Raw genomic sequence first — 56,454 nt, 5'->3', positions numbered from 1 at the left:
GTTGTGGTTGTGGTTGTGGTTGTGGTTGTGGTTGTGGTTGTGGTTGTGGTTGTGGTTGTGGTTGTGGTTGTGGTTGTGGTTGTGGTTGTGGTTGTGGTTGTGGTTGTCGTTGTCGTTGTTGTAGTAGTCGTTGTTGTTGTTGTTGTTGTTGTAGTCGTTGTTGTTGTACTAGTTGATGTTGAAAGAAATTCAAGGACATTTTCAAATTTAAATTGGAGTAACATTTCTTTTTTGATAATTGTTTGCAGCATTTTTTCCGCTTCACTGTTAGCTGCTAATAACTCAGCTAAACTTCCAGCTTTAATGAGTGGATTTACCAGTTCATCATTAGAATCTACAAGGGTACCAATAGCTCCTTGAAGCTTTTCTGCTTCAACATTAATTAAATGGGCTAGTCCAAGTTCTTCAAATGCGATGCTTACAAGCAGCAAAAGGGCTACCTGTTCAGAATCTAAACCCTCAATGGGATTTATACCCTCTGGCGGGGTATTAGGAAAAGACATTAAAGTTTCAACTCCTTAAATATTTTTTATTTACTATCTTACGTTATTCGAAGTTTCTTTTTTTGTCTGTATGTTTTACCTAATGAAAAGCACTTTTTTACAAAGTAGAGTTACTAGGAAAAAGTGAAAAAAGAGTCACTATTAATGCTTCATGAAAAGAAAAAAGCGCCGAACAGGCGCCTTTCTCATTATTCCTTCATAGCTGCAACTTTTTCTTTTACTTCTTCAATATTCTTCATCTTGTTATCCCAGCATTTTTGGCTTAAATCGACTGGGTAATCCTCCGGGTTCATCGTGCGCTTATATTCGTCCCAAAGTGCGTCGAGATTTTGCTTCAAATAGTCGCGAGACTCTTCCAAACAAGGAATTTCAAAAACCAGCTCGCCGTTTACAAAAATATCTTCATGAAGTTCTTTTGCGGTAAAGTTGGTTACCACTTTATTCATATAAGTATGGGTTGGATGGAACATGCGCAGTCGTTTTTCCGGCAGCTTTTCATCCTCCATCGTGATATAATCCCCTTCTGCATGGTTGTTCTTATTATTGATAATCCGGTAGATTTTCTTCATCCCCGGTGTCGTTACTTTTACAGGATTGGAAGAGATTTTAATGGTATCTTCCATTTTGCCGTTTTCATCCTCAATAGCAACAATTTTATAAACCGCACCTAATGCAGCCTGGTCGTAGGCCGTAATAAGCTTTGTCCCGATTCCCCAGCTGTCTATTTTGGCCCCCTGCCCTTTTAAGCTTATTATGGTAAGCTCATCCAAATCACTGGAGGCATAAATTTTTGCATCCTTAAAACCTGCTTCATCAAGGAGTTTACGGGCTTCCTTTGAAAGATAGGCAAGGTCACCGCTATCAAGGCGAATTCCAAGGAAATTGATTTTGTCACCCATTTCTTTTGCTACCTTAATAGCATTAGGCACTCCCAAGCGCAAGGTATCATATGTATCAACTAAAAAAACGCAGTCCCTATGTGTTTCGGCATATTTCATAAAGGCTGTATATTCATCCTTATAGGCTTGAACCATCGAATGCGCATGCGTACCAGATACAGGAATTCCAAACATTTTCCCGGCACGAACATTACTTGTAGCTTCAAATCCTGCAAGATACGCTGCTCTTGTTCCCCAAACAGCCGCATCCATTTCCTGTGCCCGTCTTGTCCCAAATTCCATCGCTACTTCATTGCCGACAACCTGCTTAATTCTTGAAGCTTTTGTGGCAATCAATGTTTGGTAATTCACAATGTTAAGCAGCGCTGTTTCAACCAACTGCGCTTCTGCCAACGGGGCATCTACGCGAATAATCGGCTCATTGCCAAAGACAAGCTCGCCTTCTTTTAACGAGCGGATGGTTCCGGTAAAACGCATATTTTTAAGATAGTCTAAGAAATCATCATGGTAGCCTACTTCATTTTTTAAATACTCCAGGTCTTCTTCGCTAAATCGAAAGCTCTGGATGAACTGAATGACTTTTTCTAAACCAGCAAAAACAGCGTAGCCATTCCCAAAAGGAAGCTTGCGGAAAAATAGTTCGAAGACCGCACGTTTATTATGGATTCCATCTCTCCAATATGTCTCTGTCATATTAATCTGGTATAGATCGGTATGCAGAGTTAAACTATCATCATGATAAAAGTGTTTCATAATAAGACCTCCGGATACTATTACAGCTTTTCAACATTATATCCAATAATAACACTAAAAAGTTTATTTCACCATAGCACCAAGGGATTGTTCAAAGTGACCGAGCGCCCATTCATGGCCGGCTGGATTAAATGACGCCACGGCATCATTGTATACCACTATCTTGAAGCCCTTATTATAGGCATCTACCGCGGTATGAAGAACGCAAATATCTGTGCAAACGCCAACTAAGTGAACCTCTGTAATTCCTCTTTCGCGCAATTTGATTTCCAGGTCTGTTCCTGCAAAAGCAGAGTATCTAGTCTTATCCATATAGGTAACATTTTCACGGTGTTTATTCTGGTCATAAACCTCTTGAAGTTCGCCGAATAAGTCACGGCCTGCCGTTCCTCTAAGATTATGGGGCGGAAACAACCTCGTTTCAGGATGGAATTCATCGCCTTGATCATGGACATCGATGGCAAACACTACGTAATCTCCGTTCTCAATAAACTCTTTTGTCAGCCGGGTGATTCTTCCCTCTATCGCCTGCCCAGGCTCACCGCATGTTAGTGCCCCGGCATCCGCTACAAAGTCATACGTGTAATCGATATTGATTAATGCTTTCATATCTATCGCCCCTTCCATTTTCTTTCTTCGTTATTAAGTTTATTCGTGACGTTAATCGAATTTCCTCTCACCTTTATTATTTCTCAATGTGTAAACATCTTTTACGTTATAGGGTTCCTTTTCTTGACTCCTTTTGGTCACGTAGACTTCCTTTACGTTACCTTTTTCACTCTTCCTTACTCTCTTCGGTCACATAGACCTCCTCTACGTTACCTTTTTTACTCTTCCTTACTCTTTTCGGTCAAATAGACCTCCTCTACGTTACCTTTTTTACTCTTCCTTACTCTTTTCGATCAAATAGACCTCCTCTATGTTACCTTTTTTACTCTTCCTTACTCTTTTCGGTCACGTAGACCTCCTCTACGTTACCCAATTTCCCTTTCCATACCCTCTATGGTCACGTAGGCCCCTTTACCACAATCCCCTTCCCTAATTTGTTACAGGCAAGTATGCTTATTACAAACAAAAAAGCCCGCTCCCGCAGGAACGAACTTTTGTTAACTATATCTTTGTCCAGAGACCCAATCCTTCGGCCTATCAAGTGGGCGGATATTCTCGAGCGGTACGAACACCTCTAAATGACGGTAAAGGTTCTCAAACTCTGCCGGCAGCAAGCCGCCAAATTCTCCGTCCAAATTTAACTGTACTTTTTCAGAAGAATGGACTTTGATTCGGTTGGCCTGCGTGTAAATAACGTTCGGGTCATTCACGTGTTCACCACGAATCGCTAGCGTCGCAATCCGGATAAATTCAGCCAAATTAACTTTTTTCAAAATTAAAAGAGAAAACAAACCATCATTAATAGAAGCGTCAGGAGCTAGTTTTTCAAATCCGCCAATGGAATTAGTCAAACCAACAAGAAACATCATCGCTTCACCTTCAAAAAGCTTTCCATCATACTCAATCTTAATATCGGAAGCTTTAATCGAAGGAAGCATTTCCATCCCTTTTAAATAGTAGGCAAGCTGGCCCAGCATCGTTTTTAATTTGCTCGGCACCTCATATGTAAGCTCGGTCATTTTGCCGCCGCCTGCAATATTAATAAAATATTTTTCATTGATGCGTCCAATGTCGACAGGAATCAATTCTCCTTTTGTGATAATATCCACAGCACCGGAAACATCCCTAGGAATATGCAAAGCCCGGGCGAAATCATTCGTTGTTCCAGCTGGAATAATTCCCAATTTCGGACGATACTCCTGTTCGGCTAGGCCGTTTACCACTTCATGGATTGTGCCATCGCCGCCTGCTGCAATCACGACATCATACTTTCGCTCAACGGCAATTTTTGTCGCATTCGTCGCATCCCCCGCACCGGTCGTCGCATGACAAGATGCCTCGTAGCCTGCAACCTCTAATTTTTCAAGAATTTCCGGAAGATGGCGCTTTATCATTTCGCGTCCTGAAGTAGGATTATAAATCAGTCTTGCTCTTTTCATCATTTCATCATCCTATTTTTAGAAATCACAATTGGTTTTCTATATTCTACCAATTATCATCAAGGCTTACAATTAAATTGTAATGCCAAACGTCCATCTCCTATCATAACGTTTTTTCTTCGAAATGCAAAAATCTACTGATTCGTACTTAAATTAACACTATAGGCACCTGCAATATTAATATGGTATTTGCCTTCCCCAGTTTGATAAAAAGCGTTTTTCTCCAAGTTATCTTCCGGAACATTGGATTCTTTTTTCTCCTCTATCTTCCATTCACTCTCTTTCCCACTTAATTCCTGGGCACCCACTACTCCCACCTTCAAATTACTGTTTTCCGGTACATCAACCACAACAGATGAGGTACTCCCGATACTCCAATCATTTGCCAGATTCCTCGGCTTAAGGGTAAGCGAATCACCATTCCCTAACACTTCTAACTTCACATCATTCGGCACTAATATTGTCCCAGCCACCATTCCCGGCGAATCAAACGGACCAACTTGGTTTGGCAGGCCTTTTAAGTTTAAATAAAGCGTATCGCCTTTTTGATTGGCTGCAATGATATCATCAGCACTCTTAAGAAGCTTTGTTTTACCAGCTGTTTGCACCCGGTACGTGCCAAACATGCTGACCTCTTTTTCGTCAGTTGCTTCAACTGTCATATCAGAGCCTACGGTTCTGACTACCACCCGTTTGATGCTATCATCCATTTTATAGGAAAAGGCAGGCAGTTCAAACGACCGTTCCTCTCTTGCCATCACTTCCTCGACCTTTCCCATGAGGCCAGTTGAGCTCATAATCGCAAACACAATGCCCACTGTTCCAATCAATCCAACAAAGAAAATACTCAAAAAGTCATATCGCAGCACCGGTTTTTCCTGCCGGGATAAAAACAAATATAGTAAGATTTCAATTCCCAAAACAATTAATAAAATAGGCCACCAGCCAGTCATCACCTGAATGAGATTTAGCCCCAAAAACTTCGATAGAAAGAGGAAGACGCCAAGAAAAACGAGCGAGGCCCCCATCGAAAACGTTCCAACACGCCATGTCCTCATGCGTCCCGACCCCCTTTTCTTTTTCTAAAAAGCAACCCAAATCCGGCCCCAATTAGGACTGCGCCCGCTATCGTTTTTTTCCACTTAATCATGATTCTTTACCTCCCGCTTCTGTTTGCTGCCAGATAAAAGCTTAATACCCCCGCCGATCAGCAACAGACAGACGAGTCCGGTTTGGAAATAGCCTTGTAGCCAATACTGAAGATCGAAGTTGATGATTCTCGTTAATATTGGTGAAAGTGCCGGCAGCAGGATGTTCATCACTAAATAGTAGAGCCCCAGTAAGATAAGCCCGATGCCGACCCATTTCTGATGATTAAGGAAATAAGCGATGATCGGCACATCTTCAACCGTTTCTTCCCCGTACCTTGATGCCTTTTGGAGACCGTCAAAAAAGCTGTAAAACCAGATGATCGGGATTAAAAATAAGAAAATACCTAGACGCAAAACATCTAATATATAAACCGAGAATAAGAATGCTGCCATCAACTGAATACCGCGTCGCTGCAGGCCGAGATATAAATGACCGGCTCCAGGGAAAATCGAGAGAAAGGTGGCAATTGATTTGCTCTTCTTGCCGTCTTCCCGGCGCGCTTCAAAGTCTTCAAAAATCGTTCTGTCTACTAACTCCTCCCCGCGCTGCTTTTTGTTGACCTGCTGCACGGCATCAAAAAATCCATATACCCAAATCACCGGCAGCCCGAGCAAGAAAACAAGAAATTCTTCGCGGCTGGAAAGAGCCGTCACGAAGATTACCATGACGCCCAGGCCTAGAAAGGTCGCTAATAGGGTTAAGCCCCTGTTCATCAAGCCGAGCTGGAAATGACCAAGCCCTGGAACAAACGACAAGACAATCGTATAAAAACGTTCCGAATCCTGAGTAACCTGTTCATGTGGACCGTCTGAATTTCCAGCAGTAAGAGCTTTTTTCTGTTTGGAAATCTGTACACCCATATCAATAAAGCTAACTAGATAGATGAAAATACCCACCATAAATGGGACAACCACTACATCCCCACCTTGATTGGCGATGGCAATCACAGTAACCAACGCACAGCCAAATACAGCAAGTAAATAGACGGCACCGCGAAACATTTTTCCAAAATAAATATGTCCGAGCCCCGGAAAAAGTGATAATGTTAATGCCTTTGTCGAACTTTTCATTTCTTATTTGCCTCCTTGTTTTCTAGTGAATCCATCCATGCAAATGTTTTATTAATCACACCTTCCGTAACCGAAGGCTTTTTCTCTTGAATTTTTTGCGGACTTTCAAGCGAGTTCGCATAACTTGCCAAAGATTGAAAGGCCCCTGTTAACATTAATAAAATGGTTGCTGCCGCGGCTAGTAGATAATGGAATACAGCCTGCTGGTAAATTGGCTTTTTATTTATTTTTGGTGCAGCAGATTCTTGTTTTTGTTTCGAAACCTCCGCCATTACCAAATCGGTAAAATTGCCTTCATTTGATAGAATTGGGAGTGATGATTCATTTGCTGTAACAGCCTGTAAATAAACGTCTAAACATTGGTCGCATGTATACAGATGTCTTTCATATGTTTCACGGTCTTGTTCACTGATTTCCTCGTTGACGTATTGGAGCCACTCACCATAACTGTAATGCTTCATGAAAAATCGTCCTCCTTCCAATTCTTTTTCATCCAATTTCGAGCCCGATATAGTTTGGTTTCGATTGTTTTCACCTGAACCTGTTGTTCATCGGCCATTTGCTGATAGCTTTTTTCCGCAATGTAAAATCCGTAGATGACATCCCGGTAATTCTCAGGTAATTCATTCAGCCTATTCCTGACAAGCCTGCGCTGATCTAGTTCAATAATCTCTTTTTCCACACTATCCCTTGGCGTTCCTATTGCCCCCTGCTCGAGTGCCTCGACAACTTCCTCTTTTCGCCTTGCCTGTTTTCTTTTTACATCTATCGCATGATTGACGGCAATGCGCGTCATCCACGTTTTAAAACCTTGGTTTTCATATTGGGGGAGAGAAGTATAAATCTTCATAAACACTTCCTGTGCCGCATCTTCCGCTTCCTTTTGATCACGAAGTACAGCAAAGACCGTCCGGAACACATCATTGCGGTACTTCTCAACCAAAAGACGAAAGGCATGATCATGGCCTTGCAGCACTTTTTCTATTAAAACCGTGTCGTTAATCGAACTCTCCCCCTTTCTTTCAATCTGTCATATTAATAGACGAAGGGAATATGGTAACCCCCTACACTTTTTTTAAAAAAATTGGCTCTGATATATTTGGCTGTTGATTTCCGCTCCAGGCGCTCGCTTTCCGCGGGCGTGCCGGGGAGCCTCCTCGGCGCTTTGCGCCTGTGGGGTCTCCCCAGCCCCGTACTCCCGCAGGAGTCGAGCGCCTTCCGCTCCAATCAAAAGAGTTTAAAAAAACAACACTATCGTTTAACAGAGCCCCAAAAATAAAAACCGCACGATTGGTTTCCGCACGGTTTTATAGAGTTATTCTTTAATTATCAATCCCAGCAACTTGGCAAAGCCAATAGCCTGTTCAGAAGTAACAATGCATCCGTCTAAACTTTCAGGTGATAAGATTAGCTGATTTAAGGTGGAGCTACTAAAATCTATCCCTTTAAGCGCGGTTCCAGTAAAATTTACTTCATATAAATCACTTTCTTTAAAATCAATTTGGAGAAATTTCGATTCATAAAAGTCCGCATGACGGAGGGAGCATGTATCAAATTTCACTTGCTTTAAATCAGCATAGCCAAATGAGCAAAGGTTGGCATTGCAATGGCTAAATGACACATTGCGGAGTGTGGCATCTGAAAGATTCAGGCCAACAAGTTTAGATTCTTTAAACTCAACTCGGTGAATACTGGCATCACCAAAATTGGAATTGGATAAATCGCATCGTTCAAAAATAACATCAATTAGTTCAACGTAGCGAAATGAGACATCAATGAAAGTAACATTCTGAAATACCACTTGTTCAAACTTTAATCTTTCAATTTCATCTCCTATAATGGAACAATCACTAATCAATGCCACCGAAACATATGTATCATCCCGTTCCTCAAAATTCATTGGCATTAACTCTTTAGGAATAATAGGCTGTAAAATTTTTTGTTTCCGACTCAAATCGTTCATCCTCTTTTTAATCAGAATTGTGATAATTCTACAAAATAATACCATTTAATTGTGATAGAATGCTATTAGAAACAGAAAATTCTTTGACGGGGGAGATTCCTATGTTCTGGTTATTGCTTCTTTTGTCCTATTTAATCGGAAGCGTTCCTACTGCCCTCATTATCGGCAAACTGGTTTTTGGAGTCGACATCCGGGATCTTGGCAGCAAAAATCCCGGTGCAACCAACACGCTGAGGGTTCTTGGTAAAAAATCAGCCATAGTTGTCCTTTTGATTGACCTTGGCAAAGGCGCACTGGCCGCATCACTTCCTATTTTTTTCAACCTTGATGCCGAACCTCTTTACTTCGGACTAGCTGCCGTCATCGGTCATTGTTTTCCTATTTTTGCTGGTTTTAGAGGCGGGAAGGCCATCGCGACAACAGCAGGGGCACTTTTGATTGCTAATATCCCTTTGTTAGGAATCGCTTATATTACTTTCTTTTTGGTCATTTTTTTAACGAAATATGTGTTTCTTGGATCTATTTCTGTAGGCCTTAGTATGCTCTTATTTGCTTTTCTTTCACCTAACCTTGAATATGAACTCATCTTTCTATTATTCACTTTCTTTTTAATTTTCCTCCACCGCTCAAACATCCGAAACTTCATCTTAGGCATCGAACCAAAAATTAATGATAAAAATTTAGCGAATGACCGCATTCCACCTAAGAACATTAAAATGTAAAAAATCCACGACAGAAAATTCTGCCGTGGATTTTTTTATAAGGTCTGTCAAATTAGTTGTTGATTGGCGCTCCAGGCGCTTCGCTTTCCGCGGGCGTGCCGGGGAGCCTCCTCGGCCCCGTTCTCCCGCAGGAGTCTTCGCGCCTTCCGCTCCAATCAACAGTGTTAAAAATTAACAATGTTCTTTAGCACAGCCTATTATAAAAGAGTACTTATTATACTATTTGCCACTGTCTGCCAAATCGAAGAGTCTGTTTGATATGCTTTGCCTAGGCGCTTATACAATTCCATTTGCTTCTCCTGAAAATCCGGAGCATCTTTTTCTGGCAAAGTGGCGCGTCCCTCTTCTACTAATGCCTGTATTTCGGGCGCCCTCGGACCCCAAACTCCGACTTCCGTACCTTCCTGATTGATAAAAATAAAAATCGGGATTGCTCTAGAGGTGCCGTTTGTTAAATATTGATCCATTAGTTCAAGATTCTGATCGCGCAATACAAGCCGCACTTCTATGCCCGCAGCCTCAGAAACCCTCATTAATATTGGGTTATTAAGTAAAGCATCACCGCACCAATCCTCTGTTAAAACAATTGCCCTTAGCCCCTGAGGCTTTAACGCCTCAAGTTTGCTTTGGTCCTCTGCAGTTAACGTAAAGCGCTCATAAATCGAAAGCATTTCCTCTTTATTTCGACTCATAGAATTGATATACTCATCGAATGTCATTCCTTTTTGAAACCATTCATTTAATTCCATTTGGTAAATACCCCCCATACATTTACTTTTATGATAGCTATTCCTCGCACACCTTACAACGGAACTGCTTAACGCCCATTTAAAAAGCTATTCTAAGAGCATTATTCCCTATTTCAAAAAAGTAATAAATATACAGTAGAAATCGTTATTATAAGTTGGTAGAATATTTTATATATAAGGAATATTATTAAAAATAATTTCCAATATAACAAAGGGGGAAAAGAGATGTCTAATGAAACACTTCAATTAGTGTCGATTGGAATCTACTTAGCCGGCATGCTTTTCATCGGTTGGTATTCCTATCGAAGAACTAGCAATCTTACAGATTACATGCTTGGGGGAAGGTCATTAGGACCTGCTGTAACCGCCTTGAGTGCTGGAGCTGCCGATATGAGCGGCTGGCTGTTAATGGGACTGCCTGGCGGCGTTTATGTAACAGGTTTAGCGAGCGCCTGGATCGCGATTGGTTTAACGATTGGTGCTTATCTGAACTGGTTACTGGTGGCACCGCGACTACGTTCTTACACTCAAGTAGCGAATGATTCTATTACCATTCCTAGTTATCTTGAAAATAGGTTTAAGGATAAATCAAACATGCTCCGTATTGTTTCTGGTATTGTTATTCTTGTTTTCTTTACTTTCTATGTTTCTTCAGGTCTAGTTTCTGGAGCGGTCTTCTTCCAGAGTTCTTTTGGCACTGACTATCTTACAGGTCTTTATATTGTCGGCGGTGTTACCATTGCCTACACTTTATTCGGTGGATTCTTGGCAGTAAGTTATACAGATTTCATACAAGGGTTAATGATGCTGATTGCTTTATTCTTAGTTCCAGCGATCGGTATTTTCATTACTGGCGGACCAACTGAAACGTTTGATACGATTCGTGCAATCGACGCAACAAAGCTTGATTGGTTTAAAGGCACAACCTTTGTCGGAATTGTATCGGCAATGGCTTGGGGCCTTGGTTACTTTGGACAGCCTCATATCATCGTCCGTTTTATGGCGATTAAAACCATTAAGGAAACGAAGAGTGCACGCCGTATTGGAATGAGCTGGATGATTATTTCTTTAATTGGAACCATCTTTACTGGACTAATTGGTCTTGCTTATTTCCATAATAATACTGCTCATAAACTAGATAATCCGGAAGCAGTATTCATTTCTTTAAGTCAGATTTTCTTCCACCCGCTTTTCGCTGGTTTTGCCTTAGCAGCAATTCTCGCAGCCGTTATGAGTACGATTTCTTCCCAGTTAATCGTAACTTCAAGTGCATTGGTTGAGGATTTATACAAAGTAGTCATGAACAAAAACGCAAGTGATAAACGTCTTGTTTTCTTGGGAAGAATGGCTGTACTCCTTGTTTCTGTTGTTGCAGGAGCGCTTGCGTTTAAACAAAACAGCACGATTTTAAGCCTTGTTGCCTATGCTTGGGCAGGATTTGGAGCTTCATTCGGTCCAATCATTTTATTAAGCTTATTCTGGAAAAAGATGAACAAATGGGGCGCGCTTTTCGGAATGATTGTCGGTGCAGTTACCGTTATCGTTTGGAAAAACGTTGGTCTTGGCGATACTCTATATGAAATCGTTCCAGGATTTGTTCTTAACTTTGTTGTTTCTGTTGTTGTCAGCTTAGTTACGTATAAAAAGAATGAAGAAATCGAAAAAGAATTTGATGAAAGCGTCCGCTTACTTAAAGATGTTTCATAGTGATTCAAAAAACGCTCAAATTGAGCGTTTTTTTATTCCGCAATTGCTTTAGCCATAGTGTCCAGCTTCATTACCGTATTCCAGTTCCTCACTGTTGCAGGTACGCCGAGTTTTGGAAGCTGTGTTGCCAATTTAGAATCCCGGATGCTTTGGCGGAAAAAGAGATATACTTCTTTTCCGATTACTTTGCATTCATCCTTTTCACTTTCAAAGTTTTGCAAATGGTCAATCCCACCCTGAGTGGGTTCGCCCCCTAAAAAGGCTATTTGAATGCTTTCTCCTTCTTTTAAGACTTCCGTCGAATAAGGGCAGTCGTGAATGATCCGTTCGTATTCCTCCGCTGTTCTTATTATAACCGGGACTGGAAACCCAAAAGTTTTCTTTATTTCTTCCTCCAGTTGCCCGCTAAGCCTTTCTGTTTCCACATCTGATTCAAACAACACATTTCCACTTTGAATATATGTTTTCACTTTTTGTAAACCCATGTCCTCTAATAGACTTTTGAGGTCTGCCATTTTAATCTTATTATGACCTCCAACATTGATCCCCCGGAGTAATGCAATATAAATAGTCATTTATGTACCTCGCTTATTTAATTGGTTCCCTTCCTTAAATCTTAACATCTGTGGGGCAAATTAAACTACAAAAGAAGAAGGATATTTGTTTTGGATTGGAGAAAATAATGAACATTAACACTTGGGGAGGAAGGAAATATGGTTCTGCAAAGAGTAACTTTAATTACAATAGGAGCAATCAATTTACCTATTTTGCGTTCGTTTTATCAATCATTAGGCTGGGAAGAAACGGAATTTAGTTCCGACCAATATGCTGTTTTCAAAACGGCTGGGGTTCTGCTTTCATTGTTTCCAATTGAAGAATTAGCGAAGGATGCTGGCATTCCGCTCTCCCACTCAAAAGAATCTTTTCACGGAGTAAGCTTTGCTATTAATGTTGAGCAGCCAGAGCAAGTTGACTTGACCATTGAGGAAATCCGTCAGGCAGGCGGAAAAATATTAAGGGAACCAAGTGATGCCTTTTGGGGCGGCCGGACAGCCTATTTTGCAGATCCCGAAAACAATCTTTGGGAAGTGGCTTGGAATCCCACCTCTGTATTTGATGAGCGCGGGGCGATGATTTCTTTTTAAAACCTTTTTTAATTAACCTATTGAGCTGCCTAGGCAGCTCTTTTTTTTCGACAAACTTCTTGATAGACTTGTGAGGAAAAGTCTATCATATCAAGGAAATTGGTCTTATTAATCAAACGTTTGATTAACATCGAAAGTGACTAATTAAACGTTTGATTAAAAATGGTATTTGCCCCTATAAATAGTAGTTTTTCCTCTTAAAATGGGTAAGAATTATGCCGAAAATTTGGTTCATTGACCTCAAATACTTTAAAATACATGTCGGAAAGCTTCTATTATCCACTCAAATTACACATTTCGACAAGTTATCCAATATTTCTATTTTAATCAAACGTTTATTTAGTAAGGTAGCAATTCCTTATTTTATTTGGATTTTTCCCGGGAAATTGAAAAAAACAATGTCGAACCCTGCTCGACTTTTTTCTCACTAAAAAAGCTGGCAGAGTGGTTCTGCCAGCTTACCCATTTATCGCTTTTGTAATTCTTGCTGCAGCAATTGATTGACCAATTGCGGGTTGGCCTGTCCTTTGGTCGCTTTCATCAGCTGTCCAACAAGGAAGCCCACTGCTTTTGCTTTCCCATCCTTGAAATCTTCCACAGATTTTGGGTTAGCATCAAGAACTTCTGCAATAATTTTAAGGAGAGTTCCCTCGTCGGAAATTTGAACAAGACCTTTGTCTTTCACGATTTGCTCGGCATCCCCGCCGTTTTCGATTAACTCTTTAAAAACGGTTTTCGCAATCTTTGAGGAAATTGTTCCGTTCTCAATCAGCTTGATCATGCTCGCTAAGCCTTCAGGGATCAGGGCAACTTCATGCAGCTCTTTCCCTTCAGCATTTAAATACCCGGACACTTCTCCCATTACCCAGTTGGAAGCCATCTTTGCGTCTGCACCGGCGTTAACGGTTGCTTCAAAGAAATCAGCAGTTTCTATTGTAACTGTCAAAACCTTTGCATCGTAAACTGGCAACCCAAGCTCTTCCACATAGCGCTTTTGACGCTGATCTGGCAGCTCGGGAATTTCAGCGCGAATTCGTGCCTTCCAATCTTCATCAATATATATATCCATCAGGTCTGGTTCTGGGAAGTAGCGGTAATCATCCGAACCTTCTTTTACACGCATCAGCAATGTTGCACCGGTAGCTTCATCAAAACGGCGTGTCTCCTGATCGATTTTTCCTCCTGAAGAAACCACTTCTTTTTGGCGCTTTTCTTCAAACTCAAGACCTTTGCGAACAAAGTTGAACGAGTTCAAGTTCTTCAACTCGGTTTTTGTTCCGAATTCTTTTTGACCAACTGGACGAATTGAGATGTTGGCATCACAACGGAGCGAGCCTTCTTCCATTTTACAATCGGAAACACCGGTATATTGAATGATTGATTTTAATTTTTCCAAATAAGCATAGGCTTCATCTGGGGTGCGGATATCCGGCTCCGAAACGATTTCAACAAGCGGAGTTCCCTGACGGTTGTAATCGCATAGGGAATACCCTTTTTCATGATTCAGCTTTCCGGCATCTTCTTCTAGGTGAATCCGGGTAATCCCAATCTTTTTCGTATAGCCATTTACTTCGATTTCAATCCAGCCATGCTCGCCAATCGGCTTGTCAAATTGTGAGATCTGATAGGCCTTGGGATTGTCAGGATAGAAGTAGTTTTTGCGGTCAAACTTCGTATGTGTCGCCACCTCGCAGTTCAAGGCCATTGCCGCTTTCATCCCGAATTCAACTGCTTTTTTATTCAGGACCGGCAATACTCCCGGGTAGCCAAGGTCAATGACACTTGTATTCGTATTTGGCTCAGCACCAAAATGGTTTGGGCTGGCCGAAAAGATTTTTGATTCGGTCTTCAACTCAACATGGACCTCAAGTCCAATCACTGTTTCAAATTCCACTTTCTCCACCCCCTACAATCCTGGCTTCTGTTTATGAAAATCTGTTGCCTGTTCAAACGCATGTGCTGTACGATAAACCGTTGCTTCATCAAAATGCTTGCCGATAATTTGCAAGCCCAGCGGCAGGCCGCCGTCGAAGCCGCATGGAACTGAGATTCCTGGTAAACCTGCCAGGTTTAATGGAATCGTTAAGATATCATTGACATACATCGTCAATGGATCATCGATTTTTTCGCCAATTTTAAAGGCTGGTGTTGGCGTTGTTGGACCGACGATAACATCATATTTTTCAAAGACATCTTCAAAGTCTTTTTTGATCAACGTACGAGCCTGTTGTGCCTTTTTGTAATACGCATCATAATAACCTGAGCTAAGCGCAAAAGTGCCAAGCATAATCCTGCGTTTTACTTCTTCTCCAAAGCCTTCAGCTCTTGTCTTTTTATATAAATCCATTAAACTTTCGGCATCCGGGGCACGATATCCGAAACGTACGCCGTCAAAGCGGGCAAGGTTTGCTGATGCCTCAGAGGATGAAAGCAAATAGTAGGCCGCAAGAGCATACTTTGAATGAGGCAGTGATACTTCTTCCCAAATCGCTCCCAGTCCCTCAAGCACTTTTAAAGCATCTAACACAGATTGACGGACGGATTCACTGACACCCTCACCCAAATACTCTTTCGGAACAGCAATTTTTAAACCCTTCACATCTCCTGTCAGGGCGCTGGCGAAGTTTGGTACATCCACAGGTGCAGAAGTTGAATCCATTGGATCTAAACCAGAAATCGCCTGCAGCAGATAGGCATTATCCTCTACCGTTCTCGTAATTGGCCCGATTTGATCAAGTGAAGAGGCAAATGCAACTAGACCAAAGCGGGAAACACGGCCATAGGTTGGCTTTAATCCAACAACACCACAAAACGCTGCCGGCTGGCGGATGGAACCGCCTGTATCCGAGCCTAATGAAAACAGTACTTCTCCTGCAGCAACGGATGCTGCTGAACCACCTGAAGAACCGCCAGGAACCGTTTCAAGATTCCACGGATTGCGTGTTTTTTGGAAACGCGAATTTTCGTTTGAAGAACCCATTGCAAACTCGTCCATGTTAAGCTTACCAATAGTAACTGTTTCTGCCTGTTGAAGCTTCTGCACAACAGTCGCATCATAGATGGGATCAAAGTTTTCAAGTATCTTACTCGCACAGGTTGTCCGTAAGCCCTTTGTCACCATGTTATCCTTTAATCCAATCGGCATGCCGAAAAGCAAGCCCTTTGACAAATCCGCGCTTAGCTTCTCATCAAGGGATTTTGCCGTAAGGCGCGCCCGTTCTTCGTCCAACGTTAAAAAAGCCTGGACTTTGTCCTCGACCTGAGCAATTCGTTTATACGATTCATCAACGAGGTCTGAAACCTTTAGTTCTTTTTTATGTAAAAGCTCGTGCAGATCTGAAACTTTATAATCAAATAAACTCATTCTTTTCACTCCTTACTCTCCCAAAATCGATGGTACTTTTATTTGGCCAGCCTGATGCTCCGGCGCATTTTTTAGTACCTCTTCACGCGGCAAGCCTTGTTTCGAAATGTCCTCCCGCAATACGTTTTTCAAATCAAGTACGTGGTATGTAGGTTCTACATTTTCTGTATCCAATTCATTTAACTGTTCTGCAAATGTGATAATTGCATCCAACTGCTTGGTGAATTTTTCAACTTCTTCTTCAGATACTGCTAAACGAGCCAGATTGGCCACGTGCTTAACCTGATCAGTGGAAATTCGTGACATGTTCCATAACCCCCCAATCCCTTTTTTCAGTATTATTTTAATATTGATAATATCAAACTTTTGCGCTTTACTGCAATGATTCCTACATCAGTATTAACAATTATGAGGTGTTTTAGATTACTAGCATGAAAAAAAGGAGCATCGCCCCCCTATTTTTCGTAGAACTTCATATGTGTTTTTTCCTGCTCATAGTAGTCCAATCTGTCCTGTAATGTTCCAGTATGAAATTCAAACTTATGGCCATCGGGATCTGTGAAATAAATCGACTTTTTATCCCTTTCATCCCTTTGACGTCCAGGAAGGATGTTGACGTTCAATCCCTTAAGCTTCTCGGTCATTTTATTAAAATCTGCTTCATCGATTGAAAAAGCAATATGCGTATATGATTGATAGATCTCATTTCTAGGTATTTCTTTTTCTTCATTAAGCGCAAGCCAGATTCCATTAAGATCAAAATAGGCTGTGCTTCTTCCTTTTACCAGTAGCTTAGCATCAAAAACCTGCTGATAAAATTCAATCGATTGCCCTAAATTGGAAACAGAAAAAAGTAGATGGTTTATACCTTTTCCGGACATAAACTCCCCCCCATTAGCTAACTTTCTTTCTTTTTGTAGATTGCTTTTTCTTAAATTTGGAGAAAAAGTGAATGATTTTAATAGGCAAGAAGCCCAGAAACCCTCCAAGTGTGTTTAAAATTAAATCATCGACATCGAAGCTGCCAAATTCAAATAACAGCTGTAGGATTTCGTAAGTTAAACTAAGGCTGAAAGCGGCAAGAATGACAGGTTTCAATTTTAAGAACTTTTTTGATAATAATGGTAAAATAAACCCTAATGGGGCAAAACCGATAATGTTGCCTACTAAATTCTCGATGATAATACTAAAATTGATATCGGCTAAATAAAGGTAAAAGTAGATCGTTTTAAATGGCACAAAATTGTTGGAACGCCAGTGGTATTCATTGTAGGTAAAATTAAAATGATGAATGATCTCTGATAACGGAATATATTTGAATAAAATAAGTTTTGTCAAAATGGCTAAATAAAGAAACAGAACTATGGTTAATGCTAATTTTTTTAATATTTTCATCCTTATACTACTCCAAATAATTTACATCGCTCCTATAAAAATACCATAAATTTTCAATCTTGCACTAGATAAAAAGGAGGAATTTAAAATGGCAGAACATCACTTTCATTTAAAAGCAAATTGGCCGGGATTGCGGAATGATGTCGGAGAAATTGAAACCGGGAACTTGAAGACGCAGGTGTCGATACCGCCTGAAATGAAAGGCCCGGGAGTGGGAACCAATCCTGATGAGATGCTGCTCGGGGCTGCCGCAACCTGCTATATCATTACTCTTGCTGCCATCATGGAGCGAAGCGGGCTTGAGAAGGAAAGCTTAAAGATGGAATCTGAGGGAATTGTGGATGTCACCAAAGGGGTTATTACTTATAAAAAAATTATTCATCAGCCACATATTGTCTTGAAAAGGAATGCTTCCGAAAAAGAGATTGAATTGGCACATCGTCTTGCCAAAAAAGCGGAAGCCTCCTGCATGATCAGCCGCGCTGTTCAAGGAAATGTTGAAATGGAATTGCAGGCGACTGTTGAAGTTGCGACTACCGAATAAAAGGCGTAAATCCGTTTGGATTACGCCTTTTTTCTTATTTTAATTTTTTAAAAATCCTAGCGAACAGCCCCTTTTTCTTTTTGGCTGGCTGATTAATCGGGACGCTTTTTGTAATTAGAATTTCCTCTTTATCAATGGCATAGTTCATCGCCAAGATTAAGCCAAACTCCGTATCATGGCCTTTATTCGTTACAATGGTGTGTTCAATATTATTTTTAGTGGCAACTTTTACATACTTGGATAGGTTCTCATAGCTCATACTGCCGTTTAAAAAAAGATGCGCTCTAGGGTTTTCCTTCATGTGCCGTTCAATTTGGGGATAAACCTTTGTTTCTGCTACCTGGCTTTTCAACAGGGCCACAATAATCCGTTCACGCAATGTCCCTAAGTATTTACGCCTTTCATCAGGCTTTGTTTCCAGAGGCCCATGGATTCCTTGCTGCAATACCTCTTCCACGGTTTGTTTTTTCAAAAAAATCAACTCCATATAAAGGCTATTATTTTGTATGATAATAACTTAAAAAATGTGCCTTTTCAAAAAATGGGTTTATGGCCAAATCGAGAGTAAAACAGGGTTATCCGAGAGTAAAATCGTCTTATGCGAGAGCAAATCAACTCGTTGAGAGTAATCTCAGCTCATCCGAGAGTATTCTCCCACTATCCGAGAGTAAACACCCCCTATAAAAAAGATCCCCCTTTCCAACCAGAAAGAGGGATCTAAAAACATTATTTATTTCTTCGCTGAGAACTGCTCTTCTTCTGTAGAGCCTTTCAAAGCTGTTGTGGATGAGGTTCCGCCAGAAATGACCATGGATACTTGGTCAAAGTAACCTGTACCAACTTCACGCTGGTGACGTGTAGCAGTGTAGCCATATTGCTCGCTGCCGAATTCAGCCTGCTGCAATTCAGAGTAAGCTGCCATGCCGCGCTCTTTGTAGCCGCGGGCTAGCTCGAACATGCTGTGGTTTAGCGCATGGAAGCCAGCAAGTGTAACGAACTGGAACTTGTAACCCATTTTGCCAAGCTCTTGCTGGAATTTTGCAATCGATTCTTCGTCCAGTTTCTTTTTCCAGTTGAAGGAAGGTGAGCAGTTGTAGGCTAATAGTTTGCCAGGGAATTGCGCATGGATGGCTTCCGCAAATTGTCTTGCTTCTTCAATGTTCGGCTCTGAAGTTTCACACCAGATTAGGTCTGCATATGGCGCATAAGCTAAGCCGCGGGCAATTGCTTGATCAATGCCTGCTTTTGCACGGAAAAAGCCTTCCGGTGTGCGCTCTCCTGTAATGAATGGGGCATCATTCATATCGATATCACTTGTAATTAAATCAGCAGCGTTGGCATCCGTACGAGCTACTAAAACTGTAGAAACGCCCATAACGTCTGCTGCTAAACGAGCGGCAATTAGGTTACGAACTGCCGTTTGAGTTGGCAGTAATACTTTGCCTCCTAAGTGGCCGCATTTTTTCTCGGAAGAAAGCTGGTCTTCAAAGTGAACGCCTGATGCACCTGCTTCGATCATCCCTTTCATCAATTCAAAGCAGTTTAATTGTCCGCCAAAGCCGGCTTCAGCATCGGCGACGATCGGAGCATACCAGTCAATAGAGTTATCGCCTTCAGAATGCGTAATTTGGTCGGCACGCTGTAAGGCTTGGTTAATCCGTTTTACAACGCTTGGTACACTGTTTGCTGGGTATAAACTTTGGTCAGGGTACATATGTCCGGAAAGATTGGCGTCTGCAGCAACCTGCCAGCCGCTTAAGTAGATGGCTTTCAGACCCGCTTTTACTTGCTGAACAGCCTGATTTCCTGTTAAGGCGCCAAGGGCATTGATATAGTCCTCTTCATTTAAAAGCTTCCAAAGCTTTTCTGCGCCTTTTTTTGCTAAAGTATGTTCGATATCAATCGAGCCGCGAAGTTTGATAACATCCTCAGCCGTATATGGTCTAGTAATCCCCTTCCAGCGCTTATCTAACTCCCAGCTTTCTTGCAATTGAGATACTCTTGAATTTGTCATTTTAAATTCCTCCTATTAATCTATTAATTTATTTTGTTATAAGCTTTCATACCTTAGTAACGTTAAAATGTCAGTAAACTCATCGTTTCAAATTAGCCGTCAAACAACTTTACTGCCTCATCATAACGGCGTCTAGCATAGGCTTGTGCACATATTTCCCGCCGGATTTTATCCCTGGATTGTAACAGTTCAATCCGCCTGCCTCCGAATTTACGCTCAAATTCTTCAATAAAATTTAAAGCTCCTGGTGTTAAAATCCCACCATACTGGGCTTTCCAAGCCCCGACCACCTCAATACGAGACGTTTGCACCGACACGAACTAGATCACCTCTTTGTTATAATACAGTAACTATCCTCGTTTTGTATTATATAACACACTTTTTAAAAATGGAACTACTTTTCTGAAAATTTTATAAAAATAGGTAAAATAATCCTAAAGTTGTACTATTTACTACTTTTGTACTAGAACAATATAAAAAAGCAGGTACCTTAATCAAAGGTACCTGCTTGCTCATGATATAATCTTTGAAAATCCTGCTCGCGATTTTCACTATATAAAAAACCTGGACTAACGATGGCTGCTAATAGTTTTCTTTTTAAAGAGGCATCCTCCACCTCTTTCAGAATCCATTGTCGTTTTAAAAACAGAAATTCCAAATAGGCCTCATACGACTCATCGAACTGCTTCTCAAGCTGCTCGCGAATTTTCCTTGCCAGTGTGGGACTTGCACCGTCTGTTGAAACTGCAATGTTTAACCGGCCGCGATGAAAATGTGCAGGAACATGAAAATCCGATGCATCAGGGTCATCCGCAACAGTGACAAGCTGATGTGGTTCAGCCGAATCTTTTACTAGCTGATTTAATTCCCGATTATTTGCAGCTGCAAATATCATAAAGGCGCTATGGACATCCTCACGAGAAAACAGCCTTTGCAGCCAAACAATTCGACCCTCATCAGCAAGACTTTGAAGCGCAGTGGTTGCTTCTGGACTAATAACCGTTAAATCCGCACCCGTCTCAAGCAACCTTCTTACCTTGCGCTCTGCTACATTGCCGCCGCCAATTACCACTACTTTTTTACCTTCTAGCCGCAGCATAATCGGATAGAATGAGCTCATTGGTCTACCCCTAAATAGTTTATCAAGCAGTCCTTTGATGCCTGCTCCGGCATGCCATCAGAACGAAGGCCAGCCTTTTCCACGGCAGTTATGGTTTGTTTTCCCATGCAGACAACCTGAAGGTCCTTTAATAGGTCTGCCGTATCAATGCCGCATTCCCTCAATGCCTCAACAAACGGAACAACTGCGGCGCTGCTTGGGAATACCATGGTATTCAATGCTGCTTCTCCTAACATTCTTTTAAAAATTGGCAAGAACTGTTGGTCGATTTCTTTCTTGCTTGTAACCAACACGTTTTCATAGCCTTTTATCAAAATGCTATCATCCCCAACAACAAGATAATCTCCAGGCTCTTCAGCTAGATGAGCCTTAAATCCACGGCTGTTTAGTGCTTTAATAGTTTTGCTGGAGGCTCCATAAAAGTCCGCTTTAATCGACCTGATATCTAATTGCTGCTCTAATACAGCTGTGAAAAATTCTTCCACACTTTCAGGTGAGGCAAACAGAATTTTTTCAAAGGCAGCCGCTTTTAAAACGTCTATTGGTACAGGAATCTTCTTCCATTTTGGAAATTCAATTACATCGGCCCCTTGTTTCATCAAATCTTTAGCCAGTTCACTAAGGCTGGTGCCAGTACGGGCAAGCAAAATCTGCCGGCCATGTAATGGCTTTTTTTCAAACCAGCTTATTTTGTCGCGGATGGAAATGACTTCGCCGACAAGGATAATAGATGGGTTGCTGAACTTTGCTTCCAACACTTTAGCTGAAATGTCAGCCAATGTACCTTGCAAGGTTTTTTGACGGCCAAAAGTGCCCCATTGAATTAAGATAACAGGAGTGCTTGAAGGCTTTCCATAACGAATTAGGTTTTCACATATAAACGGTAAATTTCCGACACCCATGTAAAAGGCAATGGTATCCACACCTCGGGCTAGGCTTTCCCAGTCCAAGTTTGGTTTTCCATCCTTGGATTTATCATGGGCAGTAACGACTGCAAAGGATTCTGCGTGCTCCCGATGGGTAACCGGAATCCCGGCATATAAAGGGGCTGCAATCCCTGAGGTAATTCCTGGGACGATTTCATAAGGAATTTGATGCTCCGCCAGGGCTTCCGCTTCTTCGCCCACCCGGCCGAAAACACCTGGGTCGCCGCCTTTCAAACGAACAACTATTTTACCTTGTAAGGCTTTTTCAACCAGAAAATCATTTATATTTTCCTGGCGCATGAAATGGCGTTCCGGCAGCTTGCCTCCATAAACCAGTTCACACTTGCTTGGGGCAAATTCCAACAGCTTCGGGTTGGCTAGACGGTCATAAAGAATGACATCGGCTTGCTTGATTGCATCCAATCCTTTTATGGTAATTAACCCGATGTCCCCCGGCCCTGCGCCAACTAAAAATACCTTACCTTTTTCCATCGTGAAGCCTCCCCCGCGAATATTGCTTACTCTAGTATAATAAAAATAATATCATTTTCTAATTCTACCTCAAACGTTCTAACTTGTCCTTCATCTGGAGCCTGCACTTTTCCATTTACTAATGAAATTCTCCAGTCATAAACGGGACAATATACGTATTCACCACTAACTAACCCTTCGGAAAGGACGCCACCTTTTGGATGGGGGCTGCGGTTTTCAATAGCATACACTTTGCCATTTGTTAATTTAAATATAGCAATTTCCTTGTTATCAATTTTGATGGAATAGCCGGATCTCATCTTTACATTTGAATAATGGGCAACTGGAATACGAGTTATTGTTTGCAGCATGTCGACTCACTCCCCCACCTTGACAGTGTGTGTAGTATAATATTTATCTTTAATTTCTTCACTTTGAATCGCTTCATTCCAAGGTTCATTGTATTTATTCAACGTTTGATCCATTCGCTCATTCAAGGCCTTACGAGTTTCTTCGTTTGCTAGAACTTCTTTTACATGTTCAAGTCCGACGCGCTCTACCCATTTAGAAGTCCGCTCCAAGTAATTTGCCGTTTCCCTATAGTATTGCAAATAGGCACCGGTCATTTCCATTACTTCTTCTGTCGTTTTGACTGTGCATAGCAAATCGCCAGGGCGAAGGTCAACACCGCCGTTACCTGCTACATAAATCTCCCAGCCGCCATCAATGCCGACAAAGCCGATGTCCTTAATGCCTGCTTCTGAACAGTTTCTTGGGCAAGCTGATACCCCCATTTTTACTTTATGCGGTGTATCCAGACGTTCAAATTTCTTTTCAAGCTCAATGCCTAGAGCCATAGAATCCTGTGTACCATAGCGGCAGAACTGGGCGCCGACACAGGTTTTGACCGTACGAAGCGTTTTTCCGTATGCATATCCAGAAGGCATATCGAGCTCTTCCCACATACCTGGCAGGTCTTCTTTTTTGACACCGAATAATCCAATCCGCTGTCCTCCTGTTAATTTTACAAGTGGAACGTTATATTTTTCAGCAACTTCTGCAATTTTTTTCAAATCGGCTGCAGTGGTCACCCCGCCATACATTCTTGGAACAACAGAATAAGTTCCATCCTTTTGGATATTCGCATGCATTTTTTCATTAACAAGACGGGAATCGCGTTCATCCTTATATTCATCCATGTAAATCATACCGAGATAGTAGTTAATCGCTGGACGGCATTTTGTACAGCCTTCTTCATTGTTCCATTCGAGAACGTTCATGACTTCTTTCACGCTTGTTAAGCCCTTGACTTTGATTTCTTCGACCAATTCCTCGCGGCTTAATGTTGTACAGCCACAAATACTAGTCTTTGTGGCCATTGCTGCATCAAATTGATCACCAAGCGTATGGGCAAGAATTTGGCTGACCATCGGTTTACAGCGGCCGCAAGAACGTCCGGCATTCGTGCAATGGCTTACTTGATCAAGTGTAGTCAAGCCTTGTGTTTTAATTGCCTCTACAATCGCACCCTTTGTGACTCCGTTACAGCCGCACACAAGTTCATCATTTGGCATGGAGGCTACATCGCCGCCTGCCTCAGCGCTGCAGTCAGTTTGAAATATCGAAACACCGCTAATATCTTCTTTTTTCGTCATCATGCGGAATAGTTTTGTACTTTCTTTTGTGTCGCCGTACATTACAATACCGATTATCCTATTATTTCTTGTTAAGACACGTTTATAGATTCCATCAAATTCGTTGTAAACCATAATGGATTTGGTTCTGCCATCATCAAAAATTTCTCCAGCTGAGAACAGGTCAACTCCCGCAACCTTCAGCTGTGTTCCGGTAACCGATCCTGTGTAAGGTTCTGCATTTACCCCACAAATACGGTTTGCAAGCACTTTGCCTTGTTCGTATAATGGCGCAACCAAGCCATAAACAATTTCTCTATGTTCTGCACATTCACCAACAGCGTAAACACTTGGTACACTTGTTTCCATAAAATCATTAACGACAATGCCGCGGTTAACATAAATTCCACTGCTTTTTGCTACTTCGCTATTAGACTTAATTCCAATGGCCATGACCACGAGGTCCGCTTCCACTTCAAAGCCATCTTTAAAACGCAGGCCTGTTACGTGTTCGTCGCCAAGGATTTCGACAGTTTCTTTTCCCATTAAAAAGTTCATGCCCTGCGATTCCAGTTCTGCTTTCAATAGCGATGAGGCAATTGGATCTAATTGGCGTTCCATTAAGTGCGGCATCAAGTGGACAACATCCACTTCCATTCCAAGGTTTAAGAGTCCTCGCGCTGCCTCAAGTCCGAGTAGCCCGCCGCCGATTACGACGGCTTTTTTGTATTGCTTTGCTGATTTGATCATCATTTCACAATCATGGATATCACGGAAACCGGTCACACCGATTTTGTCAGCACCTGGGATTGGCAGAATAAAAGAATTCGAACCAGTCGCAATTATTAATTCATCAAAGTCCACTTCACGGCCTTGGTCACTGATGACTCGTTTTCCTTCCACATCGATTTTGACTATCGCTTCACCCGTAAATAATTGAATATTATTTTCCTTATACCAATTTAATGGATTGATAATGATTTCATCAAAGCTAGTGTCGCCTTGAAGGATATTTGATAATTTAATACGGTTATAGTTTGGATGTGGTTCCTGTCCAAAAATGGTAATTTCTAATTGTTCTGGAGCTAGTTTGAGAATGTCTTCAATAGTTCTGACTCCTGCCATTCCGTTACCGATCATCACTAATTTTTTCATATTGGGTCTCTCCCTATTTATTAATTACGTTTTTCTCTATAGCTATATTGTAATTACCTTACTGCTTTAAACTTGTGACGTTCGTCACTTTTCATCCACCTTTGTGAATGATTTCACATAATTGTCAAAAACCCAAGCCTTCGTGATAAAAAGCGTCCCGCTAAACTAGAAGAGGGTGCCCACGGGGCACCCTTATTTAAGCTGGTTGTTTATTTTTATGGCAAAGTTGTATTCGCTTTATTTGGGAATTAAGAACCGGGACAAGTGTGCCAATTATAGCAACCGGGACAAGTTCCCACATTACCAATGGCGGTGTGATCAGAATGCCGGATCTATTTATCGCAAACAAGACAAGAAAGTAAGCTAAACTCCCCGTTAGCCCTGCAACCCAGTTGGTCTTTTTAAAAATGAAAAAGCAAAGCGGAATTAATATAATCGTAATCGGGACATACGAAGTTGGGTAGCCGACGGCGAAAAAGATCGTTTTCCCCACAAATCTAAGCAGGATATACAGTGCTGCAGCCGCCACAGGAATGGAAAAATCGCGGTAAATCCTAATAATGATAACCGTTAAGGCAGCTACCATTATCACAGAATAAATCGGATACACCCATTCCGGAATGCCGCCAAAAATTTGGGAGGCTGGATCCGATATTAGATCTAATATTTCTTTTGAGGCAATCGATTTTCCATGGATGTACTGATTATAGGAAATCGCCCCATTTTCCTGCTGCATGTTCGGAAACATAAAACATTCAAGGAGAAACATCGCAAACCACGTGTGCATCGACTTCCATGTAGGTTTCACGTCCCGGCTAAAAATAAAATATCCCCGCCAAACTCCAAAGATCATTATATCGGTGGCAATGTAATAAATAAAATGGGTCGGACTCCATGTTGTTAAATCAATGCCGTAGGCAATATGATAAGTAAAATCTAAGGGAATCCCAATTAAAAATAACGCATAGCCAATGGTAATGAGGTTTCTAGAAAAGCGATCCATGTGCTTCGTCTGCCGCCACTCTTGGAAGAGCAAAATTGCTCCTAGGGCAAAACCTAATGTATTAACAATATGGGGTATGGAGTATTCTTCGAATAAATATTTAAAATGATAGGAGGCATCCCAAGCGGAACCAATGAATTTTAATAAAAAGGCAATTACCCACAAACGATAATATTTCATATATACCTTCTCCCTTCGCCTAGCCAAGTAAATCAAATATGTCCCCGTATATCGCGATGAGGACATAATTAATCACTATGGCAATTCCAAACGCAATTCCCGCGATCCGCACCTTCTTTTGTGTAAATAGCCTATACATAAAGACAATTCCAGAGCTGACAACAAAAACATTGCATAGTAAAAAGGTCCAAAGTAAATTTTCACTATGTGCAACCGCTGTAACATGTAACAAATAGAACGGTATCACTTGGCCAGTTCCTCCATTAATAATTACTTCTAATTTAATGACGAATTATTCCTTTAAATTGTTTCAATATTATTGTGACTTCTTTATATTAACATTATTTTTACTATAGGCCACTTGTTTGTTGTCAAATAATCCTTGCATTGGTGGAAATAGGGAATGTATATTTAGTAGAATGGACAACTGCGAAAGGAGAATGACCTTGAGATATTATATGATTACATTCTGTCTCTTATCTACGATTATTTTATCGGCATGTAATCCCTTAAAAGTACCAAAGCCTACAATGGACCATCAAATGAGTGCTGTGCCAACAGACGTGGTGCCAACAAATTCTGAATGGAAAATCTCAGAACATCCGAAAGCAAACGAAGATATTCCGGTTTCAATATTGATCATGGACAAGTCCAATAAACCGATTGAATCCTTTGATACTGTTCATGAGAAAAAAATGCATTTATTTATTGTTAGCAAGGATCTATCTTATTTTTCACATATTCATCCAGAATATAAAGGAAAAGGGGAATTCTTTTTTAAAACGGATTTTCCGGCTGGGGGGGATTACAAACTCATCTCCGAATTTACCCCTAAAGGCGGTGTTGACCCAAGTATGGAAAGTCACTGGCTACAGGTTGAGGGGACCTCAGCAAAGGAAGTGCCTCTCGTCGCTGATAAAAAGCTAACGAAGGTGGTGGAAGGTAAAAAAGTATCCCTTTCGTTTGAAAATCTGATCGCCGGAAAAACTTCGCATATGACTTTCACCATACGTGATGCCCAAAACAATAAACCGATTAAAACTCTGGAGCCCTATTTAGGGGCAATGGGACATGCTGTTGCGATAAGCGGCGATGCCCAAAAATACTTGCACATTCATCCTATGACAATGGAAGGGAATGGACCAAAGGTTACGTTTATGACCATTTTTCCTGAAAAGGGAATCTATAAAATCTGGGGACAATTTCAACAAGACGGGAAAGTTTTCACGGTACCATTTGTGGTGAAGGTTCCTTGATTTTGTATGAAGGACATTTCTATAGTTTATTAAGAAGATATTGTCCTTCATACAGCTTATGAAAGACATTTCACTATTTTTTTTTTGAGATTTTGTCCTTCATCGACACCAAAGTAAAAAACCTCTTCTCAAATCTTGAGAAGAGGTTTCATATTTCTTAATACATTTCAGAAGTAGTTTTAGCTTGCATGTGAAGCAATAGGTAATCAGGCCCGCCTGCTTTTGAGTCAGTTCCTGACATGTTGAAGCCGCCGAATGGCTGATAGCCAACGATTGCGCCTGTACATGAACGGTTGAAGTACAGGTTACCAACATGGAAATCTTCACGAGCTTGCTCTAAGTGGGCACGATTTTTCGTGATAACGGCACCAGTTAAGCCATACTCAGTGTTATTGGCAATTTCAATCGCTTCAGTGAAATCCTTCGCTTTAGTGAAACCAACAACTGGGCCAAAGATTTCTTCCTGCATAATTCGGGCATCTGGAGCAAGGTCCGCAATAACAGTTGGCTTAATGAAGTAACCTTTAGAGTCATCTCCTTCGCCGCCGGCCATTAACTTACCTTCCTGCTTACCAATTTCAACATATTCCATAATCTTTTTGAACGCACTATTGTCGATAACTGGACCCACGTAAGAGCCCTGCTCAGTTGGATCTCCAATAGTTAATTGGTTCGTTAACTCAACAACGCGATTTAAAACTGTATCGTAAACATCTTCAACGATAACTGCACGAGAACATGCAGAACATTTTTGGCCAGAGAAACCAAATGCGCCAGCAACGATAGATTGTGCTGCAAGCTCTAAATCAGCTTCAGAATCAACAACGATCGTATCTTTACCGCCCATTTCCGCAATTAGACGCTTCATCCATACTTGACCAGGATTCACTTTTGAAGAACGATCGAAAATGCGAAGTCCTACATCACGTGAACCTGTGAAGCTGATGAAACGAGTATCTTTATGGTCAACTAAGTAATCGCCTACTTCAGCGCCGCTTCCTGGCACAAAGTTTAGCACGCCTTTAGGAAGACCGGCTTCTTCCATAACTTCCACGAATTTAGCAGCCACAATTGGCGTTGTAGATGCTGGTTTTAAAAGAACTGTATTACCAGAAACGATTGCAGCGACAGTTGTTCCAGCCATAATCGCTAATGGGAAGTTCCAAGGAGAAATGATGATTCCAACTCCTAATGGAATATAGTCATAGCGGTTAAATTCATTTGGACGGCTATTGACCGGTACTCCATTTTTCAGTGCAAGCATTTGGCGGCCATAATATTCTAGGAAGTCAATTGCTTCCGCAGTATCAGCATCCGCTTCTCTCCACGGCTTACCTGCTTCTTTTGTTAAAAGTGCAGAGAATTCATTCTTACGTCGGCGAATGATTGTTGCTGCTTTGAAAAGAACATCCGCGCGAACCTCTGCCTTTGTCTTTTTCCAAGTTTTAAATGCTTCTACCGCTGCCTGCATTGCTTTTTCAGCAAGCTCTTTGTTCGCTTTTGAAACGCGGCCAATCACTTCTTCTTTATTAGCAGGATTGTAAGAAACAATTTTATCTTCTGTCGTAATCTGCTCTCCGCCGATAACAAGAGGATAATCCTGTCCTAAATAACCTTCTACTGTTTTTAACGCATTAAGATAGGCCTGATTGTTTTCTCCTGTTGTAAAATCTGTGAATGGTTCGTGTTTGTATGGTTGTACCATTATTCTAAAACCCTCCTATGTATAAAACGTTTACACCCAATGTTCATTCTACATGATTCATTTATCAGTATCAAATGATAAAATTTTTAAAAAAAGACCGGCACATGAAGCCGATCTTTTACTGGTAAATATAAACAAATGGCTCATTTTCGTTTGCTTTGCGGACAATTAACGCTTCAGGCCCGTCGACTGACGTAATACTTACAGAAACAGAGATATATTTAGGGAAATGTTCCATAACTAACCCTGTCAAATACTGGGTAAAGCCAATCCCTTCCGTTTTCCCGTAAAATTGAATAGGAATGGTAATATTTAATTCCTGGAGTTGATCTCCAACGTAAAATGCTTTACCAATGACACCATTAAAATTAGGAAAATATTCTTCAACATCCTGTTTAAAGTTTAAGAAGGCAATAACATCATCACGATGATCTTCCTGAGCATCAGTTGAAGGGAATAAATAGTATTTTTCATTTCCTTTTTCCCAATCATTTAATGTCTGGCTACCTTTATCAACGGTTGAGTAAGCTATATATCTGCCAGGAATAACAGAAGATTTGCTCTGCTGCATAAATAAACCAATCGTAATCGGTACATCGGCTAAATCTTTCATCGCCCGCATCCGCTTAACGACTTCCTCAGCCATCTTCTTACCTTCCCTTTCCATTTCAACATAATCAATTTTTTTCTCATAAACAGGACCATCTTTTACGGTTTGATAGTAGTAGATGGAATTGAGGGCAAGCCCAATCGAAACGCCGCCAAGAGACACATTTCCCTTATCATCTTTCGTTAAATAATCATGTTCTAAGATATGAGCCAAATAAACCGGTGATGTTGGTTCAGCACCAGACGCAGCTGTATTTACAGGGTTTAACCCAATATTTTCTGAGGCTTTAAGGCCTTCATCCTTTAATTGTGGATCCGTAAATTTACGATTTAACCAAAGTCGTATCGTCTTTCCTTTAATTTCCTGACCTTCACGAAAATAATACTTATCAGTACTGAAACTATTTTGGGCGATTCGCATTAGTCCCGTTTCAAATTCGTTTAGGTCATAGCGTGTATTAATATTATTCACGACCAACCCGCGCGCTTCCCCTGGTTCAAATGGCAGGATGGTCCGGTAATAATTGTCTGATATATTATATTTAGGAATAATCGCCTTCCCTTTTACTTTCTCCTTTGATTGAACCACTTCATTTTGCTTCTGAAAATTCGGTGCACAGGCACTCAGCAAAAAAACAAAGGAGAGAGCAAGCAATGAGAGCTTTCTCACGTCGATAACACCTCTTACTACTTATTTAATTCTGCTAAAAGCTTCTCCTCATCCCAAACTTCAATTCCAAGTTCTTGCGCCTTGGCTAACTTAGAGCCGGCATCTTCACCAGCGATGACGAGGTGGGTTTTCTTACTTACGCTGCCTGCCACATTGCCGCCAAGCGCTTCAATTTTTTCCTTCGCTTCATTTCGCGATAATTGCTCAAGCTTTCCTGTTAAAACAACCGTTTTTCCCGCAAAAATAGAATCTGATTCTTCAGCGGAAACAGGTTTTGCTCCTTTGTATTCCATATTGACTCCGGCCGTGATTAATTCTTGGATGAGCTCACCAGCCTCCTCTTGTTCAAAAAAGGCTACAATCGAATCGGCCATTTTATCACCGATTTCGTTAATGGCGATTAATTCATCCTTCGTAGCAGATGCCAGCACATTCATAGTACCAAAACTTATTGCCAGCGTTTTAGCTGCCTTCGCCCCAACATGACGAATTCCTAAACCAAAAAGCAGCTTTTCGAGGGAATTGCTTTTCGAAGCCTCAATGGCCTTTAATAAATTAGAAACAGACTTTTCACCCATTCGTTCAAGAGCTAATAGCTGATCGCGGGTAAGCTTATAAATATCAGCAACATCACTGATTAATTTTTCAGCAAAAAGCTGGCTGATCACCTTTTCGCCAAGTCCATCGATATTCATCGCATCTCTTGAGACAAAATGAATCAAGCCCTCGCGAATTTGGGCCGGACATTTCGGGTTAATGCATCTAAGGGCTACTTCCCCTTCAAGCCGGACGAGGTCACTTTCACATTCTGGGCAATGGGTCGGCATGTGGAAATCCCTTTCCTCACCAGTCCTTTGGTCAGCCAATACATTGACCACCTCTGGAATGATATCGCCTGCTTTTTTAATGACAACTTTATCGCCAATTTTAATATCTTTTTCACGGATTAAATCTTCATTATGCAAGGAAGCACGCTGTACGGTTGTTCCTGCTACTTTAACCGGCTCTAGTATGGCCGTTGGTGTGACAACTCCTGTTCTTCCTACACTTAACTCGATATCCAAAAGCTTTGTAACCACTTCCTCGGCCGGAAACTTATAAGCAATCGCCCAGCGCGGGCTTTTAGCCGTTGTTCCGAGTGCAGCTTGCTGCTCCAAAGAATCGACTTTTATGACGATACCGTCGATTTCATATGGAAGCCCCGGGCGCTTTTCCACCCAGCTATTGACGAAATCAATGACATCATCAATTATCAAGCACTTTCTTCTTTCTTTATTCGTTTTAAATCCAAGATGGTCTAAGTAATCAAGACCTTCACTATGCGAAACAACGCCGCTTTCTCCGGTATTGCCAATGCCGTATAAAAAGACATCCAGTTTTCTCGAAGCAGCAATCTTCGGATCTAGCTGTCTTAGTGAACCGGCAGCGGCATTACGAGGATTAGCAAACAGCTCCTCGCCACGCTCTTCGCGAACCTTGTTCAAGGCTTCAAAGGAGCGCTTTGGCATGTAGGCTTCACCTCGTACCTCTAGCGAAACATTTTCCGATAAACGGAGCGGAATCGATTTGATGGTTTTCAGATTCGAGGTAATGTCTTCGCCAATCGTTCCATCCCCACGGGTCGCACCTTGAACAAACAGCCCTTCTTCATATCTTAACGAAACGGCAAGTCCGTCAATTTTCAGTTCACAAACATAGGAAAAATCATCGCCGACTGCCTGTCGGATGCGGCGGTCAAAATCCCTTAAGTCCTGATCATTAAAAGCATTCCCAAGGCTTAGCATCGGCGTCCGGTGCTCGACTTTTTCAAATACATCCAGAACGGCACCGCCCACTCGAACCGTAGGTGAATCTGGTGTTTTATACTGCGGAAACTTTTCTTCAAGCTCCTGTAATTCCTGCATCAGCCGATCATATTCCAAATCCGGAACGGTCGGCTCATCCAGCACATAATATTCATAACCGTATTGATTCAATAGGGTTCTAAGTTCATTTATTTTCTGCTCAGCGATTTGAAGGTCCATATACCCAGCCCTTTCATTAACATTTCAATCTTACGCTTTTTTAATTGGTGCAAATTTGGCGAGAAGGCGCTTGATGCCCACTGGACTTGGGAAGGCGATATCAAGCTCAGTCCCTTCTCCTTGGCCTTTTACACTTACGACAGTCCCTATACCCCATTTACCATGCTCGGCTTTATCGCCGACCTTCCAGCCAAGTTCATCTCCTCCGGAAGAGGCTGAAACTGGGCGCATGACGGGTTTTCGTGGTGTGGATGGCGTTCCAAATGTGCTTCCCCGACCACCAAATGAAGAGCCTGATGATCCAAATGACCTTGAGCTGCCAAATGGAGACGACTGACGTTTTTCTGGTTCTACGCCCTCTAAAAGATCTTCCGGAATTTCGCTGATAAATCTTGATGCTGGGTTCATATTGGTCCGTCCGAACAAGGTTCTCATCTGAGCATTGGTTAAGAACAAGCTTTGCTCTGCTCGTGTAATACCTACATAAGCAAGGCGGCGTTCCTCTTCCATTTCTACTTCTTCCATAAGCGAGCGGCTGTGAGGAAATACCCCTTCCTCCATGCCAATCAAGAAAACTACCGGAAATTCCAAGCCTTTAGCCGAGTGCAGAGTCATTAGCGTAATCGAATCCGCTTTTTCACCCTCTTCATCTAATGAATCAATGTCTGCTACCAAGGCTAAATCTGTTAAAAAGGCAATCAGACTCTTATCCTCGTTCGTATCTTCAAAGGTTTTGGTTACAGATAATAATTCCTCAAGGTTTTCTAAGCGGCTTTGTGCTTCCAATGATTTTTCTGCTTTGAGCATTTCCTTGTATCCAGTCTTTTCAAGAACTTCTTCAACAAGCTCTGTAACGGATAAGAACTCCTGCATATTCGTATAATTGTGAATTAATTCGCGGAATTCAATCGCTGCTTTCGTAATCTTAGGGCTTACACCAATCAGTTCAATGGAATCGAGTGCCTGATAGATAGAGATATCATGCATTGCGGCAAAATCCGCAATTTTATCCAACGAGGTTGAACCAATTCCCCGTTTCGGTACATTGATAATCCTTCGCAGGCTGATGTCATCATCCGGATTGGAAATCAAACGCAAATACGCCAGCATGTCTTTAATTTCTTTTCTGTCATAGAATTTTGTACCGCCCACAATCGAATATCCGATGTTCGATTTAAGCAGCACTTCCTCCATGACACGGGACTGGGCGTTTGTACGATAAAGGATGGCAATGTCTGTTAGTTTATTTTTGTCATCACGGGTTAGTTCCTTTATTTTTCCTGCAACGAATTGAGCCTCAGACTGTTCACTGTCTGCACGGTAATAAACAATTTTGTTCCCTTCCGGGTTTTCGGTCCAAAGATTCTTCGCCTTTCGATTCAGGTTATTTTCAATAACCTTATTAGCCGCCAAGAGAATCCTTTTAGTCGAGCGGTAGTTTTGCTCAAGCAGAATGACGGTTGCGCTCGGATAATCTTTTTCAAACGAAAGGATATTAGCAATATCCGCCCCGCGCCAGCGATAGATGGACTGGTCGGAGTCCCCGACAACACAAAGGTTTTTGAAGCGCATCGCGAGCATTTTTACGAGCATATACTGGGCTCTATTGGTATCCTGATACTCATCAACATGGATGTATTGGAACTTTCTCTGATAATACTCAAGCACTTCTGGAACCCTTTGAAATAACTGAATCGTCATCATGATCAGATCATCAAAATCGAGTGCCTGATTTTTGCGTAACCGCTTTTGATATTCTGTGTAAACCTCACTTACCGTTTGTTCAAAGAAGCCGCCTGAAGTTTTCGCATATTCCTCGGGATCAATCAGTTCATTTTTAGCAGAACTAATCGCCCCTAAAAGCGCCCGTGGGTCAAACTTTTTCGGATCAAGATTTTTTTCCTTGAGAATCCCCTTAATGACTGATTGCTGATCAGTTGTATCCAGGATTGTAAAATTGCGGTTAAAGCCCATTCGGTCGATATCCCTGCGTAAAATGCGTACGCACATCGAGTGAAATGTCGAAATCCAGATCTCTTCCGCCGCACCGCCCATCATTTTCCCGATTCTTTCTTTCATTTCGCGTGCAGCTTTGTTGGTAAAGGTAATTGCTAAAATGTTATATGGGTTTACTCGTTTTTCTACAATTAGATACGCAATGCGATGCGTTAATACTCTTGTTTTTCCACTGCCTGCCCCTGCCATTAATAAAAGCGGACCATTCGTTGCTTTTACGGCACTTTGCTGCTCTGGATTCAGGCCATTCAAAAGCTTATCAGTTAAATATTGCATGATTCCACCACCATCACAAACATTTGTTCTTATTTTTATTTTATCGTTCCTTGCATTCAAGTGCAAATTTCTACCGAACGCTTTTCACAGTTTCTAAGGCATTTTCAAAGTTATCATAAAGAGCGTTGCCAACGACTATCACGTCGGCATGCTTAGCCATTTCTGCCGCTTGTTCCTTTGTAGAAATGCCGCCTCCATAAAAAAGTGTTGTTTTTTCAAGAACCTTTTTCACGTCTGCTACGAGATCCACATTTCCATATTTGCCACTGTATTCAAGATAAAAAATCGGCAACTGAAACATTTTTTCTGCCATCATCGCATAGGCCTTTACATCTTCGTTGGTTACGCTGGAATTGGACGCGGTTAGTTGGGCCGCTTTGCAAGCTTCATTCAAGATGCAATAGCCCTCCATGACAATTTCATCCCAGTCCATGATCTCACCGAATTCCTTTACAGCTTGATGATGAAGCCCTGTGATCCACTTCGTATCACTGCTATTTAAGATTGTTGGGATAAAATACAGGTCAAAACCCGGTGTTACGGTTTCAATGCTGGAAACTTCCAAGACGCATGGAACGGTATACCTCCGGATTCTTGCCATTAAATCAAGGACATTTTCAAGGGTCACTCCATCTGTTCCGCCGACCATCACGGCATCGGTGCCTGATTCACATATTTTTTCTAACTGGTCGTCTGAAATTTCTTTATTTGGATCGAGTTTAAACACGTGGCGCCACTCGCGAAAATCATACATTAAAGGATTCCTCCATTACATAAGTCCATTACACCATTATAGCATTAGCCCATTCGATAAAAAAATAAAACAATGAAACTAGTTTTAGAAATGATAACCAATCAAGAAGAAATGCGGAAGCGCCTTGACCAGGGAAAAAAGCAGTTCTTTTTTCCTAAGCGCTGTAGCTGGACAAAAAGAAAAACCGAAGAGTGCTCTCTCCGGTTTGTTTATACTTCTTCCGCTTTGCTGTTTTCTTCTTTAATTCGTTCCAAAACCATTTCATACGTATCATTTCCAAAATTCAAGCAGCGTTTAACCCGTGAAATCGTAGCGGTACTTGCGCCAGTTTCAGTTTCAATTTTGTGGTACGTATTTCCCTCACGGAGCATTCGGGCAACATCTAAACGCTGGGCAAGAGACTGAATTTCATTGATTGTGCACAAATCATCAAAAAATCGGTAACATTCTTCTAAATCCTTTAATGAAAGCACTGCTTTAAATAATTGATCGAGCTCTTTTCCCCGTAATTTATTTATTTGCATATACTTTACCCCTTTTAGTTAATTTACATTAAATGAAACACTTTTTTGTAGTCCAGGATTGGTTGGAACAACATTGACCCATGTTTTTCCCGGTACTAAACGGACCTCTTCCCCATCCTTGATCGGAACAATTAAACCGTTCTTATTCTTCCATTCTACCTCAGTTACTTTCCCCTTCTGCAACAAATAGCCTTTCCCGCCAGATTTAAGATCAATATCCCGGCGTCCATACGAATCAATCACTTGATGAACGGCTTCAATGATAAAAATATTATCGAGCAGCACCGGTTCTTCCGTATCTAAATCAACCGTTTGTTCTCCGCCCGAGAAGCGCTTATATTTGCCTAGTGTACTGTCATACTCGTAAGTTGAATCAGAAATCGCACTTTTTGAGTAGGAAATCATGACGGATTTGGCATCATTTCCTGCAATATTTTTGCTTTCTTCCTCTGTATAAAACTTAAAAGCCGGTGGACTTTTTTCCATAGAGTAATGTTTTTGGTCAGCGCCCTTTAAAATATTGTCATAGGTAATATAGGAGTTATGAGGTGCTTTCCGCGTACTTGATCGTTTAAATAGGGTCCCATCGTAGACCATTCCATTTAAATTATCGATATAATTCCCTTCAAGCATTTTCTTCGCTTCCTCGCTCCAGCCGTGTGCAATATAGAGAGCATTCAGTCCTTTAGCAAGTTCGATATAATAATCCCTTGCACTTCGGACAGGACCGATATTCGCCGGTTTTTCACTCTGAAAAACGGCCAGGAAACGGGTGATATCACCCTCTGCCAGCACTTCATAGACGATATCAGCCTTGTTCAATCCCGACTGCGGTCTTGCTTTTGGATGATTATTAACCATTACTGCTACAGCTCTTCCATCGGTAGCGGTCTTAGACCGAATACCAGTCAGCGGGAAAAAATAAGGGTCCTCTTGCTTTTGTTCGTCTTTTTCCACGACTTTGTCAACCACTTCGTGCTTTTTTTCCGGCTCCTTAACCTTTTCCTTGTTACTGCATCCAGAGAACAGTAAAAGGACAGCTGCCATGGCAACAGCCCACTTTTTCATCTATGCAACACCCCGAATTCCATTCTTGATGTTATATTCTTTTGCACTTTAACCCTTTACCTAATTACAGTTTAGCGCATTATCGAAGGAAAGAGAACTGTTTTATTCATCACATCATACATTCCTTGCTGTGTAACGCGAATGTACGGTAAATGAGTAGAAGAAAAGAACAATAAACTGTACATCGGATCGGAAAAAGAATAACCTCTGGCCGCTAGCTCTTCGAACAATTTTTTTTCCTGAATCATTAATTCTTCTACCGACGCCTCAGACATGATTCCGCTTAACTTCAGCGGCAGCTCGCAGACAATCTCGGCGTTCTCCATCACTACTATCCCGCCGCCCTGCTCTTTCATTCTATTAAAAGCATGAAGCATATCTTGTTTATTTTTTCCTATTAAAATAATATCTCCTGTATTCGAAAACGAGCTTGCTAAGGCAGAAAGCTTGGTTGCAAAGCCTTTTAAGATAGTATTAATCCGCCATTTTCCTTGCCGGTCAATTAAAGTAAAGAAACATTCATCATGATTGGTTGGCAGTTCATCACCAGAAACATCAATCGCGATCGAATAGGGTTTTGTGATAACGGAATTCTCCATTTTCACTCCAAAAGGCATCGAGAATTGCAAATCATCCATCGTTAATTCCCAATCCAGCTCCATTGGCTTTAATCCATATGGAGCCCAATTGATGGAAGGATAAGCGTCTTCTACCTTCACACCATCACGCTTTACCCATTTCCCCTTAGCAAGAACGGAAACAGGTGTTGGATTTTCGATACTTGATAAAAAGTTAATATTGGCAACACGGCCAGTAGCAATATTACCATGTAAATGATCAATATTGTAGTATCTAGCGATATTTACAGTTGCCATATTATAGGCATCAATAACAGGAACTCCCTTTTCAATCGCAATCCGAATCATTTGATCCGTGATTCCCTGTTCGTAAAAAATCGATGAAGAACCATCCGTATTAAATATTAGTCTATCATACGCCTCGATGCCTAGTCGTTTCATGTCATCCAATATTTGCGGCAGATCTGGGCGTAGGGAAGAATACCTGAGCGACACCATATATCCCTGCATCAGGCGATTGTAAACCTCCTCACCAGTCATCGCTTCATGGTCACAATCAGCGCCTAAAAGCATCATTTTTGCTAATGTTTTTTCAGAAGCACCTGGAAAATGACCTTCGATTTGCTTGCGCATCCGCTTTGCTTCTTGAATCCAATGCAGCATCATATCATCGCCATCAAGCAGCTTCGGCCAGCCGGTCAGCTCGCCGCCCTGAAGGACAGCATCGTGCTCAAGCCAGGACTTAATATTACTGTGTGAAAAAATTTCTTCTTCATGCAAAACTTCAGTTTGCGAATCAAAACGGCACCACCAAAACATCGTTGTTGGAATCGAACGAAGGTCCTTTAATAATGAAAACGCTTCCCTTTTTTTCATATTTAAAATCAGGGCCATATTGTCATTAATTAACGTCGTGGTCCCAAACTGTGATGCATAGGCTGCAAATGAATGGGGATTATATAAATTAAATGGATGAGCATGTGGTTCAATGTATCCTGGTACAAGGATTTTGTCCGTACAATCAATAATTTCACAGTTTTTTACATTAGCTGGCAGATTCTCGCCAACATACACAATCCGATCTTCGTAAATCCAAATATTAGCACGCATCCATTTGCGAAAGGTCTGATTTAAATACAAAGCATTTTTCAATAATATGGTGGGAGACGTTTTCCCATCCAAAACGGACACATGCATGCGTAAGTGTTTATTTTTCCAGCGATAGCGTTGTTCCAGCATACAAAATCCCTCCCTTTATAAAAAACTATTTATATAATAAAATCTTGATTTATCAATAAAGAAAGCCCTTACAAAATTTCTTTAGATACTATACTATCATACTTTACAGTTTAAAGCAGTAAAGAAATGATAAATATTGTAAAAATATTGTGAAGGAGTGAACAAAATGAATATCAGACCAAATATCGGCCTATTAAACGCATTAATTCGGATTACCCTCGGTCTAACTGTTCTTGCATGGAGCACCTCTAAATTGGTGAAGCATCCGTGGCGGGATTCCTATTTATTCGTGGCTTTATGCGGAGCGATGAAGGTGGCTGAAGGGATTGTACGCTATTGTCCTATAACAGCACTTTGTGAAAAATGCCAAGGGATGATTGAGGAACACAATCATGCGAATGATTCAATGGATGGGATGGAAGGAATAGAGGTTCCTTATAATCCGACCTGAAATCAATAAAGGGCCGGCCGCGAACGGTCAGCCCTTTAATTGTAGTGATGTACAACTCAAAAAACGTTCTTAATAGCCTTTGTCCCGATATCTTTTCGATAAAATACACCGGCACAATTTAATTTTTCAAGCTCAGCATAAACCTTTTTCTGCGCTTCAATTAAGTTTTCAGCTTTTGCTCCTACTAATAGGACTCTGCCCCCAGCTGTAGTGAAATCTCCTGCAGCATTTTTCCGCGTTCCCGCATGGAAGGTGAATACACTTTTATCAATTTCACCCAATCCATGTAACACGGCACCCTTTTGGTATTCATCCGGATAACCCTTCGAAGCGACCACCACACCGACCATGGACTGGGAATCCCATTCAAGGAACGGAACACCGCCATCTAGAAGTTCTAGGATTACAGCCACTAAATCTGACGACAGTCTCGGTAAAATTACTTGTGTCTCTGGATCACCGAAGCGAGCATTAAATTCTATCACCTTTGGACCTTCAGGTGTAGCAATTAAGCCCGCATACAAAATACCGCAAAAGCTTCTGCCTTCCTCAACCATCGCTTTGGCCGCAGGACGAAGAACTGTTTCAACAGCCGTTTGAACCATTTCCGCTCCAATTTGAGGAACTGGTGAATAGGCACCCATCCCACCGGTATTCGGCCCCTGGTCTCCATCAAAGGCTCGCTTATGGTCCTGTGCAATCTCAAGCGGAATAACCACTTCTCCATTCACAAGGGCCATTAACGAAAACTCTTCCCCGCTTAAAAATTCTTCAATAACCACTCGTGAGGATGCGGCACCAAATTTCGCTCCAACAAGCATGTCCTCCAAGCTTGCTAAGGCTTCCTCTTTGGTCATTGCCACCGTTACACCTTTACCTGCCGCTAAGCCGTCTGCTTTAATGACAATCGGTGCACCCTTTTCCTCTACATACTGACGCGCATTCTCAATAGAAGTAAAAACTGCGTAATCAGCTGTTGGAATCTGGTACTTCTTCATTAATTCTTTCGCAAATGATTTGCTTCCTTCGATTTCGGCAGCGGCTTGGCGTGGTCCAAATACCTTTAAGCCTGCTGCTTCAAACTTATCAGCCAAACCTTCTAAAAGTGGAACTTCTGGGCCGATAATCGTTAGGCCTATGTTCTCTTCTTTCGCAAATTGAAGGAGCTGCTCGCAGTTAGTTTCTTCAATTGCAATAAGCTCCGCCACATCAACCATGCCGTCATTCCCAGGAGCTGCATACACTTTTTCTACAAGCGGGCTTTCACTTACTTTACGACATATGGCATGCTCTCTTCCGCCGCGGCCAATAATTAGAACCTTCACCATGTCTCCCCCTTAGTGTTTAAAATGTCTTACTCCTGTAAATACCATCGCAATTCCGTATTCGTCTGCTTTTTTGATGGAATCGGCGTCGCGAATGGATCCGCCAGGCTGAATAATTGCGGTAATTCCTGCTTTCGCAGCAGCTTCCACGGTATCATCCATTGGGAAAAACGCATCCGAGGCAAGTGCCGCGCCTTCTGCTTTACTGCCTGCCTGCTTCAGCGCAATTTCTGCTGAGCCCACGCGGTTCATTTGGCCGGCACCAATTCCCAGTGTCATGTCTCCACTTGAAACAACGATAGCATTTGATTTCACATGTTTTACTACCTTCCAGCCAAGCTTCAATGCTGCCCATTCCGCGTCTGACGGCTGTCTTTTAGTTGGAATAGTGATTTCGGCATGCTCTAATGTGAAGCGATCCTGTTCTTGGACAAGTAACCCGCCTTCGATCGTTGTCATCTTCATTTCTGCTTTTGGTGCTTGCTCGAACGGAATCGTTAATAATCGTAAATTCTTTTTCGCAGTTAAAATCTCTAAGGCTTCCTTAGTGAAAGAAGGAGCTATGATAATTTCTAAGAAAATCTCATGAAGTTTCCCAGCCGTTTGTCCGTCAACTTCACGATTAAAGGCAATGATTCCCCCAAAAATCGATACTGGGTCCGCTGCGAACGCTTTTTCAAACGCTTCAAAACCAGTTTTCCCTGTCCCAACACCGCACGGATTCATGTGCTTAACTGCAACGGCTGCTGGCTCTGTAAATTCTTTAACAATTTGCAGGGCAGCATCGGCATCATTGATATTATTATAAGAAAGCTCTTTGCCATGAAGCTGTTCGGCATTTGCAATCGAGAACGTAGAGCCTAATGGCTTTTTATAAAAAGCAGCTTGTTGATGCGGATTTTCTCCGTACCTAAGTGTCTGCTTCAATTCATAGGTAACCGTCAATTTTTCAGGTGTTTCTTCCTGAGTAAGATCGGTCATATATTCTGCGATTAAAGCATCATAGGCAGCGGTATGGCGGAATACTTTCGCCGCAAGCTTTCTTCTAGTTTCAAGCTTCGTTGAACCATCTGCATTTAATTCAGCCAGAACCTTTTCATAATCAGCAGGGTCTACAACTACTGTTACATATTGATGATTTTTTGCAGAAGCGCGGAGCATCGTTGGTCCGCCGATATCAATATTCTCAATCGCATCCGCCACAGTTACATCCGGTTTTTCAATCGTTTGCTGGAATGGATAAAGATTCACGCAAACAAGCTGAATTGGTGTAATGCCATGCTCATCAAGCTGTTTTTGATGGTCCTTCTCATCATGCTTTGCAAGTAAACCGCCATGAATATACGGATTTAATGTTTTAACACGGCCTTCTAAGATTTCTGGAAACCCGGTAACATCACTGACACCGAAAATCGGAATCCCCTGCTCCTGAAGCATTTTCTTTGTCCCGCCGGTTGAGATGATTTCAAAGCCTAAACGATCTAATTCTCTAGCAAATTCGCTAACTCCACTTTTGTCAGATACACTAATTAGCGCCCGCTTTTTCTGCATATAAAACCTCTCCTTGTGTAATAAGCATTTGTAGAATCGATGGATATAGCTTATGCTCAATCGCCTGAATCTTCGTGGTTAAACTTTCTCTTGTCTCGTTTTCTTCAATTCGCACTCGTTCCCTGACAATAATCGGGCCTGTATCCATTCCAGCATCGACAAAATGAATGGTTACCCCGCTCCATTTCGCTTTCGCTGCTAATGCCTGGCCTATCGCATCTTTACCTGGAAAGTCTGGCAAAAGGGAAGGGTGAATGTTAATGATTCGCCCTTCGTACTCTTTTAATAAGGTAGGTCCAATCAGACGCATGTACCCGGCAAGTACAATCAAGTCCACTTTATTTTCCTTCAGCAGTACAGATATTACTTTTTCATAGTCTGCCTTTTCAAGATAGTCTTTAGGATTAAAAATAAAACCAGGTATCCCTGATGCTTTTGCTCTTTCAATGACGTAAGCACCTGGCTTATCACAAACCAATAGGGCTAGGTTTGCACTAAGCACCCCGGATTGAACAGCGTCAACGATCGTTTGAAAATTGCTTCCGCTTCCTGATGCAAACACGGCGATTTTCTTCATCGACGGCCACCTAAACCTTTAATGTTTATTCCTTCTTGATCGGTCACGACGCCGATTTCATAAGCTGTCTCACCACATTGACGGAAATATTCCAAGAGTTCCCCCGCATCATCTTGATCCACAGCAACGACCATGCCAATTCCCATGTTAAAAATATTATACATCTCTTTATAATCGATTTGTCCAACCTCAGAAATCAATTTGAAAATATTCGGAATCTGCCAGCGTTTTTCATCCAACTCCGCACCAAGACCAGCAGGCAGCATTCTTGGAATGTTCTCTATAAATCCGCCCCCTGTAATATGGGCCATTCCTTTTAGGTTAAACTTTTCAAGCGCAGACAAAATCGGCTTTACATAAATTTTCGTTGGTTTTAATAATTCTTCCCCTAATGTACACCCGAGTTCGTCGACGAATTCGATTAATGACCAATTGTTAAACACTTTCCTGACGAGCGAGTAGCCATTGCTGTGGATCCCGCTAGAAGGAAGCCCGATCAGCACATCTCCCGGCTTAATCGTTTCTCCGTTGATTAGACGTGATTTCTCACATGCACCGACTGTAAATCCAGCCAGGTCATATTCATCCTCACGGTAAAGTCCCGGCATTTCCGCCGTTTCTCCGCCGATCAGAGCGCAGCCAGCTTGCTCACATCCGTCAGCGATTCCTTTTACAATGGCCTCGATTTTTTCAGGAACAGCTTTCCCGCAAGCGATATAATCGAGGAAGTATAACGGTTCTGCCCCTTGCACCACAATATCATTCACACACATAGCCACCGCATCGATACCAATCGTATCGTGCTGATCCATCATAAAAGCAATCTTCAGTTTCGTGCCGACTCCATCGGTGCCTGACACCAGTACTGGTTCTTTCAAATTTAACGCAGATAGATCAAACATGCCGCCAAAACCGCCGAGACTGCCCAATACACCGTTTCTTGCTGTTCTTTGAACATGCTTTTTCATACGATCGACTGCTTCATAGCCTGCTTCGATATTTACTCCTGCTTGTTTGTATGCATTTGCCAAAAGTCGTCAGCCCCTTTGATAATAGTACTGAAGTGTATCAGGATATATTTCTGTCGGATAATTTCCAGTAAAGCAACCAAGACAAAAACCACCGTTACCGTCCTGCCCAAGCGCTTTTACCATACCATCTAAGCTTAAAAAGGTTAATGAATCCGCCCCAATCAGCTCTCGAATTTCCTCAACCGATTTATCCGAAGCAATTAATTCTTCTTTAGTTGCCGTATCAATCCCATAAAAACACGGGTTTTTAATCGGTGGAGAACTGATGACTACATGTACCTCTGTCGCTCCTGCATCTTTAAGAAGTGAAACAATTCTTCGACTCGTCGTACCGCGGACAATGGAATCATCGACCATAACAACCCGTTTACCCTCAACGACGCCGCGGACAGCCGAAAGTTTCATTTTTACTCCCTGCTCACGTAAGGCTTGAGAAGGCTGGATAAACGTCCTGCCAACATATTTATTTTTAACTAAGCCCATTTCATAAGGAATGCCGGCTGCTTCGGCATATCCGATCGCTGCTGAAATGCTGGAATCAGGGACACCTGTGACAACGTCAGCTTCGATCGGTGCTTCTACTGCCAGTCTTTTCCCCATGTTTTTACGGGCCGTATGGACATTAATCCCCTGGATATTACTATCCGGCCTTGAAAAATAAACATATTCCATCATGCACATGGCTTTAGTGGAACTGACAGCAAATTGCTCGGATGTCAGCCCCTTCTCGTTAATGATTAGTAACTCTCCAGGCATGATATCACGGATGTATTCAACTCCTACCACATCGAAGGCACATGTTTCTGAAGCAACTACATAAGCATCGCCAAGACAGCCGAGTGAAAGCGGCCTTAGTCCATGAGGGTCAAGCGCCACCATTAACTCGTTTTCCGTCATTATTAAATAGGCATACGCACCCTTTAACATTGAAAGGGCATTTTTCACGCGGTCGTTCATATTGGCAAAGCCGCTTCTTCTGATTAAATGCGCCAGTACCTCTGTATCCGAACTTGTTTGAAAAATACTTCCTTGGGTCTCAAGCTGATGTTTTAAGGAATTCGCATTAACGAGGTTCCCATTGTGTGCAAGCGCCAGACTGCCGCTTTGCGAATGGAACAGGAGCGGCTGGACGTTTTCGTAACCGCCGCCCCCTGCTGTCGCATAACGGACATGGCCGATTGCTGCCGTACCCGTTAATTCTTTCATCGCATCTGCTGTAAAAATCTCCGTTACCAGCCCTTCGCCCTTAACCCCTTTTAAGGTTTTGCCATCAGAGACAACAATACCCGTCCCTTCCTGGCCGCGATGCTGAAGGCTGTGTAGCCCGTAATAAGTAAGCTGGGCGGCGTCTGGATGACCCCAAACACCAAAGATACCGCACTCTTCGTTTAATCCCTTGATTTCAGCAAGCATGGGATCGCTCCTTTCCAGGCAGCTTTTAATTCTTCAACTGTGCTCTCTAGTACTGTTTCGCTATCCGTTTTGACTTTTACTGTTCCTGAAAGATTTACTTCTCCGATCAATTGAGCTTCAACTAAACTTTCAAACTCTACTTGGTGCTCTTTTTTAACAGATAACAAAAAGCGTGATTGTGTTTCACTAAATAGGGCAGAAACTGGATTTTCGGTGATTTTCACTTGTGCACCAAGTCCGTTGCCGTTAAATAAGGATTCTGCTAATGCTACAGCTAGACCGCCTTCTGATAGGTCATGGGCAGACTGAACCACCCCGGCACGAATCGCGGCCAGAACTTGATTTTGTCTTTCTTTTTCCAAAGTCGTATTTAATGCTGGGGCTTTGCCAAAAACCTTGCCGTAAACTAGCTTTTGTAATTCGCTTCCCCCGAACTCTTCTTTTGTTTCCCCTAGGAGGTAAATAAGGTCGCCAGCATTTTTGAAGTGTTGAGTCGTAATATGGTCTAAATCCGTAACAAGTCCTACCATCCCAATTACCGGTGTTGGGTAAATCGCAGTCCCGCTTGTTTCATTATAGAGGGATACGTTTCCGCCAATGACAGGTGTTTCAAGGACGCGGCAGGCTTCACTGATTCCATCGGCTGCCTTTTCGATCTGCCAAAATACTTCCGGTTTCTCCGGGCTGCCAAAGTTAAGGTTGTCAGTAATTGCTAATGGCTCCGCACCAGAGCAGACAATATTACGAGCGGCTTCCGCAACGGCAATTTTTCCGCCGGTTTCCGGGTCTAAGTACACATAGCGGGAATTGCAATCGGTTGTCATCGCTAAGGCCTTGCGAGTGCCGCGAATTCTGACTACTGAAGCATCCGACCCTGGTGCCACAACTGTATTTGTGCGGACCATGTGGTCATATTGCTCATATACCCATTCTTTGCTGGCAACGGTAGGTTGTGCTAGGATATTCACTAATGTTTCTTTCAAATCCGCAACTGGCGGAATTTCATTCTCCATCGCTTGGAACTCTTGGAAATAAGCTGGCTCCTGCGATGGCTTTTGATAAACCGGTGCATCTTCGGCCAAGGCATCAACCGGAACATTGGCAACGATTTCACCTTGATGGATTAAGCGTAGCTTTTTATCTGCTGTAACCTTACCGATGGCAACCGCTTCTAAATCATATTTATCAAAAAGGTCCTTGATCTCTTGTTCTCTTCCCTTTTTAACAACAATCAGCATCCGTTCCTGTGATTCTGACAGCATCATTTCATAGGCTGTCATTCCCGTTTCACGCTGTGGGACAAGGTCAAGATTCATTTCGATTCCCATTCCGGCCTTGCTCGCCATTTCTGCTGAAGAGCTGGTAAGTCCGGCTGCTCCCATATCCTGAATGCCGACAAGGGCATCGAAGTGAATTAACTCAAGACAGGCTTCTAAAAGCAACTTTTCCATAAATGGGTCGCCGACCTGAACCGCCGGACGATCTTCATTTGAGTTTTCTGTCAATTCTTCGGAAGCAAAGGTAGCACCATGAATGCCATCACGGCCCGTTTTGGCCCCAACATACATGACCGTATTACCTTCTCCGTGCGCCTGGCCTTTTTTAATATCTTTATGGTCGATGAGACCCACACACATCGCATTGACAAGCGGGTTCCCTTCATAGCATGGTTCAAATTGAATTTCGCCGCCAACAGTTGGAATTCCGATACAGTTTCCGTAACCGGCAATTCCAGCTACAACTTCTTTAAATAGGTAGCGGACCCGTGCTGTATCAAGTTCACCAAAACGAAGTGAGTTTAATAGAGCGATCGGACGGGCACCCATCGAAAATACATCGCGGATGATGCCGCCGACACCGGTAGCTGCTCCTTGATACGGCTCGATAGCGGATGGATGGTTGTGGCTTTCAATTTTGAATACGACCGCCTGGCCGTCGCCAATATCGACAATACCCGCACCCTCTCCAGGGCCTTGAAGGACTTTCTCACCCGTTACAGGAAACTTTCTGAGGACCGGCTTAGAGTTTTTGTAGCTGCAATGCTCGGACCACATGACCGAAAACAAGCCTGTTTCCGTATAATTCGGAGTCCGTCCAAGGATGTTTTCAATCATTGTAAATTCCTCATCGGACAAACCCATTTGCTGATATAATTTCTCTGCTTTCACTTGTTCTGGATTTGGCTCAAGCTTTAACAACATTTGCTTCCCTCCATGACTTTACAATTGATTGAAATAACTTTAATCCGTCTGCTCCGCCCAAAAGTTCATCTACGGCTCTTTCAGGGTGCGGCATCATGCCTAGTACGTTTCCTTTTTCGTTGGTGATTCCAGCTATATCTTCTAAACTACCGTTTGGATTTTGCTTATAGGTAAAGACGATTTGGTTGTTCGCCTTTAAATTTTCCAGCGTTTCTTCATCACAGTAATAATTTCCTTCACCATGGGCAACAGGAATCGTAATCGTTTGCCCTTCTTCGTATGCGGCAGTAAAAATCGATTGATTAGTTTCGACCTTTAATTCCACTGGTTTACAAATAAACGAAAGGCTTTCGTTGCGGCGCATAGCCCCTGGAAGCAAGCCTGCTTCTAGAAGAATTTGAAAACCGTTGCACACGCCGAGAATAGGCTTGCCAGCCTCAGCCGCTTTGACGACTTCCTTCATAACCTTGCTGAAGCGGGCAATTGCGCCCGTGCGGAGGTAGTCCCCATAGGAAAAGCCGCCAGGAAGAAGAATTCCGTCAAATCCTTCTAAGCTCTCAGTATCATGCCACACATATTCGACCTCTTCACCAAGCTCATCCTTGATGGCATGGTACATGTCGACATCACAATTGGATCCCGGAAAGACGATGACCGCAAACTTCACTGTGCGACACACTCCTCTACTTCATATCGGTAATCTTCGATAACCGGATTGGCAAGTAAACTTGTGCAAATTTCATTGATTACCTCATGAATATCACGTTCTGATTTTTCTAAAGTCAATTCCATATATTTTCCGATGCGGACGTCTTTTACTTCGTTATAGTTTAAGGAATTCAAGGAATGTGTAACTGCTTTCCCTTGCGGATCTAAGACACTTTCTCTTAATGTGACAAACACCTTTACTTTAAACATGCTGACGTCCTCCAAGTCTTGTTAAGATATTTTCATAGGCTTCTGTTAAACTTCCTAAATCGCGGCGGAATACATCCTTATCGAGCTTTTCATTCGTCTCTTGATCCCACAGTCTGCAGGTGTCAGGAGAAATTTCATCAGCCAGCAGGATTTGACCCTCACTGTCTTTCCCAAACTCTAGTTTGAAATCAATAAGGCGAATCCCTAGTTCTTTAAAAAAGCTTGATAAAACTGTATTAATTTGAAGTGCTTTTTCTTTTAATACTGTGAGTTCATCTGTTGTTGCTGACTTTAGTTCAAGAATGTGATCAACTGTTACTAGCGGGTCGCCAAGCTCATCATTTTTGAGGTAGAACTCAACTAATGGCGTTGTCAACTGTTGGCCCTCTTCGATTCCCAATCTTTTGGATAGGCTTCCTGCAGCCACATTGCGAACGACCACTTCAAGCGGAATGATGGTGACTCTTTTCACTAGCTGCTCGGTTTCAGAAGTCTTTTTGATAAAGTGTGAGTCGATTCCATGTTCTTTAAGCTTTAAAAATAGCAAACTCGTAATTTCGTTATTTAAACGGCCCTTGCCATTGATGTCTGCCTTCTTTTCTCCGTTGAAAGCAGTAGCGGAATCCTTGTATTTGACTAAAACAACTTGGTCATCGTTGGTTGCGTAAATTCGTTTTGCTTTGCCCTCGTATAGTAGTTCACTCATTGTGGATCACTCCTTGTGTTCGCAATATTGGGAATCTTCAATATGAAGAGGGGCACTATCAATGCCCCTCTATTTTTTTAGTTCAACCCTAATCGATCAAAAATCGTATCAACATGTTGGAGATGGTAGTTGTAATCAAAGCAATCCGCAATTTCTGCTGGTGAAAGCAAGGAAGTAATTTTTTCTTCTGCTTCAATTAAGCCGCGGAAAGGAACTTGCTTCTCCCACGCTTCCATCGCTTTTGGCTGCACCGTGTCATAAGCTTCCTCACGGGATAACCCCTTGTCAATCAAGGCCAGCAGCACGCGCTGTGAGTAAATCAACCCAAGCGTACGATCCATGTTGCGTTTCATGTTTTCTGGATAGACCGTCAAGTTTTTCACAATATTTCCGAAACGGTTCAGCATGTAATTCAAGCCGATGGTCGCATCCGGCAAAATAATTCTTTCTGCTGATGAATGGGAAATATCGCGTTCATGCCAAAGCGGTACATTTTCATAAGCGGTCAGCATGTAGCCGCGAATCACGCGGGCAATTCCCGTCATGTTTTCAGAGCCAATTGGATTGCGTTTATGCGGCATAGCCGATGAGCCCTTTTGACCTTTTGCAAAAAACTCCTCAACCTCACGTGTTTCACTCTTTTGCAATCCGCGAACTTCAACGGCAAATTTTTCAATCGACGATGCGATTAAAGCTATGGTGGACATGTAGTGAGCATGTCGATCGCGCTGCAGGGTTTGCGTTGAAATTGGCGCTCTTTGCAGCCCTAACTTTTCACACACGTACTGTTCCACGAACGGGTCGATATTGGCATAAGTACCTACAGCACCGGAAATTTTGCCAAACTCAATTCCTTGTGCAGCCTGCTTAAACCGTTCTAAGTTGCGCTTCATCTCTTCATACCAAAGTGCAAGCTTTAAGCCAAATGTCGTCGGTTCAGCATGTACTCCGTGCGTCCGCCCCATCATGACCGTGTATTTATGTTCCTGTGCTTTGTTTTTTAGAATCTCAATAAAGTTTTCAAGATCTTTTTGTAAAATTGCATTTGCCTGCTTTAAGACATACGATAATGCGGTATCAACTACGTCTGTAGAAGTTAAGCCGTAATGCACCCACTTGCGCTCCTCGCCTAATGTTTCGGAAACAGCGCGAGTAAAGGCCACAACGTCGTGTCTTGTTTCTTCTTCGATTTCTTTAATACGGTCAATATTGAAAGAAGCATTTTCACGTAACTTCTTTACATCTTCCTTTGGTATGTCTCCAAGCTCGGACCATGCTTCACATGCGAGGATTTCAACCTCCAGCCAGGCATTAAAGCGGTTTTCCTCCGTCCAAATAGCTCCCATTTCAGGTCTAGTATAACGATCAATCATGTTTTATCCTCCGATCAGTTCTTTTGCTGTGCGCCAGATGCTGCTTTCTTCAATTTCTGAAAGTGCCGCTGAAACGTCATCTCGTAAAATGGTAACATGCCCCATTTTTCTTTTCAATTTTGGCTCTTTTTTACCGTATAAATGAACCTTCCAGTTTGTCATTGCCGGAATTTCTTGATATAAATTTTCAAGATGCTCTCCTAATAGATTGACCATAACGGACGGTTTTAATAGCTCTGTGCTTCCTAAAGGCCAATTACAAATCGCCCGTATATGCTGTTCAAATTGTGATGTCTCACAGGCTTCAATCGTGTAATGCCCAGAATTATGCGGTCTTGGAGCCAGCTCATTAATGTAAATGGTTCCTTCCTCCGTCAAAAACATCTCAACGGCCAGTGTACCGACCAATCCGAGCGAATCAGCTATTAGCTTAGCCTTTTCCATAGCACGGCCTCTTAAAGTTTCTGATATCCTTGCCGGAGCAATCGTTGTATGCAAAATATTTTCATGATGAATGTTTTCTGCTACTGGAAAAAATGCTGTCTCACCATCCAGTTTCCTCGTTACAATTACGGAGATTTCTTTTTCAAAAGGAATCCATTTTTCTAGTACACATGCTCCATGGTTAATGAGTGCATCTGCTTTTTGTAAATCCTTATCGCTTTTCAAAACAAGTTGTCCCTTGCCGTCATAGCCGCCTCGTGCCGTTTTCAATACAGCTGGGTAACCAATCCGTTTTATTTTTGAAAAAAGATCTTCAAGACTGTTGATGACCTCATAAGGGGCAACCTCTACTCCAGCCTCTCGAATGGCTGCTTTTTCTTTGATTCGGTCCTGCGTTATCGTTAAGAGCTTTGGACCTTGCGGGACATAAGCCTTCTCACAAATCCACTCTAATGTTTCTGCATCAATATTTTCAAATTCGTAAGTTATCACGTCGCTGACCTCGGCTAGTCTGCTGATTGCTTCGCGGTCATTGTAAGCTCCAATGATTTCAAGGTCCGCCACTTGGCCGCAAGGAGAGTCTGCTGCAGGCTCTAAAACGGCAATCCGAAAGCCTTGTGCTCTAGCGGACAATGCCATCATTCTGCCAAGTTGTCCTCCGCCGATGATTCCAATTGTTGCTCCAGGTAAAATGGTTTTGTTAGACAAGTTGATCACTACTTTCTAGTGCTTCTAGTTTCATAGTTTCACGTCTAGCTTCTAATCTATTAGCCAGTTCTATGTCTTCCGTTGCTAAAATTTGTGCAGCCAGCAGGCCGGCATTTACAGCTCCGGCTTTTCCAATGGCCACGGTTGCCACTGGAACACCGCCCGGCATCTGCACGATTGATAGCAAGGAATCTAAGCCATTTAACGCCTTTGATTGTACCGGTACCCCAATAACCGGCAGCGTGGTTTTTGCTGCTACCATACCAGGCAGATGAGCTGCCCCGCCCGCACCGGCTATGATAACCTTTAATCCTCTTTCTCTAGCTTTTTCGGCATATGTGAACATCAAATCCGGTGTTCGATGGGCTGAAACAACCTTTTTTTCATACGGAATCTCTAATTGATCTAATAGGTCACAAGCGTTTTTCATCGTTTCCCAATCTGATTTGCTTCCCATGATGACACCGACGCGCTTTTCCATTCCGATTCCCCCATTGATTCAAAATAAAAACCCGGCACAAATGGCATCTCTAAAAGAGAAAGCCATTTGTCCGGGCATGAGCATTTAAGGTCAACAAAACGGCAGCTCTCGCCCCATTTTGTACCGAACATATTGACTTTCCCTCATAGTCCAATAATTTACGGTTATTGGGTAGAAACTTATGGGCCATATTCCCATGGATATACGAGGGTAAAGATAAGTTGTTTTGTTAGATTATCTGCCTTTATCTTACCAATCAACCTTCAGGCTGTCAACCAATAAATCGAACATTATTTTTAATTCATTAAATAATGTTCGTGTTTTACTCTATTATTTTCGCTTCAAAGACTATTTGACGGCCAACTGGCACATAAATCGTCTCATTTCCTTTATTTACTTCTTGAAAAATTGGTTTCTCTGTTCTACGGACAGGAAAGTATCCTTGCTGCTTTATTCTATTCAGGCATTCCTCAATACTTTCATTTTCCTGCACTTCAAATTGCATCTTCTTTTTACTCATGAAAACAATTTCCCTCTTTTCACAGATTTCACCCAGAACCCGCCGTGAATCGATTTCGGTTCATACGAGATAATGAATGCTTTCGGATCCAAGCTTTTAATCGTATCATATAGTTTTAACTCAAATTTTCTGGGGGTGAGGATTTGCATCGCCATGCGGCCTCCCTCGAGACCATTCGCCTCCCAGTTTGTCACACCGTACCCTTTTTCTCTCAGTATCTTGGGCAAATCTTTATCATATTCCTTTGTGATTACATTAACAGTAATATACCCCAATGCCAGCTTTTCTTCAATTTTCATCCCAACAATGACACCGATGCCATATCCAACCGCATAGGCAATCAGATTTTGGATTTCATTAAGATTATTTAAGACAAGGCCGAGACCCAATACATAAATAACCACTTCAATCATACTTAGAAACGCAGCAAGGTACCGTTGTCCCTTCAGCGTTAAAATCATTCTGATTGTAAAAAAAGAAACATAGACAATATTAATTATCAGGATAATAGCCACCATGAGTAAACTATTTTCTAACATAAGATGCCCCCCATGCTTTTACTCACTATACTTTAGCACATAATTTATGAACGGTCAGTCCCTTTGTAATGCTGCAGAAGAAATTTGAGATTTTACTACCATCGTATCTTCGGCAAGCTGGATTTCAAAATCATATAGTGTTTGAGCGATGATCCTCCTTGCTTCCTTCGCTGCATTCCAATATAAAGTATCGTCCACAAGGCCGGTAATCGTATATTCAATCCCTCTAAAATTAGCGTTGATTGACGTCATCCCATAAACTTGAAATGGCTCTACAACACAATCGGACGAATCCTTTTTTAAACAGAGCTCGTTTGTTACATTTATTTTTTCACAAGCGACCTCCAGGATTTCCATTACTTTGGCTGGGTTCTCCCGATAACTCACCACCACTCTTTCAATAACACGCATTTGGTCAATATTATAGTTTTGGATCTGCTTTACTTCTCCATTGCTCATTGTCAGCAGCTTTCCGCTCCACTCCCTGACCTTTAAAAACCGCAGGCCAATTTCTTCAACTGTCCCATTAAAGGTATTATTAACGGTAATAAAATCACCTTTATGAAGCTGCTTTTCATAAATTAAAAAAATCCCTGACAAAATATCCTTTATCAGGCTTTGTGCCCCAAACCCGACGATAACCCCGACAATCCCAGCACCCGCCAATACCCTGCCAAAATTATTCACATACTGCGATATGGCAAAAAATATGACCGTTAGCGTTGCCGTGTATTTAGTAAAGGAACGAATCATGCTTTCAAGCGTTTGCTCTTTCCGTTCCTCAAGAAAATTTGTTTTTTGAAAAAAATTATGAATCACTTTATTTATGATAAAAACAATGAACCACGCGATTACAGCAGCTAATAAAATGCTTGTTAATTTATACTGATGCAGAAAATCAAGTCTGTCCATCACGTCACCTGCTTTCATTCCGTTCATTTTTAGTCTTTACCATTGAGGACATACTAAATGAATAAAATGGGGGGTAATTTTTATGTTTAAAAAAGTTCTTGTCATTTTGTTTCTGATTTTTTCTATCATTGCGTTCAATTCACCTGTAAATGCTGAAAACTCTTTAAAGGCAGCTTTTGTTCGGGGGAATAACCTTTGGATTAAGGTAGGGGATAAAGAAAAGAGGATTACTGCCGGTAATTATGTTAGATATCCAAAGTGGTCGTATGATGGTCACTGGTTAGCTTACCTAAAGGGCGGGGAGTCTCCCTATAGCGGCGATTTGTGGCTTTATAATATTAAAATAAACAAACACTTTAGGGTAAAATCGAATATTACTAGAGGCTTTCAATGGTCTCCTCGGGAAAATAAGATTGGTTTTCTTCAGGGGAAAGACTTATTTGTCATAAATACAGCTTCCTCATTTCTGAGTAGTCAGGTAGCTGTGAATATTGAAAACTTTTCTTGGCTGCCTGATGGAATGGGGTTACTTACCTCTTCTAAGGAAAGCGAAAAGTTAAATTCTGATATCATATTATCCAAGGTTTTATTAGGACGGCAGAAACCGTTGGTAAAGCACTTTTATACAGTCCCTGTTGGGGAAAATGAGCTCTATATTAGTACAAGTCGGTTTAAATGGTCTCATGATCATAAGTGGATTAGTTTTTTAATGGTGCAAACAGCGTCCTTATCTGCTGATAGTAATATGCTTTGTATTCTTTCTTCAGATGGGCAGGTCTTTAAAAGAGTGGATGAGATGTTAAATTATGAGGAGTGGTTTCAATGGGGACCTGCTAAGAATACTCTTGGATATATAAGCGGGATAGGAAGAGAGGCATTGAAGAATAAGCAATTGAAGACAGTTAGTGTACCAGATTTTCATAGGACAGATAATACTCCAAACGGATATGCTGATCGGGATTTCGTATGGAAGAATAACGATATTTTGTATGCTTCACGTTCCAAGGAAAGTGAGTTAGTGGATGTTACTGAACGGCCAATGCCGAGTATATTTGAGGTTTCTAAAAAACAAAGGCAAGTGACCTTTCCTTCTAAAAATGAAGGCGACTTTGCACCGCAGTTTTTATACCATTCTCTTATTTGGGTTAGGACGGATAGGGAACATGCAAATGTATTCGTTTCAAGGAATGGAGTAGGGAAATTATGGATTAAAGATCTTTCTTTAGGAACCTGGTATTACGAGAAGTGGCATTGGGATGAGGTATTAAATTTATATGAGGGAATGGGTATTGGGAAGCGATAAAGGCTGCTGGTGTTTGAGATATTAAGGAGATTTAATAAAATCAGCGGATTTGGCTATCGGGTATGGTCTATGGGACATTTCGTGTGATTTGAACTGGCTTTTTGTCCCTTAGTGGGGGCCTATGGGATATTTTCGATGATTTAAGCCGGCTTTTTGTCCCTTAGAAGCAGTCTATGGGACATTTCCGATGATTTAACCTGGCTTTTTGTCCCTTAGTGGGGGTCTATGGGACATTTCCAATGATTTAAGCCGGCTTTTTGTCCCTTAGAAGCAGTCTATGGGACATTTCCGATGATTTAACCTGGCTTTTTGTCCCTTAGTGGGGGTCTATGGGACATTTCCAATGATTTAAGCCGGCTTTTTGTCCCTTAGAAGCAGTCTATGGGACATTTCCGATGATTTAACCTGGCTTTTTGTCCCTTAGTGGGGGCCTATGGGACATTTCCAATGATTTAAGCTGGCTTTTTGTCCCTTAGAAGCAGTCTATGGGACATTTCCGATGATTTGATCAGACTTTTTGTCTCATATTAGGGGTCTATGGGACATTTTCGGCCATTTGAGTTAACGTTTTGTCCCATTGAAGAGTTCCAAGACTCTTCAAATAGGATTCTTTGACAAAACAAAAAGGACAACCCTAGCGGATTGTCCTTTTACATTTGCCTGGCAACGTCCTACTCTCACAGGGGCGCGTGCCCCAACTACCATCGGCGCTGAGAAGCTTAACTTCCGTGTTCGGTATGGGAACGGGTGTGACCTTCTCGCCAT

General features: G+C 42.0%; 56 protein-coding genes, 1 rRNA gene and 1 riboswitch. Of the genes, 7 read left to right on the top strand and 50 right to left on the bottom strand.

Annotated elements, in window-relative coordinates; genetic code table 11:
* The 10 genes from AC59HZ_RS29330 to AC59HZ_RS29285 form a co-directional block, all read right to left on the bottom strand.
* Window positions 1-503: alpha-helical endospore appendage domain-containing protein (locus AC59HZ_RS29330; RefSeq protein WP_496549268.1), on the bottom strand; the 503-nt coding region annotated here is incomplete at its 3' end.
* A 188-nt stretch (window positions 504-691) separates the two neighbouring features.
* Window positions 692-2,155, bottom strand: a complete 1,464-nt coding sequence (locus AC59HZ_RS29325; protein ID WP_496549267.1) for a nicotinate phosphoribosyltransferase — start codon at window positions 2,153-2,155, stop codon at window positions 692-694.
* A gap of 63 nt (window positions 2,156-2,218) precedes the next feature.
* Window positions 2,219-2,764 (bottom strand): cysteine hydrolase family protein, encoded by a 546-nt coding sequence (locus tag AC59HZ_RS29320; RefSeq protein WP_496549266.1) that lies wholly within the window; start codon window positions 2,762-2,764, stop codon window positions 2,219-2,221.
* A gap of 497 nt (window positions 2,765-3,261) precedes the next feature.
* Window positions 3,262-4,203 (bottom strand): diacylglycerol kinase, encoded by a 942-nt coding sequence (locus AC59HZ_RS29315; protein WP_496549271.1) that lies wholly within the window; start codon window positions 4,201-4,203, stop codon window positions 3,262-3,264.
* Between the two features lie 134 nt (window positions 4,204-4,337).
* On the bottom strand, window positions 4,338-5,261 hold the full coding sequence (locus AC59HZ_RS29310; protein ID WP_496549265.1) for a hypothetical protein: 924 nt from the start codon (window positions 5,259-5,261) through the stop codon (window positions 4,338-4,340).
* Entirely contained in the window at window positions 5,258-5,353 is a 96-nt protein-coding gene (locus AC59HZ_RS29305) for an LPXTG cell wall anchor domain-containing protein (RefSeq protein ID WP_496549264.1), read from the bottom strand. The genes AC59HZ_RS29310 and AC59HZ_RS29305 overlap by 4 nt, the downstream gene beginning before the upstream one ends.
* Entirely contained in the window at window positions 5,346-6,425 is a 1,080-nt protein-coding gene (locus AC59HZ_RS29300) for a hypothetical protein (RefSeq protein WP_496549263.1), read from the bottom strand. The genes AC59HZ_RS29305 and AC59HZ_RS29300 overlap by 8 nt, the downstream gene beginning before the upstream one ends.
* Window positions 6,422-6,886: an anti-sigma factor gene (locus AC59HZ_RS29295; protein WP_496549262.1), complete on the bottom strand. Its 465-nt coding sequence runs from the start codon at window positions 6,884-6,886 to the stop codon at window positions 6,422-6,424. Before AC59HZ_RS29295 ends, AC59HZ_RS29300 begins: the two co-directional genes overlap by 4 nt.
* The gene (locus tag AC59HZ_RS29290) at window positions 6,883-7,401 is read right to left on the bottom strand and encodes a sigma-70 family RNA polymerase sigma factor (protein ID WP_496549261.1); all 519 of its coding nucleotides are present in this window, start codon (window positions 7,399-7,401) and stop codon (window positions 6,883-6,885) included. The genes AC59HZ_RS29295 and AC59HZ_RS29290 overlap by 4 nt, the downstream gene beginning before the upstream one ends.
* A gap of 339 nt (window positions 7,402-7,740) precedes the next feature.
* On the bottom strand, window positions 7,741-8,388 hold the full coding sequence (locus tag AC59HZ_RS29285) for a pentapeptide repeat-containing protein (protein WP_496549260.1): 648 nt from the start codon (window positions 8,386-8,388) through the stop codon (window positions 7,741-7,743).
* 101 nt (window positions 8,389-8,489) lie between these two features.
* Here AC59HZ_RS29285 and plsY point away from each other — a divergent pair, with 101 nt between their 5' ends.
* Complete coding sequence (gene plsY / locus AC59HZ_RS29280; RefSeq protein ID WP_496549259.1) at window positions 8,490-9,110, top strand: glycerol-3-phosphate 1-O-acyltransferase PlsY; 621 nt, start codon at window positions 8,490-8,492, stop codon at window positions 9,108-9,110.
* A 197-nt stretch (window positions 9,111-9,307) separates the two neighbouring features.
* Here plsY and AC59HZ_RS29275 read toward each other — a convergent pair whose 3' ends face one another.
* On the bottom strand, window positions 9,308-9,859 hold the full coding sequence (locus tag AC59HZ_RS29275) for a thioredoxin family protein (protein WP_496549258.1): 552 nt from the start codon (window positions 9,857-9,859) through the stop codon (window positions 9,308-9,310).
* Between the two features lie 225 nt (window positions 9,860-10,084).
* Here AC59HZ_RS29275 and putP point away from each other — a divergent pair, with 225 nt between their 5' ends.
* Window positions 10,085-11,566, top strand: coding sequence for a sodium/proline symporter PutP (putP, locus tag AC59HZ_RS29270; protein ID WP_496549257.1), 1,482 nt, complete (start codon window positions 10,085-10,087; stop codon window positions 11,564-11,566).
* A 32-nt stretch (window positions 11,567-11,598) separates the two neighbouring features.
* On the opposite strand, the gene AC59HZ_RS29265 is transcribed toward putP, so the two are convergent.
* Window positions 11,599-12,141, bottom strand: coding sequence for a DUF1697 domain-containing protein (locus tag AC59HZ_RS29265; RefSeq protein WP_496549256.1), 543 nt, complete (start codon window positions 12,139-12,141; stop codon window positions 11,599-11,601).
* 138 nt (window positions 12,142-12,279) lie between these two features.
* Here AC59HZ_RS29265 and AC59HZ_RS29260 point away from each other — a divergent pair, with 138 nt between their 5' ends.
* The gene (locus tag AC59HZ_RS29260) at window positions 12,280-12,711 is read left to right on the top strand and encodes a VOC family protein (RefSeq protein ID WP_496549255.1); all 432 of its coding nucleotides are present in this window, start codon (window positions 12,280-12,282) and stop codon (window positions 12,709-12,711) included.
* Between the two features lie 466 nt (window positions 12,712-13,177).
* On the opposite strand, the gene gatB is transcribed toward AC59HZ_RS29260, so the two are convergent.
* The 5 genes from gatB to AC59HZ_RS29235 form a co-directional block, all read right to left on the bottom strand.
* Window positions 13,178-14,605 carry an Asp-tRNA(Asn)/Glu-tRNA(Gln) amidotransferase subunit GatB gene (gene gatB, locus AC59HZ_RS29255; protein ID WP_496549254.1) on the bottom strand — a complete coding sequence of 476 codons (1,428 nt, stop codon included), beginning with the start codon at window positions 14,603-14,605 and terminating at the stop codon, window positions 13,178-13,180.
* A gap of 12 nt (window positions 14,606-14,617) precedes the next feature.
* The gene (gene gatA / locus AC59HZ_RS29250; RefSeq protein ID WP_496549253.1) at window positions 14,618-16,075 is read right to left on the bottom strand and encodes an Asp-tRNA(Asn)/Glu-tRNA(Gln) amidotransferase subunit GatA; all 1,458 of its coding nucleotides are present in this window, start codon (window positions 16,073-16,075) and stop codon (window positions 14,618-14,620) included.
* Between the two features lie 12 nt (window positions 16,076-16,087).
* On the bottom strand, window positions 16,088-16,381 hold the full coding sequence (gene gatC / locus AC59HZ_RS29245) for an Asp-tRNA(Asn)/Glu-tRNA(Gln) amidotransferase subunit GatC (RefSeq protein ID WP_430069382.1): 294 nt from the start codon (window positions 16,379-16,381) through the stop codon (window positions 16,088-16,090).
* Window positions 16,382-16,530: 149 nt separating this feature from the next.
* Window positions 16,531-16,956: a FosM family fosfomycin resistance protein gene (gene fosM, locus AC59HZ_RS29240; RefSeq protein ID WP_496549252.1), complete on the bottom strand. Its 426-nt coding sequence runs from the start codon at window positions 16,954-16,956 to the stop codon at window positions 16,531-16,533.
* A gap of 13 nt (window positions 16,957-16,969) precedes the next feature.
* A complete protein-coding gene (locus AC59HZ_RS29235; protein ID WP_496549251.1) occupies window positions 16,970-17,470 on the bottom strand; it encodes a VanZ family protein in 501 nt (166 codons plus the stop codon).
* Between the two features lie 88 nt (window positions 17,471-17,558).
* On the opposite strand from AC59HZ_RS29235, the gene AC59HZ_RS29230 reads away from it, so the two are divergent.
* Window positions 17,559-18,014 carry an OsmC family protein gene (locus AC59HZ_RS29230; protein WP_496549250.1) on the top strand — a complete coding sequence of 152 codons (456 nt, stop codon included), beginning with the start codon at window positions 17,559-17,561 and terminating at the stop codon, window positions 18,012-18,014.
* 34 nt (window positions 18,015-18,048) lie between these two features.
* On the opposite strand, the gene AC59HZ_RS29225 is transcribed toward AC59HZ_RS29230, so the two are convergent.
* From AC59HZ_RS29225 to AC59HZ_RS29185, 9 genes are all read right to left on the bottom strand, one after another.
* Entirely contained in the window at window positions 18,049-18,486 is a 438-nt protein-coding gene (locus AC59HZ_RS29225) for a YueI family protein (protein WP_496549249.1), read from the bottom strand.
* Between the two features lie 258 nt (window positions 18,487-18,744).
* Window positions 18,745-20,028 (bottom strand): isocitrate lyase, encoded by a 1,284-nt coding sequence (aceA, locus tag AC59HZ_RS29220; protein WP_496549248.1) that lies wholly within the window; start codon window positions 20,026-20,028, stop codon window positions 18,745-18,747.
* A gap of 92 nt (window positions 20,029-20,120) precedes the next feature.
* A complete protein-coding gene (locus AC59HZ_RS29215; RefSeq protein ID WP_496549247.1) occupies window positions 20,121-20,345 on the bottom strand; it encodes a hypothetical protein in 225 nt (74 codons plus the stop codon).
* A gap of 173 nt (window positions 20,346-20,518) precedes the next feature.
* On the bottom strand, window positions 20,519-21,148 hold the full coding sequence (locus AC59HZ_RS29210; RefSeq protein WP_496549246.1) for an NAD(P)-binding protein: 630 nt from the start codon (window positions 21,146-21,148) through the stop codon (window positions 20,519-20,521).
* Window positions 21,145-22,566 carry a uroporphyrinogen-III C-methyltransferase gene (cobA, locus tag AC59HZ_RS29205; protein ID WP_496549245.1) on the bottom strand — a complete coding sequence of 474 codons (1,422 nt, stop codon included), beginning with the start codon at window positions 22,564-22,566 and terminating at the stop codon, window positions 21,145-21,147. The genes AC59HZ_RS29210 and cobA overlap by 4 nt, the downstream gene beginning before the upstream one ends.
* A 26-nt stretch (window positions 22,567-22,592) precedes the next feature.
* The gene (gene nirD, locus AC59HZ_RS29200; RefSeq protein ID WP_496549244.1) at window positions 22,593-22,916 is read right to left on the bottom strand and encodes a nitrite reductase small subunit NirD; all 324 of its coding nucleotides are present in this window, start codon (window positions 22,914-22,916) and stop codon (window positions 22,593-22,595) included.
* 6 nt (window positions 22,917-22,922) lie between these two features.
* Window positions 22,923-25,334, bottom strand: a complete 2,412-nt coding sequence (gene nirB, locus AC59HZ_RS29195; RefSeq protein ID WP_496549243.1) for a nitrite reductase large subunit NirB — start codon at window positions 25,332-25,334, stop codon at window positions 22,923-22,925.
* Between the two features lie 196 nt (window positions 25,335-25,530).
* Window positions 25,531-26,517, bottom strand: coding sequence for a hypothetical protein (locus AC59HZ_RS29190; protein ID WP_496549242.1), 987 nt, complete (start codon window positions 26,515-26,517; stop codon window positions 25,531-25,533).
* Window positions 26,518-26,536: 19 nt separating this feature from the next.
* Entirely contained in the window at window positions 26,537-26,749 is a 213-nt protein-coding gene (locus tag AC59HZ_RS29185) for a hypothetical protein (protein ID WP_496549241.1), read from the bottom strand.
* Between the two features lie 214 nt (window positions 26,750-26,963).
* Here AC59HZ_RS29185 and AC59HZ_RS29180 point away from each other — a divergent pair, with 214 nt between their 5' ends.
* Window positions 26,964-27,773, top strand: coding sequence for a DUF8832 domain-containing protein (locus AC59HZ_RS29180; RefSeq protein ID WP_496549240.1), 810 nt, complete (start codon window positions 26,964-26,966; stop codon window positions 27,771-27,773).
* Between the two features lie 157 nt (window positions 27,774-27,930).
* Here AC59HZ_RS29180 and pruA read toward each other — a convergent pair whose 3' ends face one another.
* From pruA to AC59HZ_RS29140, 8 genes are all read right to left on the bottom strand, one after another.
* A complete protein-coding gene (gene pruA / locus AC59HZ_RS29175) occupies window positions 27,931-29,478 on the bottom strand; it encodes an L-glutamate gamma-semialdehyde dehydrogenase (protein ID WP_496549239.1) in 1,548 nt (515 codons plus the stop codon).
* A gap of 118 nt (window positions 29,479-29,596) precedes the next feature.
* Complete coding sequence (locus AC59HZ_RS29170; RefSeq protein WP_496549238.1) at window positions 29,597-30,757, bottom strand: CamS family sex pheromone protein; 1,161 nt, start codon at window positions 30,755-30,757, stop codon at window positions 29,597-29,599.
* A gap of 17 nt (window positions 30,758-30,774) precedes the next feature.
* Window positions 30,775-32,781, bottom strand: a complete 2,007-nt coding sequence (gene ligA, locus AC59HZ_RS29165) for an NAD-dependent DNA ligase LigA (protein ID WP_496549237.1) — start codon at window positions 32,779-32,781, stop codon at window positions 30,775-30,777.
* A 30-nt stretch (window positions 32,782-32,811) separates the two neighbouring features.
* Window positions 32,812-35,073, bottom strand: a complete 2,262-nt coding sequence (gene pcrA, locus AC59HZ_RS29160; RefSeq protein WP_496549236.1) for a DNA helicase PcrA — start codon at window positions 35,071-35,073, stop codon at window positions 32,812-32,814.
* A gap of 70 nt (window positions 35,074-35,143) precedes the next feature.
* Window positions 35,144-35,827 (bottom strand): heptaprenylglyceryl phosphate synthase, encoded by a 684-nt coding sequence (gene pcrB, locus AC59HZ_RS29155; protein ID WP_496549235.1) that lies wholly within the window; start codon window positions 35,825-35,827, stop codon window positions 35,144-35,146.
* Between the two features lie 209 nt (window positions 35,828-36,036).
* Entirely contained in the window at window positions 36,037-36,351 is a 315-nt protein-coding gene (locus AC59HZ_RS29150; RefSeq protein ID WP_430069433.1) for a YerC/YecD family TrpR-related protein, read from the bottom strand.
* Between the two features lie 18 nt (window positions 36,352-36,369).
* Window positions 36,370-37,419 carry a DUF3048 domain-containing protein gene (locus AC59HZ_RS29145; RefSeq protein ID WP_496549234.1) on the bottom strand — a complete coding sequence of 350 codons (1,050 nt, stop codon included), beginning with the start codon at window positions 37,417-37,419 and terminating at the stop codon, window positions 36,370-36,372.
* A 71-nt stretch (window positions 37,420-37,490) separates the two neighbouring features.
* Window positions 37,491-39,236 carry an adenine deaminase C-terminal domain-containing protein gene (locus tag AC59HZ_RS29140; protein WP_496549233.1) on the bottom strand — a complete coding sequence of 582 codons (1,746 nt, stop codon included), beginning with the start codon at window positions 39,234-39,236 and terminating at the stop codon, window positions 37,491-37,493.
* 166 nt (window positions 39,237-39,402) lie between these two features.
* Between AC59HZ_RS29140 and AC59HZ_RS29135 the strand changes: the two genes are divergently transcribed.
* Entirely contained in the window at window positions 39,403-39,687 is a 285-nt protein-coding gene (locus tag AC59HZ_RS29135) for a YgaP family membrane protein (protein WP_496549232.1), read from the top strand.
* A gap of 56 nt (window positions 39,688-39,743) precedes the next feature.
* Here AC59HZ_RS29135 and purD read toward each other — a convergent pair whose 3' ends face one another.
* The 15 genes from purD to AC59HZ_RS29060 form a co-directional block, all read right to left on the bottom strand.
* Window positions 39,744-41,012, bottom strand: coding sequence for a phosphoribosylamine--glycine ligase (gene purD, locus AC59HZ_RS29130; protein ID WP_496549270.1), 1,269 nt, complete (start codon window positions 41,010-41,012; stop codon window positions 39,744-39,746).
* Window positions 41,013-41,024: 12 nt separating this feature from the next.
* The gene (gene purH, locus AC59HZ_RS29125; protein ID WP_496549231.1) at window positions 41,025-42,563 is read right to left on the bottom strand and encodes a bifunctional phosphoribosylaminoimidazolecarboxamide formyltransferase/IMP cyclohydrolase; all 1,539 of its coding nucleotides are present in this window, start codon (window positions 42,561-42,563) and stop codon (window positions 41,025-41,027) included.
* Complete coding sequence (purN, locus tag AC59HZ_RS29120) at window positions 42,538-43,140, bottom strand: phosphoribosylglycinamide formyltransferase (protein ID WP_496549230.1); 603 nt, start codon at window positions 43,138-43,140, stop codon at window positions 42,538-42,540. Before purN ends, purH begins: the two co-directional genes overlap by 26 nt.
* A complete protein-coding gene (purM, locus tag AC59HZ_RS29115; RefSeq protein ID WP_496549229.1) occupies window positions 43,137-44,171 on the bottom strand; it encodes a phosphoribosylformylglycinamidine cyclo-ligase in 1,035 nt (344 codons plus the stop codon). The genes purN and purM overlap by 4 nt, the downstream gene beginning before the upstream one ends.
* Before the next feature lie 6 nt (window positions 44,172-44,177).
* Complete coding sequence (purF, locus tag AC59HZ_RS29110) at window positions 44,178-45,584, bottom strand: amidophosphoribosyltransferase (RefSeq protein ID WP_430069451.1); 1,407 nt, start codon at window positions 45,582-45,584, stop codon at window positions 44,178-44,180.
* Window positions 45,560-47,785, bottom strand: coding sequence for a phosphoribosylformylglycinamidine synthase subunit PurL (purL, locus tag AC59HZ_RS29105; protein WP_496549228.1), 2,226 nt, complete (start codon window positions 47,783-47,785; stop codon window positions 45,560-45,562). Before purL ends, purF begins: the two co-directional genes overlap by 25 nt.
* Window positions 47,769-48,452 carry a phosphoribosylformylglycinamidine synthase subunit PurQ gene (purQ, locus tag AC59HZ_RS29100; RefSeq protein WP_496549227.1) on the bottom strand — a complete coding sequence of 228 codons (684 nt, stop codon included), beginning with the start codon at window positions 48,450-48,452 and terminating at the stop codon, window positions 47,769-47,771. The genes purL and purQ overlap by 17 nt, the downstream gene beginning before the upstream one ends.
* Window positions 48,449-48,703: a phosphoribosylformylglycinamidine synthase subunit PurS gene (gene purS, locus AC59HZ_RS29095; protein ID WP_496549226.1), complete on the bottom strand. Its 255-nt coding sequence runs from the start codon at window positions 48,701-48,703 to the stop codon at window positions 48,449-48,451. The genes purQ and purS overlap by 4 nt, the downstream gene beginning before the upstream one ends.
* On the bottom strand, window positions 48,696-49,409 hold the full coding sequence (gene purC / locus AC59HZ_RS29090) for a phosphoribosylaminoimidazolesuccinocarboxamide synthase (RefSeq protein ID WP_496549225.1): 714 nt from the start codon (window positions 49,407-49,409) through the stop codon (window positions 48,696-48,698). The genes purS and purC overlap by 8 nt, the downstream gene beginning before the upstream one ends.
* 77 nt (window positions 49,410-49,486) lie before the next feature.
* Window positions 49,487-50,782 (bottom strand): adenylosuccinate lyase, encoded by a 1,296-nt coding sequence (gene purB, locus AC59HZ_RS29085; RefSeq protein WP_496549224.1) that lies wholly within the window; start codon window positions 50,780-50,782, stop codon window positions 49,487-49,489.
* A gap of 3 nt (window positions 50,783-50,785) precedes the next feature.
* Window positions 50,786-51,934, bottom strand: coding sequence for a 5-(carboxyamino)imidazole ribonucleotide synthase (gene purK / locus AC59HZ_RS29080; protein WP_496549223.1), 1,149 nt, complete (start codon window positions 51,932-51,934; stop codon window positions 50,786-50,788).
* Complete coding sequence (gene purE / locus AC59HZ_RS29075; protein WP_496549222.1) at window positions 51,927-52,415, bottom strand: 5-(carboxyamino)imidazole ribonucleotide mutase; 489 nt, start codon at window positions 52,413-52,415, stop codon at window positions 51,927-51,929. The genes purK and purE overlap by 8 nt, the downstream gene beginning before the upstream one ends.
* A 126-nt stretch (window positions 52,416-52,541) precedes the next feature.
* A riboswitch (purine riboswitch) is annotated at window positions 52,542-52,643 on the bottom strand.
* Window positions 52,644-52,737: 94 nt separating this feature from the next.
* Window positions 52,738-52,935 (bottom strand): NETI motif-containing protein, encoded by a 198-nt coding sequence (locus AC59HZ_RS29070; protein ID WP_496549221.1) that lies wholly within the window; start codon window positions 52,933-52,935, stop codon window positions 52,738-52,740.
* Window positions 52,932-53,474 carry a DUF2179 domain-containing protein gene (locus AC59HZ_RS29065; RefSeq protein ID WP_496549220.1) on the bottom strand — a complete coding sequence of 181 codons (543 nt, stop codon included), beginning with the start codon at window positions 53,472-53,474 and terminating at the stop codon, window positions 52,932-52,934. The genes AC59HZ_RS29070 and AC59HZ_RS29065 overlap by 4 nt, the downstream gene beginning before the upstream one ends.
* A 54-nt stretch (window positions 53,475-53,528) precedes the next feature.
* Window positions 53,529-54,404: a mechanosensitive ion channel family protein gene (locus AC59HZ_RS29060; RefSeq protein WP_496549269.1), complete on the bottom strand. Its 876-nt coding sequence runs from the start codon at window positions 54,402-54,404 to the stop codon at window positions 53,529-53,531.
* A 64-nt stretch (window positions 54,405-54,468) separates the two neighbouring features.
* Between AC59HZ_RS29060 and AC59HZ_RS29055 the strand changes: the two genes are divergently transcribed.
* On the top strand, window positions 54,469-55,689 hold the full coding sequence (locus AC59HZ_RS29055; protein ID WP_496549219.1) for a TolB family protein: 1,221 nt from the start codon (window positions 54,469-54,471) through the stop codon (window positions 55,687-55,689).
* A 658-nt stretch (window positions 55,690-56,347) separates the two neighbouring features.
* Here the strand turns inward: AC59HZ_RS29055 and rrf are convergent.
* Window positions 56,348-56,454 (bottom strand): 5S ribosomal RNA (gene rrf / locus AC59HZ_RS29050); the annotation flags it as partial.

Source organism: Neobacillus sp. DZ-9 (assembly GCF_059587065.1).
The sequence above is the reverse complement of the archived record's forward strand: the minus strand, read 5'-3'. Positions and strand labels throughout refer to the sequence as shown.

Bases quoted from the DNA above. Each gene is read 5' to 3' on its own strand.
- AC59HZ_RS29060 (WP_496549269.1), bottom strand. From the start codon at position 54,404: ATGAAAGCAGGTGACGTGATGGACAGACTTGATTTTCTGCATCAGTAT.
- nirB (WP_496549243.1), bottom strand. From the start codon at position 25,334: ATGAAAAAATTAGTGATGATCGGTAACGGAATGGCAGGAGTCAGAACT.
- purF (WP_430069451.1), bottom strand. From the start codon at position 45,584: ATGCTTGCTGAAATCAAGGGATTAAACGAAGAGTGCGGTATCTTTGGT.
- ligA (WP_496549237.1), bottom strand. From the start codon at position 32,781: ATGGACCTTCAAATCGCTGAGCAGAAAATAAATGAACTTAGAACCCTA.
- AC59HZ_RS29065 (WP_496549220.1), bottom strand. From the start codon at position 53,474: ATGTTAGAAAATAGTTTACTCATGGTGGCTATTATCCTGATAATTAAT.
- putP (WP_496549257.1), top strand. From the start codon at position 10,085: ATGTCTAATGAAACACTTCAATTAGTGTCGATTGGAATCTACTTAGCC.
- purC (WP_496549225.1), bottom strand. From the start codon at position 49,409: ATGAGTGAACTACTATACGAGGGCAAAGCAAAACGAATTTACGCAACC.
- AC59HZ_RS29275 (WP_496549258.1), bottom strand. From the start codon at position 9,859: ATGGAATTAAATGAATGGTTTCAAAAAGGAATGACATTCGATGAGTAT.
- cobA (WP_496549245.1), bottom strand. From the start codon at position 22,566: ATGGAAAAAGGTAAGGTATTTTTAGTTGGCGCAGGGCCGGGGGACATC.
- pcrB (WP_496549235.1), bottom strand. From the start codon at position 35,827: ATGTATGATTTTCGCGAGTGGCGCCACGTGTTTAAACTCGATCCAAAT.
- AC59HZ_RS29150 (WP_430069433.1), bottom strand. From the start codon at position 36,351: ATGCAAATAAATAAATTACGGGGAAAAGAGCTCGATCAATTATTTAAA.
- AC59HZ_RS29140 (WP_496549233.1), bottom strand. From the start codon at position 39,236: ATGCTGGAACAACGCTATCGCTGGAAAAATAAACACTTACGCATGCAT.
- gatA (WP_496549253.1), bottom strand. From the start codon at position 16,075: ATGAGTTTATTTGATTATAAAGTTTCAGATCTGCACGAGCTTTTACAT.
- gatC (WP_430069382.1), bottom strand. From the start codon at position 16,381: ATGTCACGAATTTCCACTGATCAGGTTAAGCACGTGGCCAATCTGGCT.
- AC59HZ_RS29190 (WP_496549242.1), bottom strand. From the start codon at position 26,517: ATGAAATATTATCGTTTGTGGGTAATTGCCTTTTTATTAAAATTCATT.
- AC59HZ_RS29210 (WP_496549246.1), bottom strand. From the start codon at position 21,148: ATGAGCTCATTCTATCCGATTATGCTGCGGCTAGAAGGTAAAAAAGTA.
- AC59HZ_RS29230 (WP_496549250.1), top strand. From the start codon at position 17,559: ATGGCAGAACATCACTTTCATTTAAAAGCAAATTGGCCGGGATTGCGG.
- AC59HZ_RS29325 (WP_496549267.1), bottom strand. From the start codon at position 2,155: ATGAAACACTTTTATCATGATGATAGTTTAACTCTGCATACCGATCTA.
- purS (WP_496549226.1), bottom strand. From the start codon at position 48,703: ATGTTTAAAGTAAAGGTGTTTGTCACATTAAGAGAAAGTGTCTTAGAT.
- AC59HZ_RS29260 (WP_496549255.1), top strand. From the start codon at position 12,280: ATGGTTCTGCAAAGAGTAACTTTAATTACAATAGGAGCAATCAATTTA.
- fosM (WP_496549252.1), bottom strand. From the start codon at position 16,956: ATGTCCGGAAAAGGTATAAACCATCTACTTTTTTCTGTTTCCAATTTA.
- AC59HZ_RS29300 (WP_496549263.1), bottom strand. From the start codon at position 6,425: ATGAAAAGTTCGACAAAGGCATTAACATTATCACTTTTTCCGGGGCTC.
- purL (WP_496549228.1), bottom strand. From the start codon at position 47,785: ATGTTGTTAAAGCTTGAGCCAAATCCAGAACAAGTGAAAGCAGAGAAA.
- AC59HZ_RS29055 (WP_496549219.1), top strand. From the start codon at position 54,469: ATGTTTAAAAAAGTTCTTGTCATTTTGTTTCTGATTTTTTCTATCATT.
- AC59HZ_RS29310 (WP_496549265.1), bottom strand. From the start codon at position 5,261: ATGAGGACATGGCGTGTTGGAACGTTTTCGATGGGGGCCTCGCTCGTT.
- aceA (WP_496549248.1), bottom strand. From the start codon at position 20,028: ATGACAAATTCAAGAGTATCTCAATTGCAAGAAAGCTGGGAGTTAGAT.
- pcrA (WP_496549236.1), bottom strand. From the start codon at position 35,073: ATGCAATATTTAACTGATAAGCTTTTGAATGGCCTGAATCCAGAGCAG.
- purB (WP_496549224.1), bottom strand. From the start codon at position 50,782: ATGATTGATCGTTATACTAGACCTGAAATGGGAGCTATTTGGACGGAG.
- plsY (WP_496549259.1), top strand. From the start codon at position 8,490: ATGTTCTGGTTATTGCTTCTTTTGTCCTATTTAATCGGAAGCGTTCCT.
- AC59HZ_RS29320 (WP_496549266.1), bottom strand. From the start codon at position 2,764: ATGAAAGCATTAATCAATATCGATTACACGTATGACTTTGTAGCGGAT.
- AC59HZ_RS29135 (WP_496549232.1), top strand. From the start codon at position 39,403: ATGAATATCAGACCAAATATCGGCCTATTAAACGCATTAATTCGGATT.
- AC59HZ_RS29070 (WP_496549221.1), bottom strand. From the start codon at position 52,935: ATGAGTAAAAAGAAGATGCAATTTGAAGTGCAGGAAAATGAAAGTATT.
- AC59HZ_RS29145 (WP_496549234.1), bottom strand. From the start codon at position 37,419: ATGAAAAAGTGGGCTGTTGCCATGGCAGCTGTCCTTTTACTGTTCTCT.
- nirD (WP_496549244.1), bottom strand. From the start codon at position 22,916: ATGCTGCAAACAATAACTCGTATTCCAGTTGCCCATTATTCAAATGTA.
- AC59HZ_RS29295 (WP_496549262.1), bottom strand. From the start codon at position 6,886: ATGAAGCATTACAGTTATGGTGAGTGGCTCCAATACGTCAACGAGGAA.
- AC59HZ_RS29265 (WP_496549256.1), bottom strand. From the start codon at position 12,141: ATGACTATTTATATTGCATTACTCCGGGGGATCAATGTTGGAGGTCAT.
- purH (WP_496549231.1), bottom strand. From the start codon at position 42,563: ATGCAGAAAAAGCGGGCGCTAATTAGTGTATCTGACAAAAGTGGAGTT.
- pruA (WP_496549239.1), bottom strand. From the start codon at position 29,478: ATGGTACAACCATACAAACACGAACCATTCACAGATTTTACAACAGGA.
- AC59HZ_RS29315 (WP_496549271.1), bottom strand. From the start codon at position 4,203: ATGAAAAGAGCAAGACTGATTTATAATCCTACTTCAGGACGCGAAATG.
- AC59HZ_RS29235 (WP_496549251.1), bottom strand. From the start codon at position 17,470: ATGAAAATATTAAAAAAATTAGCATTAACCATAGTTCTGTTTCTTTAT.
- AC59HZ_RS29285 (WP_496549260.1), bottom strand. From the start codon at position 8,388: ATGAACGATTTGAGTCGGAAACAAAAAATTTTACAGCCTATTATTCCT.
- AC59HZ_RS29305 (WP_496549264.1), bottom strand. From the start codon at position 5,353: ATGATTAAGTGGAAAAAAACGATAGCGGGCGCAGTCCTAATTGGGGCC.
- purE (WP_496549222.1), bottom strand. From the start codon at position 52,415: ATGGAAAAGCGCGTCGGTGTCATCATGGGAAGCAAATCAGATTGGGAA.
- purN (WP_496549230.1), bottom strand. From the start codon at position 43,140: ATGAAGAAAATCGCCGTGTTTGCATCAGGAAGCGGAAGCAATTTTCAA.